Source organism: Pseudoalteromonas sp. SWYJ118 (genome assembly GCF_015864505.1).
Taxonomy (GTDB): Bacteria; Pseudomonadota; Gammaproteobacteria; order Enterobacterales; family Alteromonadaceae; genus Pseudoalteromonas; species Pseudoalteromonas arctica.
In genome coordinates, this window is sequence record NZ_JADYXC010000015.1 from 1 (window position 1) to 57,671 (window position 57,671).

53 protein-coding genes (1 of these 53 running past the window's edge) are annotated in these 57,671 nt (G+C 38.7%); 20 read left to right on the forward strand and 33 right to left on the reverse strand.

Translation table 11 applies throughout. The features are described 5' to 3' along the window. Window positions 1–404: 404 nt before the first annotated feature. From I6F48_RS13845 to I6F48_RS13880, 8 genes are all read right to left on the reverse strand, one after another. Complete coding sequence (locus I6F48_RS13845) at window positions 405–1,238, reverse strand: sulfurtransferase (protein ID WP_165740338.1); 834 nt, start codon at window positions 1,236–1,238, stop codon at window positions 405–407. A 3-nt stretch (window positions 1,239–1,241) separates the two neighbouring features. After that, a complete protein-coding gene (locus tag I6F48_RS13850) occupies window positions 1,242–1,667 on the reverse strand; it encodes an adenylyltransferase/cytidyltransferase family protein (RefSeq protein WP_004335499.1) in 426 nt (141 codons plus the stop codon). 76 nt (window positions 1,668–1,743) lie between these two features. After that, on the reverse strand, window positions 1,744–2,808 hold the full coding sequence (locus I6F48_RS13855) for a CDP-glycerol glycerophosphotransferase family protein (protein ID WP_165727179.1): 1,065 nt from the start codon (window positions 2,806–2,808) through the stop codon (window positions 1,744–1,746). A 64-nt stretch (window positions 2,809–2,872) separates the two neighbouring features. Further along, the gene (locus I6F48_RS13860; protein ID WP_197119666.1) at window positions 2,873–3,292 is read right to left on the reverse strand and encodes a group I truncated hemoglobin; all 420 of its coding nucleotides are present in this window, start codon (window positions 3,290–3,292) and stop codon (window positions 2,873–2,875) included. Next, window positions 3,292–4,125: a DUF3034 family protein gene (locus I6F48_RS13865; protein ID WP_165740335.1), complete on the reverse strand. Its 834-nt coding sequence runs from the start codon at window positions 4,123–4,125 to the stop codon at window positions 3,292–3,294. The genes I6F48_RS13860 and I6F48_RS13865 overlap by 1 nt, the downstream gene beginning before the upstream one ends. Further along, on the reverse strand, window positions 4,112–6,427 hold the full coding sequence (locus I6F48_RS13870; RefSeq protein ID WP_197119667.1) for a bifunctional diguanylate cyclase/phosphodiesterase: 2,316 nt from the start codon (window positions 6,425–6,427) through the stop codon (window positions 4,112–4,114). Before I6F48_RS13870 ends, I6F48_RS13865 begins: the two co-directional genes overlap by 14 nt. Continuing rightward, a complete protein-coding gene (locus I6F48_RS13875) occupies window positions 6,420–7,082 on the reverse strand; it encodes a methylamine utilization protein (RefSeq protein ID WP_007581955.1) in 663 nt (220 codons plus the stop codon). Before I6F48_RS13875 ends, I6F48_RS13870 begins: the two co-directional genes overlap by 8 nt. A gap of 122 nt (window positions 7,083–7,204) precedes the next feature. Continuing rightward, complete coding sequence (locus tag I6F48_RS13880) at window positions 7,205–8,308, reverse strand: phosphoribosylaminoimidazolesuccinocarboxamide synthase (RefSeq protein ID WP_197119668.1); 1,104 nt, start codon at window positions 8,306–8,308, stop codon at window positions 7,205–7,207. Between the two features lie 178 nt (window positions 8,309–8,486). Between I6F48_RS13880 and I6F48_RS13885 the strand changes: the two genes are divergently transcribed. The 4 genes from I6F48_RS13885 to I6F48_RS13900 are packed head-to-tail and all read left to right on the forward strand — an operon-like array spanning window position 8,487 to window position 12,093. Then, window positions 8,487–9,560, forward strand: a complete 1,074-nt coding sequence (locus I6F48_RS13885; protein ID WP_197119669.1) for a CDP-glycerol glycerophosphotransferase family protein — start codon at window positions 8,487–8,489, stop codon at window positions 9,558–9,560. 9 nt (window positions 9,561–9,569) lie between these two features. After that, window positions 9,570–10,268, forward strand: coding sequence for an ABC transporter ATP-binding protein (locus tag I6F48_RS13890; RefSeq protein ID WP_165727173.1), 699 nt, complete (start codon window positions 9,570–9,572; stop codon window positions 10,266–10,268). Further along, entirely contained in the window at window positions 10,265–11,578 is a 1,314-nt protein-coding gene (locus I6F48_RS13895) for an ABC transporter permease (RefSeq protein WP_197119670.1), read from the forward strand. The genes I6F48_RS13890 and I6F48_RS13895 overlap by 4 nt, the downstream gene beginning before the upstream one ends. 14 nt (window positions 11,579–11,592) lie before the next feature. Continuing rightward, a complete protein-coding gene (locus I6F48_RS13900) occupies window positions 11,593–12,093 on the forward strand; it encodes a DUF3299 domain-containing protein (RefSeq protein ID WP_165727171.1) in 501 nt (166 codons plus the stop codon). A 359-nt stretch (window positions 12,094–12,452) separates the two neighbouring features. On the opposite strand, the gene mutM is transcribed toward I6F48_RS13900, so the two are convergent. Together mutM and I6F48_RS13910 are read right to left on the reverse strand one after the other, a co-directional pair. Beyond that, window positions 12,453–13,262, reverse strand: a complete 810-nt coding sequence (mutM, locus tag I6F48_RS13905) for a bifunctional DNA-formamidopyrimidine glycosylase/DNA-(apurinic or apyrimidinic site) lyase (protein ID WP_007581941.1) — start codon at window positions 13,260–13,262, stop codon at window positions 12,453–12,455. Further along, the gene (locus I6F48_RS13910; RefSeq protein WP_197119671.1) at window positions 13,262–13,777 is read right to left on the reverse strand and encodes a hypothetical protein; all 516 of its coding nucleotides are present in this window, start codon (window positions 13,775–13,777) and stop codon (window positions 13,262–13,264) included. The genes mutM and I6F48_RS13910 overlap by 1 nt, the downstream gene beginning before the upstream one ends. Before the next feature lie 118 nt (window positions 13,778–13,895). Between I6F48_RS13910 and I6F48_RS13915 the strand changes: the two genes are divergently transcribed. Beyond that, window positions 13,896–14,822: a manganese-dependent inorganic pyrophosphatase gene (locus I6F48_RS13915; protein WP_101216007.1), complete on the forward strand. Its 927-nt coding sequence runs from the start codon at window positions 13,896–13,898 to the stop codon at window positions 14,820–14,822. A 199-nt stretch (window positions 14,823–15,021) separates the two neighbouring features. On the opposite strand, the gene rpmG is transcribed toward I6F48_RS13915, so the two are convergent. From rpmG to radC, 3 genes are all read right to left on the reverse strand, one after another. Continuing rightward, window positions 15,022–15,177, reverse strand: coding sequence for a 50S ribosomal protein L33 (gene rpmG / locus I6F48_RS13920; protein ID WP_004335545.1), 156 nt, complete (start codon window positions 15,175–15,177; stop codon window positions 15,022–15,024). A gap of 11 nt (window positions 15,178–15,188) precedes the next feature. Beyond that, window positions 15,189–15,425, reverse strand: coding sequence for a 50S ribosomal protein L28 (gene rpmB / locus I6F48_RS13925; RefSeq protein ID WP_004335549.1), 237 nt, complete (start codon window positions 15,423–15,425; stop codon window positions 15,189–15,191). Window positions 15,426–15,699: 274 nt separating this feature from the next. Next, window positions 15,700–16,374, reverse strand: a complete 675-nt coding sequence (radC, locus tag I6F48_RS13930; protein ID WP_024598926.1) for a RadC family protein — start codon at window positions 16,372–16,374, stop codon at window positions 15,700–15,702. A 143-nt stretch (window positions 16,375–16,517) separates the two neighbouring features. Here radC and coaBC point away from each other — a divergent pair, with 143 nt between their 5' ends. The 4 genes from coaBC (at window position 16,518) to I6F48_RS13950 (ending at window position 22,617) form a co-directional block, all read left to right on the forward strand. Beyond that, the gene (gene coaBC / locus I6F48_RS13935; protein ID WP_197119672.1) at window positions 16,518–17,711 is read left to right on the forward strand and encodes a bifunctional phosphopantothenoylcysteine decarboxylase/phosphopantothenate--cysteine ligase CoaBC; all 1,194 of its coding nucleotides are present in this window, start codon (window positions 16,518–16,520) and stop codon (window positions 17,709–17,711) included. A 111-nt stretch (window positions 17,712–17,822) separates the two neighbouring features. Then, window positions 17,823–18,410 carry a nucleoid occlusion factor SlmA gene (gene slmA / locus I6F48_RS13940; RefSeq protein WP_007581932.1) on the forward strand — a complete coding sequence of 196 codons (588 nt, stop codon included), beginning with the start codon at window positions 17,823–17,825 and terminating at the stop codon, window positions 18,408–18,410. 140 nt (window positions 18,411–18,550) lie between these two features. Beyond that, window positions 18,551–21,346, forward strand: a complete 2,796-nt coding sequence (locus tag I6F48_RS13945; RefSeq protein WP_197119673.1) for a S9 family peptidase — start codon at window positions 18,551–18,553, stop codon at window positions 21,344–21,346. A 167-nt stretch (window positions 21,347–21,513) separates the two neighbouring features. Continuing rightward, window positions 21,514–22,617: a GGDEF domain-containing protein gene (locus I6F48_RS13950; RefSeq protein WP_165740667.1), complete on the forward strand. Its 1,104-nt coding sequence runs from the start codon at window positions 21,514–21,516 to the stop codon at window positions 22,615–22,617. Between the two features lie 2 nt (window positions 22,618–22,619). Here I6F48_RS13950 and I6F48_RS13955 read toward each other — a convergent pair whose 3' ends face one another. Next, complete coding sequence (locus tag I6F48_RS13955; RefSeq protein WP_197119674.1) at window positions 22,620–23,804, reverse strand: NAD(P)/FAD-dependent oxidoreductase; 1,185 nt, start codon at window positions 23,802–23,804, stop codon at window positions 22,620–22,622. Between the two features lie 328 nt (window positions 23,805–24,132). On the opposite strand from I6F48_RS13955, the gene I6F48_RS13960 reads away from it, so the two are divergent. Then, a complete protein-coding gene (locus tag I6F48_RS13960; protein ID WP_165727155.1) occupies window positions 24,133–26,259 on the forward strand; it encodes a S8 family peptidase in 2,127 nt (708 codons plus the stop codon). 104 nt (window positions 26,260–26,363) lie between these two features. On the opposite strand, the gene I6F48_RS13965 is transcribed toward I6F48_RS13960, so the two are convergent. The 7 genes from I6F48_RS13965 to rplU form a co-directional block, all read right to left on the reverse strand. Next, complete coding sequence (locus I6F48_RS13965; protein WP_007586078.1) at window positions 26,364–26,837, reverse strand: peroxiredoxin; 474 nt, start codon at window positions 26,835–26,837, stop codon at window positions 26,364–26,366. A gap of 188 nt (window positions 26,838–27,025) precedes the next feature. Next, window positions 27,026–27,910, reverse strand: a complete 885-nt coding sequence (gene galU, locus I6F48_RS13970) for a UTP--glucose-1-phosphate uridylyltransferase GalU (protein ID WP_007586080.1) — start codon at window positions 27,908–27,910, stop codon at window positions 27,026–27,028. A 294-nt stretch (window positions 27,911–28,204) separates the two neighbouring features. Then, window positions 28,205–28,582 (reverse strand): DUF3718 domain-containing protein, encoded by a 378-nt coding sequence (locus tag I6F48_RS13975; RefSeq protein ID WP_007586082.1) that lies wholly within the window; start codon window positions 28,580–28,582, stop codon window positions 28,205–28,207. A 78-nt stretch (window positions 28,583–28,660) separates the two neighbouring features. Then, a complete protein-coding gene (folA, locus tag I6F48_RS13980; RefSeq protein ID WP_197119675.1) occupies window positions 28,661–29,152 on the reverse strand; it encodes a type 3 dihydrofolate reductase in 492 nt (163 codons plus the stop codon). A gap of 73 nt (window positions 29,153–29,225) precedes the next feature. Continuing rightward, complete coding sequence (gene cgtA, locus I6F48_RS13985; protein WP_007586086.1) at window positions 29,226–30,383, reverse strand: Obg family GTPase CgtA; 1,158 nt, start codon at window positions 30,381–30,383, stop codon at window positions 29,226–29,228. A 140-nt stretch (window positions 30,384–30,523) separates the two neighbouring features. Next, a complete protein-coding gene (gene rpmA, locus I6F48_RS13990; RefSeq protein WP_002957747.1) occupies window positions 30,524–30,781 on the reverse strand; it encodes a 50S ribosomal protein L27 in 258 nt (85 codons plus the stop codon). Between the two features lie 16 nt (window positions 30,782–30,797). After that, the gene (gene rplU / locus I6F48_RS13995) at window positions 30,798–31,109 is read right to left on the reverse strand and encodes a 50S ribosomal protein L21 (RefSeq protein WP_002957748.1); all 312 of its coding nucleotides are present in this window, start codon (window positions 31,107–31,109) and stop codon (window positions 30,798–30,800) included. Window positions 31,110–31,531: 422 nt separating this feature from the next. On the opposite strand from rplU, the gene ispB reads away from it, so the two are divergent. Further along, complete coding sequence (gene ispB, locus I6F48_RS14000) at window positions 31,532–32,503, forward strand: octaprenyl diphosphate synthase (RefSeq protein WP_007586099.1); 972 nt, start codon at window positions 31,532–31,534, stop codon at window positions 32,501–32,503. Between the two features lie 86 nt (window positions 32,504–32,589). Here the strand turns inward: ispB and mdh are convergent, their stop codons facing one another. After that, complete coding sequence (gene mdh / locus I6F48_RS14005) at window positions 32,590–33,522, reverse strand: malate dehydrogenase (protein ID WP_007586102.1); 933 nt, start codon at window positions 33,520–33,522, stop codon at window positions 32,590–32,592. Between the two features lie 225 nt (window positions 33,523–33,747). Here mdh and argR point away from each other — a divergent pair, with 225 nt between their 5' ends. Continuing rightward, window positions 33,748–34,215: a transcriptional regulator ArgR gene (gene argR / locus I6F48_RS14010; protein ID WP_002957753.1), complete on the forward strand. Its 468-nt coding sequence runs from the start codon at window positions 33,748–33,750 to the stop codon at window positions 34,213–34,215. Window positions 34,216–34,222: 7 nt separating this feature from the next. Here argR and I6F48_RS14015 read toward each other — a convergent pair whose 3' ends face one another. From I6F48_RS14015 to I6F48_RS14030, 4 genes are read right to left on the reverse strand one after another with little or no spacing between them, the layout of a single operon-like run. Further along, window positions 34,223–35,122, reverse strand: a complete 900-nt coding sequence (locus tag I6F48_RS14015; RefSeq protein ID WP_197119676.1) for a Dyp-type peroxidase — start codon at window positions 35,120–35,122, stop codon at window positions 34,223–34,225. Between the two features lie 48 nt (window positions 35,123–35,170). Then, complete coding sequence (locus tag I6F48_RS14020; protein WP_165741246.1) at window positions 35,171–36,220, reverse strand: ABC transporter ATP-binding protein; 1,050 nt, start codon at window positions 36,218–36,220, stop codon at window positions 35,171–35,173. Next, window positions 36,221–37,852 carry an ABC transporter permease gene (locus I6F48_RS14025; RefSeq protein ID WP_197119677.1) on the reverse strand — a complete coding sequence of 544 codons (1,632 nt, stop codon included), beginning with the start codon at window positions 37,850–37,852 and terminating at the stop codon, window positions 36,221–36,223. Beyond that, entirely contained in the window at window positions 37,852–38,856 is a 1,005-nt protein-coding gene (locus tag I6F48_RS14030) for a Fe(3+) ABC transporter substrate-binding protein (protein WP_197119678.1), read from the reverse strand. Before I6F48_RS14030 ends, I6F48_RS14025 begins: the two co-directional genes overlap by 1 nt. A 937-nt stretch (window positions 38,857–39,793) precedes the next feature. Between I6F48_RS14030 and I6F48_RS14035 the strand changes: the two genes are divergently transcribed. Then, window positions 39,794–40,309 (forward strand): hypothetical protein, encoded by a 516-nt coding sequence (locus tag I6F48_RS14035; RefSeq protein WP_165727149.1) that lies wholly within the window; start codon window positions 39,794–39,796, stop codon window positions 40,307–40,309. A gap of 12 nt (window positions 40,310–40,321) precedes the next feature. On the opposite strand, the gene I6F48_RS14040 is transcribed toward I6F48_RS14035, so the two are convergent. The 7 genes from I6F48_RS14040 to ampD form a co-directional block, all read right to left on the reverse strand. Next, complete coding sequence (locus tag I6F48_RS14040; protein WP_197119679.1) at window positions 40,322–41,002, reverse strand: tRNA-uridine aminocarboxypropyltransferase; 681 nt, start codon at window positions 41,000–41,002, stop codon at window positions 40,322–40,324. Window positions 41,003–41,325: 323 nt separating this feature from the next. Beyond that, the gene (gene lpdA / locus I6F48_RS14045) at window positions 41,326–42,750 is read right to left on the reverse strand and encodes a dihydrolipoyl dehydrogenase (protein WP_007586124.1); all 1,425 of its coding nucleotides are present in this window, start codon (window positions 42,748–42,750) and stop codon (window positions 41,326–41,328) included. Between the two features lie 175 nt (window positions 42,751–42,925). Beyond that, window positions 42,926–44,845, reverse strand: coding sequence for a pyruvate dehydrogenase complex dihydrolipoyllysine-residue acetyltransferase (gene aceF / locus I6F48_RS14050; RefSeq protein WP_197119680.1), 1,920 nt, complete (start codon window positions 44,843–44,845; stop codon window positions 42,926–42,928). A gap of 10 nt (window positions 44,846–44,855) precedes the next feature. Further along, window positions 44,856–47,522 carry a pyruvate dehydrogenase (acetyl-transferring), homodimeric type gene (gene aceE, locus I6F48_RS14055; RefSeq protein ID WP_197119681.1) on the reverse strand — a complete coding sequence of 889 codons (2,667 nt, stop codon included), beginning with the start codon at window positions 47,520–47,522 and terminating at the stop codon, window positions 44,856–44,858. Window positions 47,523–47,612: 90 nt separating this feature from the next. Next, complete coding sequence (gene pdhR / locus I6F48_RS14060; RefSeq protein WP_007586129.1) at window positions 47,613–48,362, reverse strand: pyruvate dehydrogenase complex transcriptional repressor PdhR; 750 nt, start codon at window positions 48,360–48,362, stop codon at window positions 47,613–47,615. A gap of 352 nt (window positions 48,363–48,714) precedes the next feature. Then, the gene (ampE, locus tag I6F48_RS14065; protein ID WP_197119682.1) at window positions 48,715–49,566 is read right to left on the reverse strand and encodes a beta-lactamase regulator AmpE; all 852 of its coding nucleotides are present in this window, start codon (window positions 49,564–49,566) and stop codon (window positions 48,715–48,717) included. A 13-nt stretch (window positions 49,567–49,579) separates the two neighbouring features. Next, on the reverse strand, window positions 49,580–50,134 hold the full coding sequence (ampD, locus tag I6F48_RS14070) for a 1,6-anhydro-N-acetylmuramyl-L-alanine amidase AmpD (protein ID WP_007586132.1): 555 nt from the start codon (window positions 50,132–50,134) through the stop codon (window positions 49,580–49,582). 421 nt (window positions 50,135–50,555) lie between these two features. Here ampD and nadC point away from each other — a divergent pair, with 421 nt between their 5' ends. The 7 genes from nadC to pilB form a co-directional block, all read left to right on the forward strand. Next, window positions 50,556–51,407 carry a carboxylating nicotinate-nucleotide diphosphorylase gene (gene nadC, locus I6F48_RS14075; protein ID WP_197119683.1) on the forward strand — a complete coding sequence of 284 codons (852 nt, stop codon included), beginning with the start codon at window positions 50,556–50,558 and terminating at the stop codon, window positions 51,405–51,407. Between the two features lie 484 nt (window positions 51,408–51,891). Next, window positions 51,892–52,326 carry a pilin gene (locus I6F48_RS14080; RefSeq protein ID WP_197119684.1) on the forward strand — a complete coding sequence of 145 codons (435 nt, stop codon included), beginning with the start codon at window positions 51,892–51,894 and terminating at the stop codon, window positions 52,324–52,326. Window positions 52,327–52,389: 63 nt separating this feature from the next. After that, window positions 52,390–53,733, forward strand: a complete 1,344-nt coding sequence (locus I6F48_RS14085) for an O-antigen ligase family protein (RefSeq protein ID WP_197119685.1) — start codon at window positions 52,390–52,392, stop codon at window positions 53,731–53,733. Between the two features lie 87 nt (window positions 53,734–53,820). Next, on the forward strand, window positions 53,821–55,050 hold the full coding sequence (locus I6F48_RS14090) for a type II secretion system F family protein (RefSeq protein ID WP_197119686.1): 1,230 nt from the start codon (window positions 53,821–53,823) through the stop codon (window positions 55,048–55,050). Between the two features lie 163 nt (window positions 55,051–55,213). Then, window positions 55,214–56,107, forward strand: coding sequence for a prepilin peptidase (locus I6F48_RS14095; protein ID WP_197119687.1), 894 nt, complete (start codon window positions 55,214–55,216; stop codon window positions 56,105–56,107). Window position 56,108: 1 nt separating this feature from the next. Next, window positions 56,109–56,750, forward strand: a complete 642-nt coding sequence (coaE, locus tag I6F48_RS14100; protein WP_197119688.1) for a dephospho-CoA kinase — start codon at window positions 56,109–56,111, stop codon at window positions 56,748–56,750. A 126-nt stretch (window positions 56,751–56,876) separates the two neighbouring features. Then, window positions 56,877–57,671 carry the start of a type IV-A pilus assembly ATPase PilB gene (pilB, locus tag I6F48_RS14105; RefSeq protein ID WP_197119689.1) on the forward strand. It continues 882 nt past the right edge of the window, so only the first 795 of its 1,677 coding nucleotides appear in the window; it begins with the start codon at window positions 56,877–56,879; its stop codon lies off the right edge, out of view.

Sequence of the window (57,671 nt, forward strand, 5' to 3'; positions counted from 1 at the left end):
TCAGGAAAGTCTCGAGATTGGACGATGATCAATGAAGTAAATTTAAATCCAGAGAAAAAAGAAGCAATGCGGGCGGCATAAAATTTAATTTGATGCGACAACTAACTTGAAAAACTCCGGTTATTCACAAAGAGGTTTAGAGGCGCTGCGTTTTTAGAGTAAGCATTAGTTTTACCTCCTCATTTTCTTCTCTTTCACTTCTCCTTGTGAGTAATATTTTTAAATACTGTTATTCACAAAGAGGTTTAGAGGCGCTGCGCTTTTAGAGTAAGCATTAGTTTTACCTTCTCATTTTCTTCTCTTTCACTTCTCCTTGTGAGTAATATTTTTAAATACTGTTATTCACAAAGAGGTTTAGAGACGCTGCGCTTTTAACGTGAGCAAGCTTTACATATCCAACACGTCTACTTTTCTCCCGTGGCGATGGGCAATGAATCACTTGCGCCCCACTCACTCCACGAACCATCATAAACGCTTAAATTACTGTAACCACACTCGGTAGCAAATAACGCTAAAACACAGGCTGTAATACCTGAGCCACAGCTAAATTGTAGCTGCTGCGCATCATCAACCACGTCATTAAATATCGCTTTAATTTCAGTAAGTGGTTTTGCTTCACCTTTATTGAGTAAATTCATAAAAGGTAACGAGCGACTATTTGGGATATGCCCGCTACGCATACCTTTTCGGGGTTCACTTTCTTCGCCTGTAAAACGCTTATAAGCACGTGCATCTAGCAATGCAGTGCTGGGCTCATCGATTACGTCAACCACTTGTTGGCTATTAATAAAATACGCAGAGTTATAGTTTGCCGTAAAATCACCTTTACCTGACGCTTTGCTATAACCTTGTTGTGTGGCGTAATCGCTCTCTAACCACTTTTTAAGGCCACCACTGAGTACTTTAACATTGTGATGCCCCATAGCTTTAAACATCCACCACGCTCTTGCTGCGCTAAATAAACCGCCATCTTCGTATACAACTATAAACGAGTCGTTATTTACACCTGCATTTTGCATCATGTGGGTAAACTGCTGCTCGCTGCATACCATACTTGGTAAGGGATTTGATCTATCGGCCAATTCGTTTTTTATGTCAAAACGTTTAGCGTTAGGCAGCATTGCTTGCGGCGAATAAGTACCCAAAACACCTGGGCGCAGCATACCTGCATCAAATATCACTAATGCAGGATTATTAAGTTGCTCGTGTAATTGCTGACAGCTAATTAGGTTTTTCATTAATTATTTAGCACTACATATTTTGTCTAATACGTTTCTTAATTTCGTACTAGATGTATGAGAGGTATAAGAGAAATAACATATTTCAACATTAAACTTTTTAAAGTCAGCTTCTATTTGGTTCCACTTATCGGTGCCCTTCCAATCATCACCCACGAACATTTTATCAAATTTTAAGTTGTTCCAGGCTTCTTCTTTGTCATAGTTAACCTGGGGAACAACTTCATCAACAAATTTTATTGCTTCAACTATTTCCATACGCTCCTGAAAAGGAATCACTGGCTCTTTATTTTTAGCTGACTTGCTTAACTCATCGGTAGTAATACCCACAATTAAGTAATCACACTCTAATTTGGCTCTTTTCAGAATATTTAAATGACCTATGTGGAATAAGTCAAAAACACCCGTTGTATATCCAATTTTTTTCATTTCTAAAGCCCAATTATAATTTAGAGTTTATAAATCCTTTTAGTAGTTCGATTACATCCAAATACTTTTGTAATAGTTATTTATTTTTTATTAAATATTGAACAATTCTGTTACTTGCTTTACCGTCCATTTTACCCGCTAACTTTTCTGATAAAGACAATCTAATATTAGCTAAGCTTTCTGGTTCAGCCAGTTGTTGTTCAACTAACTTTTTAAGGTTTTTATATTTTTTGGCGTGTATAGCAACATTCGCATACTCACCATAATCTTGATCCATTCGCTTTTTAAAACGATATGAAAATATTCCTTTGTATCCCCAACGCAACTTCAAAAAATCGCACCAAATGACCGGCTTGTTTAACAGAGCAAATTCAAATAAAGCTGATGATGCATCACTAATCAATAAATCTGCTTTATCTAAAAAAGGCACTAACGAATAATCTTCTACTTTTGCTAAATATACATTGGGATACGTTGACCAATGATCTAGCAATTTCACGTGTTTTTTATAACGCTCTTTACTAATAGAAAAGTAATGAGGTTTTATTAAGATGTTGTAATCGCCAAAATGTTCCGGCCAATTTTCAGGAAATAACTCTAAGCTGCTTGGATAAAATGTAGGAGCGTATAAAATAGTTTGTTTTTTATTATCAAAGTTAGTTAATTCTAACGTGCCATCAATTTTTTCCTTATTGAAAATAGGGTCTAATTTGCAAAAGCCTACATCAACAAATTCATCATTTGGATACATTGATTTTAAACGGTTTAGTCTGTACTGACCTTCAACAAACCTAACTGTCATTGCTTGACTAGACTTAGTATAGTAACTTGATTTAGGGCCTATTCCATGTCCGAGCTGAGCGCTTTTAGATACTTTATGTAAGCGGTCTAGGTAACAAAAAGAGTTAGCAAAAAAAACCCAATCAGCTTTTTCATTTTCGTAATAAGCAATTGATTGTTGTTGTTCGTTAACCCAGATGTGCTCTAAGTCATAGTCATCTATAACACGCTGAATTAAATGTTCATGGCTATTTTTATAAAATACAAATTTACTTTTGATGCCATTTCTACATAATTCTTTATATACAGGGATATACTGAGGGAGATAGTAAAGGCTTTGTGTATCAAAAATTATATTCATATAGGATCACTATTATTTTTTCTTTATATTCTACCTTGAAAGGAGCATAACAAAAACAAAGTGATTATATTTTTATAATTTCACTACGAAGTGGCGCCATTCTAGAAAGAATATCGTTTTGTAAGCTATGGCTAATATTTTGCTCATTCATTGCATTTATAAGCAAATCAACAACATGATTAAAATCTTTCTCTGTAATATGCATACCAGTATGAATAGCCACCATAGAGTCGCCATCGTATGTACATGGGCCTTCTACTAACATGCACATATGAGTAATAAACCCTTGGCGAAAGTACGCTATATTACTGTGTTCAAAGTAATGAATTATCTGCTCGTCATTACCTATTTGATAGATAAAGCTATCAACAATTCTGCCTATCCCCGCTTTACCATCGAGCTTTTGATAAAGCGATAATTGTGTTGAGCTAGCACAACTACAAAGCAATCCTACGCATACTATAAAAATACCAACGCTTTTCATTACCAATACCCTGTTACCGATAAATACCAACCTGTTTGATCGTCAGCCCCTGCAATGCTTCCTAAATCAAGGTAAGCCGCTGTCACACTTACGTGCTTATTAGGCATCCATGCTACAAATAAGTCTTTCCAATCTTGTTCGCCTAAGTTTAAGTTATTTGATTTTTGACGATACTCAACACCTACGGCTACTTCACGACTAAAAAATATAGCTGTGCTGCCTTCAAATAGCACTTTACCACTACCATTTTCTCCACCGTAGCCAAGCAAACCAAGTTGATTAGCTTCGCTGTATCGTGTAGTTACGTTCCAAAACCAGTTATAACCAGCAATGGCCCCTAAATGTAATTTACTAGCAGCGAGGTAATAGTCAGTGCCGCTAGTATCTTCTGCGCCTACAAGTGCTGCAATACTGCCATCATCCAGTGATTTATGCTGAATACCTAAGCTAAGTTGTGGCCAATCACTGTAAACAATATCACCGTATAAACGTATTTTAGCACCTGTAATTGATTGCTCTATTTCAGCATCAAGTGCTGGTACATCAAAGCGCTGTTGGGCATAACTGAGCTCAACACGATTAAATAAATTAAGTTGTGCACCACATACGTCAAGTGTGTAGTCGGTTACATCTGCGCGGCTACAAAAGCCATTTACCGAAAATTCGTCATCACTTGCGTACCCAGCAAGTTGTGCCCACGGTACAATACCACCGCCGCCACTGCCTTCAATTTGAGAAACGCCCGGCGTAGCTAGCAGTTTTCCATTGCTTGCAATGCTCGGTACACTAATTATTAAAAACAAACTTGCTAATAAGTATTTAATTTTTTTCATAGTATTCCTCCAGCCATTCTTCTAATAGTTCTGCTTTTAAAGGCCTACTTAAGTAATAGCCTTGTGCATGGTCACACTGCATACCTCTAAGTAAATTTAATGAGCCAAGTGTTTCAACCCCCTCAGCTACAACCGAGAAACCTAGCTGATGCCCCAACGTAATTGATGATTGCACTATAAATTGATCTTTTTGCGATTCATCAAGTTTTAGGATAAAGCACTTATCTAGCTTAAGCTCATCAATCGGTAACATTTTTAATCGACCAAGTGATGTTTGCCCTACACCATAATCATCTAATGATATTTTAACGCCAATTGCCTTTAGGTTTTCGAGCGCTTTAATACCTTTTTCTTCGTTTTCGATCATATCGCGCTCAGTAAGCTCAATAGTAATCAGCTTAGGATCTACTTTGTACTTTTTAAGCGTACGAACTAATGCAGCATGAAAGCCCGGAAATGCTATATCTTGCGCAGATACATTTATTGCAGCCTGTAAGTTTATATTTTTAGACTGCCAATCCGCTACTTGTGCTACAACCGTATTAACAACCCACCCTGTAAGCTCAACAATAAGGCCCGACTGCTCAGCTAAGTCAATAAACAGTTCAGGATTAACCCAACTACCATCTTTTCGCTGCCAGCGAATAAGCGACTCAACTTTATCTATTTTTTGCGTTTTCATGTGTAATTTTGGCTGATAGGTCATAAATAGCTGACCATCATCATCACTAATTGCCTGCTTTAATTCATCAAGCATTATTAAGCGCTCTAAGTGCGCCTCGTCTTCACCATTTTGATAATAATGTATGCTCTCTTGTGTGTTTGCAGCACTTTCAACAGCAATTAGCACGCGGCGCATTAAGTCATCACTTGCAATTCCTTGCGTAGGATACTGCACAATGCCCGCACTAAAGCGTAAGTTAATTTTTAGTTTTTGAATGGTGTAGCACGCTTGTAATTGTGCCATTAAGCCAACAATACCGCTTTTGTGTTCGCGCGCTGCCGCAGTCGGAAACACAGTTAAAAACTCATCGCCGCCAATACGAGCATGAAAGCCCCCTAACTCATCCGAAAACTCACTTATCCTGCAAGCAACCGCCTTTAGGCAGTCATCACCAATGCGCGGACCGAGCTTATCGTTTATATGGCGAAGACCTTTGATGTCTATTGCAACGAGCGTGTACTCGGCTGATGAATCTAACTCTTCATCAAGCACCTCAAGCATGGCTGAGCGGTTATAAAAGCCTGTTAGGGAGTCGTGTCTGGCTTGAAAGCTAATTTGTTGCTCGCGCTGATTAATATCATTACCCATGCTATCAAACGCTGCGACTAGCGTGTCTATTTCGGTACTTTGCCTTCGCCCTTTAAATTCAAAAGCATAATTACCTTGTGCAAATTGCCTTGCTATTACAGCTAGTTGAGTAAGTGGCGTAGTTAAGTTATTTGCAAATATGCTGCTCGTAATAACACCTACAAACATAGTTAAAATAGCTAAAATAATAAGTGTAAAAAGAAGTTTTTCGAAGTCACTATAACTTTGTGTTAAGTCGGCGCTCAGTAAAATAATTATAGGATGGGTCAACAACGATGGTAAATCTATATCTCGGTTACGATACACCAAATACTCACCAAAAAAACGCGATGTGGTTACGGTACTAAAATAGCTAACAGGTTCAAATTGCTCAGGGCGATTAGCTAATGAACTAATAACAATATCGTCAGCGCTACCTATAAAGCTCACATCCATGCCTGTTAAGCTTTTTAGTTCATGGGCTACATTGTCATCAATTTTAAAACCCACCAAACTATAGGCCACTGTACGTGGCGCTCTTACGGGTAATAAAATAATTTGGTAAAGCTCGTTATTTAGCACCACAAAACTAGACTCTTCTGGCGCACTTAAAAGCTCTTCCATTAACGGCTTTAAGTTATGTGCAAAAGCGTCTTCGTCAGTATTGGCGGAAATTAGCCTACCCGATAAATCAAGTAGCAGCATTAATTCGGCATCAATACGTTGGCTATGATTAAACAACACACTGCTTATTGTCCCGGCATCCCGCGTTGCTACAGCTTGCTTAAAACCAAAGTCGGAGGTGAGTACTTTTGCTGCGGTTAGTAGTAGGCTTTCTTTTGATTTTAAATATTGCTTATAAACATTTTGCGCTACGGTAATGTCTTGATTTACTTTTTCTTCTTGAAACTTACTCGTAGACCACCAAAAACTAAACAAGCTGACCATAGTGGTTAATAACACTAAGCCAACACATAAAATGGTTATGCGATTTCGTAAACTATTAGTCATTACCAGCCTTAAACTTACTACCAAAGGTATTTCTAGGTGCTGGGGTCGATGTGTTTACTGTTATCTGTAACTGTTTTTGAGAATTAATTGTTATCATTTTTTTATTCTCCAATGGCGCTGTTTGTAAAGGGTGCCACACACTCACTTGTGCAGGCAGCGTATTAATAGGCAAACTAACATAGCCTTTTTTATCTGTTTTATATACGGATTCACTACTCGCTACATAGATATAGCCAACCATAGAGTCATGAATATTACACCCTAAAACAACAACCCCTTGTTGCTCAAACGTAATGGGCTCTTTTGGTTGCCCTGAATATAATCTTAGTTGAAAAGGCTTAGCTTGTGAAAAAGAATAAACATGATGGCGAATATTATCGCTGTTAGGAAAGTTAACTTTTTGACCCTGTTGTACAACTAATAATTCGGGTAAAAACTGCTTATGGACTTGATCCATTATAGCAATGGGCAAATTTGATGGTGTGGCTTGTTTGTCAGCAATATTAAGCTCAACCACTGCACCTGATAACTTTTGGCCGTGTTGATCTTCTATTACTAATTCAATATTCGCACTTAAAGCAAACTGACTAAAAAACAAACCTATAGCTAAAAAGTAATGACTTTTAGCAAACTTTTGCAATGCCCGCTCAAACATAACAACACCTAAATATTAATGTTAGGTTAAGTTAATTAGAGACGAGCACTAATTGCAAGAATTATAGCCCAGTAACTAAAAATAAAGACTTAGTTACTGGCTTTGTTAGCACTTAAGTGCTGCTATTTAACAATTAATCCGTAATCGTTATCTAAAATAGTAATGACTTCTTGACGAGGATTCTCTGGGATCACAATATCTTTACCTACAATTTTGCTCGCTATGCCAACATAGGTATTTGACACTTCAAGCATTACTGATTCTGGTAAAATATAATCTTTTGCTAATTGCTCACGCTCTCTCATGCGATCTTTATTTAATAATACGTCGCTCTCTGGCACATTATTAATAAGTAATTGGCGAAAACCTTCTTTAGAATTTTCAACAATTTTACCATTTTTGTATGCTGCTTCATCCCAAATACGTGACGAATCAGGCGTGCCTACTTCATCAATATATATAAGCTGTTGCGCGCCATTTAAATCCTCTACATAACCAAACTCAAATTTTGTATCTACAAAAATTTGGTTAAGCTTCGCTAGCTCATCACTAATTAATTTAAAACCTTCAACTAACAGTTTTTCGTATTTGGTTACGTCATCTGCCGATTTAAAGTTAAATACATCTAAGTTATTAGTAATGTTAGCGCGAGTTATATTTACATCATCAACTGGCGGAATATCAGCAACGCCTTCAATAATACCTTTTGTTGATGGCGTAATTAAAACGTTATCAAGCTTTTGGTTCGCTTTTAAATCCTCTGGCAAGTCAATACCACAAAAGTTACGTATGCCTTTAGCGTAGTCACGCCACATGCTACCCGTAATATATTGGCGAGCAATTGCCTCTACTTTTACTGTACTGGCTTTGCGTACAATCCACACATACGGATGCGGAATATCAACAATATGATTACCCGCAAGACCCGCTTTATCAAATAACTTAAACCAATGGGCTGCCACTGAGTTTAACGCTATACCTTTACCTGGTACGCCATTTAAGCCATTTTCACCTTGCCAAATGCAATCAAATGCAGAAATTCGGTCTGAAATAACCATAATCGCAAGCTCAGTACCTGTCGGTACTTGGTAGCCTTTGTCTTTAATTAATCGTGCGCTGTCTTCATCAGTTAACCAATAAACCGAACGAACTTTACCGCTGTGTACTTCACCTTTGGTACGAATGGGTAAATCATCGTTTACGTCTAAAACTTTATAGCTAGTCATGCTATCTCCGGGGTTAGGGATGCTCTTTGAGCAAAGTATGGTATGGGGTTATATGGGCTGTATAATAATCTAGCCAACCTCAAAGCTCAATCGGATGCTTAAAACAAATAAAGGCATATATTTATAAGCGAGTCGCAATGGGGTAAACTTAATGTGCCAACCAGCCTGAGGAGATAGCTTGAACTACTTAACTGCCACTAAAAATAAAAAATACTTGATGTATATTTCTCAAAATTATTCATATGCTATTTTGAGGCCTATTCAGGCTGCAATATTAGCTCATGGTGGTGAAGTGCGCTGGTTTTTACAAGGTTTGGCAGTCAATCCTAATTTTTTAAAAAAAGAAGAAAAACGGCTTAATACAATAGAAGATATTCACGAATGGAAACCCGATGCAACGTTTGCACCGGCTAATTTAATACCCACTTTTTTCCCTGGTATCAAAGTAGGTGTGTTTCATGGCTTTGATGCAGGTAAGCTAGATAAAAAAGGGAATAACGATCATCTTAAAGCTAGAGGTTGTTTCGATCTGTATTGTACACAAGGCCCAAATACAACAATCCCATTTAAAGCCTTACAAAGAAAACTAGGCTATTTCAAGGTAACAGAAACTGGCTGGCCTCCTCTTGACCGATTATTTGATGGCATCACCGAAACGCCTTATACAAATAAATCAGACACCCGACTAACCTTATTAATCTGCTCTACATTTTCAAAGCGACTATCGCTTGCACCAAAGCTATATGAGCAAATAAAACATTTTAGTGAAACCGGAAAATGGCGAATTTTAATGCAATTTCATCCAAAAATGCCAACTGAATTGGTGAGCAAATATAAGGCATTAAGCAATCAAAATTTAACGTTTATTGAGACCGACGACGTAGTCCCTTTATTAAAATCAGCCGATGTTATGTTATGCGATACATCATCAGTACTTTTAATGTTTTTAGTCCAACGAAAACCTGTGGTCACCTTTTGTAATAATGCTCCTGAGGAACACCTACTTAATGTAACAGACCCTAATAAAGTTGAAGAAGCCTTAGAGCAGGCTTTCACGTACCCTAAAACACTTATGAAAAACATTGAAAACTATTGCCAAGAGCTTCATCCATATACTGATGGGCAGTCGAGTGAACGCGTAGTTGCTGCAACAAATGAGTTTTTATTAAGTGAAGATAAACTAAAACCTAAGCCATTTAATATTATTAGGCAATTTAAAACGCGCAGAAACCTCAATTATTGGAAATGGTAAAATAAAGTAATGATCAACCTAAAAAACGTAACTTTTAAGTGGCATAAAAGCGATAGCTCACCCACGCTCAACATAAAAGAGTTAGTTATAGAAAAAGGTGAGCATATTTTTTTACACGGTCCTAGTGGCTCAGGTAAATCGACATTGTTAGCGATTCTTGCTGGTATTAATACAGCCACCAGCGGTGAGGTATCAATTTTAGACCAAAACCTAACTACATTAAGCAATACTACCCGTGATGTTTTTAGAGCGGATCACATTGGCTACATTTTTCAAAACTTTAACCTGCTTCCTTATTTAACTCCTATTGAAAATATAACGCTTGGGTGTGAGTTTTCAAAAAGCCGAAAACAAAAAATATTAAAGCAATCATCAAATAAAAACTCTGCCTTACAAAAAGAAGCGATGCGGTTATTAAATGCTTTAGGTCTTACTGCGCAGTATCACCATAAAGATGTAGCGACATTGAGTATTGGACAGCAACAGCGCGTTGCTGCCGCTCGCGCATTTATAGGCAGCCCTGAATTAATAATTGCTGATGAGCCCACATCTGCACTCGATACAAATAACCGTGAAAGCTTTATAAACCTACTGTTTGAGCAGGCAACGTTATCTAATAGTACGCTGGTATTTGTGAGCCACGATGAAACACTAAAGCCTTTATTTGACCGCTCCATTGACCTTATAAGCTTGCAGGAACAAGTATGATTCTCGCTAAACTTGCTTACAAAAGCTTATTAAACCGCCGCGCAAGTGTACTGCTTACATTATTTACTATCGCAATTAGTGTAATGCTACTTTTAAGTATTGAACGTGTACGAATTGATGCTAAAAGTAGTTTTAGTAATACTATTTCGGGCACTGATTTAATTGTTGGTGCACGTACCGGCGACATACAGTTGCTGCTTTCGTCAGTATTTAGAATCGGCCATACTAATAACGGCGTAAGCTGGAAAAGTTATGAATACATAACCAGTCAGCGAGGCGTAAAATGGAGCATACCTATAAGCCTAGGCGACAGCCATAAAGGCCAAGCGGTACTAGGCACAACACTTGATTATTTTAGCCATTATCGCTTTGCAAAAAAACAAAATTTAACCTTTAATAAAGGCCACCCTTTTGCTGCAATTAACGAAGTGGTGCTAGGTAGTGAAGTCGCTAATAAATTAGGTTATAAACTTAACGACTCTATTGTTATATCGCACGGTATGGGGAACACCAGCTTTCATCATCATGACGACAACCCATTTAAAATCGTCGGTATTTTAAATCCAACAGGCACGCCTGTTGATAAAACATTACATATACCTTTAGCTGCAATAGATTTAATTCACGGCGGATCAAGTCCAGTTCACGCTGAACACGCTGAACACGCTGAACACGCTGAACACGCTGAACACGCTGAACACGCTGAACACGCTGAACACGCTGAACACGAAAAGCATAATGATTTAACAGGTCATCCTAAACAAATTACGGCATTTTTAATGGGGTTTAATTCGCCTTTATACACACTACAAATTAGGCGCAATATAAATCAATATAAGCAAGAAGCCCTGCTTGGCATTATGCCAACCGTAACACTTAAAGAGTTATGGGAAATGCTCGCCATAGTAGAAAAAATACTTTTGCTATTCTCAGCTGTTGTCGTGTTAATTAGCCTACTTGGCATGCTAACGACATTGCTCGCAAACCTGAGTCAGCGTCATCGCGAACTTGCTATATTACGTTCGGTAGGCGCTCGCCCTTGGCATTTATTTACACTTATAAGTATTGAGTCACTACTGACCACTTTACTTGGTTGCCTAGCAGGTAGTGTGCTTTACTATTTAGCTATTTTTTCAGCCGGCGGTTACTTACAAAGTCATGCCGGTATAAGCGTAAATATCACAATACTCTCTTACTATGAACTGGGCTTAATCGGCGTTATTATGGCAGCCGGTTTTATTATTGGCTTAATACCCGCTACTCGCGCTTATTTTTATTCACTCAGCGATGGTATGAGTATAAAAGCATAATTTTTAGGGATTTTATGACATTTTTTAAAACAGCTTTTCAGTACATTGCTGCTATTGGCTTATTATTTATAAGCGTAGCGAGTTATGCTAATCCACCAAAAGAAATTTTTTGGGAAGACTTAATCCCTAAAAACCACGTGCAAATAGACACTCAAGCACAAGCTAATCACCAAGGTAGTGATCAAAACTGGGTGCAACCCGATTTAGATGCTCCAGTGGTAAAGGCACTTGATGGCCAATCGGTGAGTTTGCCTGGTTTTGTTGTGCCACTTGAGGGCGATAGCGAAGTAATTACCGAGTTTTTACTCGTTCCTTATTTTGGCGCCTGTATACACGTACCACCACCACCGCCAAATCAAATAGTCCATGTAACAATTAAAGGTGGAGTACCAATAGATAGCCTATACGACGCAATTGTCGTGACCGGAATAATTAGTACAGAAACATGGTCGGGCGAAATAGCGCAGGTAGGATATAAAATGAAAGCGGTCGGTGTAGCACCGTTCGAGCTTTAAAATAAAGGGCCAGCTTTTAAAGCTGGCCCTTAAATATCATTAAATTTAGAATCGATAAAATTTAAATAACTGAATACTCAAATAACTAGGGCGTGTTGATCTTTGTGGATTGAAATTTGTTCAATCTAGGGGCGATTTAATCGCGGCGCGAGGTTTGTAACCTAGCGGGCTAAGTAAAAATCGAGCAACAAAGAGTTAATCGTCCCTAGAAAGAATCCAAAGGACAGCGCATGTTTGGCATTTATTCTGCGTTATCGCCAATTTATGGGGAATAACCACACTACATAGGCTCTACCTTGCCTAAATACCAAACAGTCTGCTGCAAAATTAATCACGAAAGGTCAACACGCCCTGGATAACTACTTTTGGCAATTTGAGCAAAAAATAGTACTGCGCTGCCCCAATCTAATTTCTTCCAATTCGTTTTCGCACGTCATACATGGCTTGCCTTTACGCCCATATACTAATAACTCTTGAGCAAAATACCCTGGCTTACCATCACTTTGTGCAAAGTCTTTAAGCGTTGTACCACCTTGCATAATAGCCGCAGCAAGCGTGTCTTTTATAATAGGGATAAGTGCTTGATAACGTTTGAGCGATACTTTTCCCGCTTCTCGCTTTGGATGTATACCCGCTTTAAATAACGATTCATTCGCGTAAATATTACCAACTCCAACCACCACTGCGTTATCCATAATAAACTGCTTTACGGGTACTTTTTTATTGCGCGATTGTTCGTACACGCGTTTAGCAAAAAAGTCATCGGTAAGCGGCTCAGGGCCAAGCTTAGAGAGTAGCTTATGCACTTCACCTGGCTCTTGCCATAAGCAACAACCAAAGCGACGAGGATCGTTTAAGCGCAGTGCTTTACCGTTGCCAAAAATAAACTCAACATGGTCATGTTTTTTAAGCGGCTCACTTTTATCTACAACACGTAAATTACCCGACATACCCAAGTGTAAAATAGTGCTGCCCAGTTCACAGTGTAAAAGTAAATATTTAGCTCGTCGTTCAATACTAGTAACAATTAGCCCTTCAAGCTGATACACGTCATCAGGCACTGGCCAGCGCATACTGGCATTATAAATATTTACCTTAGTAACTACTTGGTTTTGTACGTGGGGAGTGATGCCCATTCGGCTCACTTCTACCTCTGGTAATTCAGGCATTAATTAGACTCACTTTGTGAAAAATCAAAACTAGGAAATAACTGCTGTGCAGTTTTTAAATCGAGTGCGAGTATTCGTTGGCTACTCTTTTCGAGTAAGTAATATTGCCCATCGCCTTTATAAAGCAAATAAACCCAAGGTAAACTCTCGCCAGCCAACTCAAATGCAGCAACATATAAAGGTTCATTAGGATTAAAAACAACAGATTCGTTAACGCCCATTAACTGCGCGCTTTGCCACTGATTAATTAAATCACTAAGTTGCTGCTCAGATGCTTGCCACACAAGCGGTATGTCTTTTTGTAGTGGGGTTGTACGCCAGCTTGTTCCTATTCGCTCAATTTTTTGATCAACAAATTGCAGTGTCAGTACAAAACTTTGCTGGGGGAGTACGGCTTGTAATGTTGGTTTATCCTCCCCTCCCAAAAGTTGCTTATGCCAGCCATTTAAGAAGAAGATCATAATCAACATCGAAAATATTATAACGTTGTTCCAACCTTTACGGCCCAGTCGCATATTAATACACCTAGTAAATTCAAGATTTTAAAGTGTAACTAAAACTTAATTGCGCTGTCTATATGTTAAAGGCCGCAGACTTTGTTAGAATATCGGCAAATTTAAAGGAGTTCCGTCAATGTCTATGTATGTAGTGGGCCATAAAATCCCAGATTCAGATTCTATTTGTGGTGCAATTGCACTGGCTTATTTAAAAAACCAAATCGATGAGCCTGCAATTCCAACTCGTCTTGGTGAAATTTCACCTGAAACTCAATTTATCCTTGATAAATTTGGCTTCGAAGCACCAGAGCTTAAATTAAGCTACGCGGGTGAAGATGTGTATATTGTAGATCACACAGAAAAAACACAAGCACCCGATGATATCGACCAAGCTCGCGTTGTTGGCGTGGTAGATCACCACAAATTAGGTGACTTAACATCATCTACTCCGCTTGAATGCTGGATTCGTCCTGTTGGTTGTTCAAACACTATTATTAAAATGATGTACGACTTCTACAGCGTAGAAATCCCTAAAGACATCGCGGGTATTATGATGTGTGCAATTTTAAGCGACACCGTCATATTTAAATCACCAACATGTACCACTGCCGATATTAAATGTGTTGAAGCGCTTGCTGAAATTGCAGGTATCGAGGACTTTAAAGAACTTGGTATGGATATGTTCCGCGTTAAATCTGCGGTAGAAGACACACCAGCACGTGATTTAGTAATGCGTGACTTTAAAGACTTCAACATGAACGGTAACCTGGTAGGCATTGGCCAACTAGAAGTAATCGACCTTGCTGTTTTTGACGATATTAAAGCGGACCTTGCAGCCGATATTGCTAAGCTAAAAGTTGAGGGCAACCGCCACTCGGTATTTTTACTGCTTACCGATATAATGAAAGAAGGCTCAGAAATGCTAATTGTATCTGACGATGCAAACTTAGTTGAGCAGGCTTACGGTGTAAAACCAGAGAATGATAAAGTATGGTTAGATGGTGTACTGAGCCGTAAAAAGCAAGTAGTTCCACCACTACAAGATGCATTCACAAAAATCTAATGATACCAATTTTATTAAAAACATGATTATTTTATCGCATTAAATAGCTCACTAATTTAATGTTATTGGTATAACGTTTTTTGATTTAAAGCCTTGTTGGTTATGCCAACGAGGTTTTTTTATATCAATTCACTGATCATATTTTTAAAAACAAAAAACCCAGCCTAGGCTGGGTTTTTAAATTCTAAAAGAACTAAAATTACTTAATTTTAGCTTCTTTAAAAAGAACATGTTTACGAATCTTTGGATCAAACTTTTTGATTTCCATCTTCTCAGGCATGTTACGTTTGTTTTTGTCAGTAGTGTAGAAAAAACCAGTACCGGCAGTTGAAACTAAACGGATTTTATCGCGCATGATTCAGATCCTTAAACTTTAACGCCGCGAGCACGGATTTCTGTAAGAACCGTGTCGATGCCTTTTTTATCGATAATACGCATACCTTTAGTAGTAGTGCGTAATGTTACAAAACGTTTTTCACTTTCAACCCAAAAACGGTGTGTTTGTAGGTTAGGTAGGAAACGACGTCTAGTCGCGTTTCTCGCGTGTGAACGGTGATTACCAACCGCAGGACGCTTACCTGTAACTTGACATACTTTAGACATGTCTATATATCTCCAATAACTTCGCTCGAGCTTAATTTAATCTAAGGCCGTGTATTTCCGCCCTAGAGATAAATCGAAGGGCGCTCTTTATACAGCTTTTACAGGCAAAGATCAAACACTGATCTATCCAATCAGCTCATATATGTAAATTTGATAGCGGCTAATTATAAAGATCGAATGCCCTTAGGGAAAGTAAAAACTGCATTTAAATTAAACTAATTTGCCAAAACACGTTAAACAGCTCATTTTTAACACACTTCTGTATCTAACAAAGCTAAATCAGGCCTCGCTCGGCAAACGAAACACACGTTTCTCCGCCCACAATGATGTGATCGAGCACACTTATGTCGACCAATTGCAGTGCTTGCTGTAATTTATTAGTAATAAGTTTGTCTGCTTGGCTCGGTTCTGCAATACCACTTGGATGATTATGCGCAAAAATAACAGCGGCTGCATTATTTTTAAGGGCAGCCTTTACCACTTCACGCGGATAAACACTGGCAGAATTAATTGTGCCATAAAAAAGTATCTCGTCTTTTACTAATCTATTTTGGCTATCTAGGTATAACACCATAAATACTTCTTGCTGCAAGCCTCGCATTTGAATGGTCAGATAATCGTAAACTGAGTTTGGCGAATTAAACACGGCGTCTCGTTGGCAACGCTCCTGCATATAACGTTGGCTTAGCTCTAACACAGCTTGTAGCTGTACATATTTAGCAGTCCCTAACCCCTTTTGAGAGCAAAACTCTTCAATACTGGCATTAAACAAATTATGCAGTGTTTTATTCTCGTTTAATAAATGCTGAGCCAACTCAATAACATTCATTCCCGGTAACCCTGTTCGTAAAAATATGGCAAGAAGCTCTGCATCGCTGAGCGCCTTAGCCCCTTTCGCGATCAATTTTTCACGAGGTCGCAGTGAGTTTGGTAGTGAAGTAAGTTGCATTATTCATCCTTGAGAGGCGAAAGTGTCTTATAAATGTAATGCAAATTTGAAATTTAGCCTGTTATTTCGAATTAAAAAACTTCGCTGTACGGGTAAAGATTTGTTATTTTAAGCGCAATATTTAATAAGACTGATGAACAACCATGACTAACTTAACAAACAAAAAAATTGTACTAGGCATTACCGGCGGCATTGCAGCTTATAAATGTGCAGAGCTCGTTAGGCGATTAAAAGACTCTGGTTGTGAAGTAAAAGTGGTTATGACTGAATCAGCTAAGCACTTTATTACCCCTTTAACTATGCAAGCCGTTAGTGGCGAAACAGTATCTGACTCGTTACTTGACCCCTCTGCTGAAGCTTCAATGGGGCATATTGAATTTGCAAAATGGGCTGACTTAATTTTAGTCGCCCCAGCGACGTGTAATATTATTGCTAAAATGGCAGCCGGCATTGCTGACGACCTACTAACAACGCTACTGCTAGCAACGCCTGCAAAAGTCGCAGTTGCACCAGCGATGAACCAACAAATGTATGCACATGCAGCTACACAAGCTAATTTGGCCACATTAAAAGCACGCAACGTACTTATTTGGGGCCCAGGGAAAGGTGAGCAAGCGTGTGGCGATGTAGGCGCTGGACGCATGTTAGAGCCACATGAGCTAGTTGCGCTATGTATAGCAAAAGAGCAACCGCAATTACTTGCAGGAAAAACAATTACAATAACAGCAGGCCCAACGCGAGAGCCTCTCGACCCGGTACGTTTTATATCAAATCACAGCTCTGGAAAAATGGGTTATGCACTGGCAGAGGCCGCTTTGCAACTCGGTGCAGAGGTTAACTTAATTTCAGGCCCTGTAAACATTAAAGCCCCTACTGGCGTGAATTTAATAAATATTGAAAGCGCTGAGCAGTTATTAACTGAGTCACTTACCTATGCGCCACAATCAGATGCTTTTATAGGCTGCGCCGCTGTTGCAGATTATCGAGCAGCAGAAATTGCGACTCAAAAAATGAAAAAACAAGGCGACGAACTGACCCTTACTTTAACTAAAAACCCTGACGTAATTGCAGCTATTGCCAACCTTAAACAAAACCGCCCTTATACTGTTGGATTTGCCGCCGAAACTCAAAATGTAGAAAGCTACGCTAAAGGTAAACTAAAAAATAAAAATCTAGATATGATTTGCGCTAATGACGTATCAAAAAGTGGCTTAGGGTTTAATTCCGATCATAATGCTTTAACACTGTACTGGCATAATGAACAACTAGAATTACCAACAACAAGTAAAACAGAAATAGCTCGCAAGGTGATCGAACAGCTGGCTAAACATCTATAAAAAGTCTGGAAACAAACTGAATAAAACATTAACATACGCCATTCATTTGAACAAAAAATGACTAGGGTTCTTAACTGCGCCACTAAGAATAACTAATAAAAAGGAATGTTCATGCCTGCGACAAAAAGAAGTAATCGCAAAGAGCAAATACTGCAAGCACTCGCACAAATGTTAGAAACTAATTTAGGTCAACGCATCACTACAGCAAAACTAGCTGCTGAAGTAGGCGTATCTGAAGCCGCGCTGTACCGTCATTTTCCGAGCAAAGCGCGTATGTTTGAGGGCTTAATTGAGTTTATTGAAGATACCCTTTTATCTCGTATAAATATTATTATTGAAAACGAAAAAGAAAGCCAAACGCGCATTTACAACATTTTATTATTACTTCTAACCTTTGCTGAAAAAAACCCAGGCATTACCCGTATTTTAACGGGCGATGCTCTGCAAGGTGAGCAGGAACGTTTACGCGAGCGTGTACAAAGTCTGTTTGAAAAACTAGAAACTCAGTTTAAACAAGTACTTCGTGAGCGTAAATTACGTGAAGGTAAAAACTTCCAAAGTGATGAGCTTACTCTTGCAAACTTTTTACTAGCCTACGTTGAAGGAAAAATGAATCAGTTTGTACGCAGCGACTTTAAAGCAAAACCCAGTGTTCAATTTGAAAAACAATGGCTTGAGCTACAAAAAATTTGGCTGTAATTATTGCTAAATTAATAAATTAAATACTAAAAAACGACCTACGGGTCGTTTTGTCGTATGTAACTGCCATTTATCTGATCCGCTCGAATTGTGAGCCAAACTCGTTACAATGAAACCATGTCATAATACGAGAATCAATAATGAAAACAAAACTCACCCTATTAAGCACAGCACTCATTGCTAGCTTAACTAGCGCCGCCATACACGCTAAAGAATCGCTACAATTTAAAGATGTATTTGGTTTTAAATCAGCTAAAAGCACGCAACTGTCTGACAATGGTCAAGTACTCACTTTTAGTGCAACGCCGTATCGTGGTAATGCAACAGGCCAAGTTTACTCACTACAAAGCAATACACTCATTGCAGAAGTAGAGCGCGGCACTAAGCCTCATATTAATAAAGCAGCAAACTGGGTCGCTTTTACGCAAGTACCTACCTTACTTGAAAAAGAAACAACCAAAAAAAAAGACACCCTTAAAAATAACTTGGTACTCGTAAACACACAATCAGGTACCCAACAAAGCTTTGCTGATGTAAAAGATTACACATTATCAGATGACGGAATGTGGCTTGCTTATCGTTTAAATAAAAAAGACGATGACAAAAAAGCAGAAGATAAAACCGAAGGTACTAAAAACGATAATACTAAAAGTGATAGTACTAAAAACGAAGAAGATAACGCTATCACGCCCGATAAAAAAGATAAGAGCTATGCGCTTGTTATTGTAAATTTATCTGATAAACGTAGCCATACAATCGAAAACGTATTTAGCTACGCTATTAACTCAGCTAACAGCCAACTATTAGTGAGCCAAAGTTACAGCGACGGTAATAACAACCAAATAGCGTTAATTGAGCTAGGTGAATTTAATAGCAGCGTATTAATTGATGAACCAGGCGTAATCGCAAATAAAATAGCGTGGCACCCAACTGACAATATTGCAGTGTTTACATTAGGTAACTATGTAAATGATGATACGCGTCGCCGTAGCTACAGTTTACAGCTATATAAAAACGATAAACTTTCAACAATAACTTCACCTGATAAAACATGGACTCTAGGTAAAACAGCTTCCCTTAAATGGTCAGAAAATGGCGAGCGCTTATATTTTGAAAACCATCCAAAATTAGCAGCTAAAGTAAAAGCCAAAGAATATACCGACGAGGCCTCATTGTACGACTTTGATACCATACGTGAACATAAAGGTTTAGATGTATGGCACAACAACGATGCGCAAATAAAACCGCGTGAAGAACAGCAATGGAACGAAGTTAATAAAAATCGCCATTACAGCGCGGTATATCACGTTAACTCGCAAAAAGTGGTGCAGCTAAGTACCACTAATATGCCTGAAGTTGCACTGAACCCTGAGCGAGATGCCTCTTTACTTGGCTCATCTAACATCCCCTATCTAGAAAAAATAATGTACGGCGGTTTTTTTACTGATTACTTTGCAGTAAATATAAATACAGGTAAGCAAACCCCCATTATTAGCAACTATCCATTTAGACCAAGCCTTGCACCAAATGGTGAATTTGCAGCTTATTTTAACGATAGCCAAATACAGCTAAAAGATTTAAAAAATAATAAAGTAACACCGCTTACAAAAGCTATTCAGGCAACCTTTGCTGATGACAAACACGACTACCCATCTACCCAACCTGGTTATGGTTTTGCTGGTTGGATGACCGATAGCAGCCAAGTGCTTGCTTATAGTAAATACGATATTTGGGCGTTTGACGTAAAAACGCAGCAAGCTAAACGCTTAACTAATGGTAAGCAAAGCAATACACAGTACCGTGTTATTAAGCTTGATAAAACCCAAGTGGGCTTTAAAAAAGGCGATACATTGCTTGTCTCTGCTATTAATTTACAAACTAAACAAAGCGAAGTGGCAAAGCTCGACTTAGCCACTAACACAATCACTAACGTGCTTAGCGGTAATAAACGCTTTGATGTAGTTAAAAAAGCAAAAACTGCTGATAAATACATATTTACCGAGCAAACTTATAGCCAATTTCCTGATTACTACCAAACTGATTTTAGCTTTAGCGTACCAAAACAAGTGACCACGCTAAACCCACAAATTAGTAATTTTGCGTGGGGCGAAAAACCAGAGCTAATAAGCTATAAAGGATTTGATGGCGAAGACCTACAAGGCGTATTAATAAAACCAGCGGGATATAAAAAAGGCGATAAAGTGCCTGTGGTTGTATATTTTTACCGTTACATGAGTCAGCGCATGTTTGATTTTCCTAAAATGGAATTAAACCATCGCCCTAACTTCCCTATGTTTACCTCAAACGGTTATGCGGTATTTTTACCTGATATTCGTTTTGAAATAGGTCACCCGGGTAAATCGTCAACGCAAACCATGATAAACGCCACCCAAAAATTAATAGATTTAGGCATAGCTGATAAAAATAAAATTGGTTTGCAGGGTCACTCTTGGGCAGGTTATCAAAGTGCGTTTATGATCACCCAAACAGATATGTTTAAAGCGGTTGTATCAGGTGCGCCAGTATCAAACATGACCAGCGCATATAGTGGCATACGTTTAAAGTCAGGTCTTGCACGTCAATTTCAATACGAAACAGGGCAAAGCCGTATAGGTAAAAACTTATTTGAAGCACCAGAGCTTTATATAGAAAACTCACCGGTATTTTTTGCAGACAAAGTTAATACGCCTATTTTAATCATGTCTGGCGACAAAGATGATGCAGTGCCTTGGCATGAAAGCGTGCAGTATTACCTAGCGCTACGCCGTGCAGGAAAAGATGCTACATTTTTACAATACGAGGGTGAACCACACCACTTGAAAAAATTTCCTAATCAGGTCGATTTTTCAGTACGTATGATGCAGTACTTTGATCATTACTTAAAAGGCAAACCAGCTGCAAAGTGGATGACACAAGGCGAGGCATATTACATTTAAGTAATCAGTCACTACCTAGTCCTTCATACCTTTGAAAAATGCTGTAATGATCTTTAAACTTTTATAAACACCACCGTATATAAGCGTTTTAATCAAAGTAAAAAACTATAACAAAAGCCTAATATAAGTAATAATCACTAAATTCAGAGGTTAAAGAGTCGTTCATTATGCTAGGTTTTTGGTACAAAGAGTTTCCACAATACCCAAAAGACCATAAGGATTTTTGGCGTACTCGCTTAATAGCTCACTCTTTACTAATAACTACATGTTACTTTTTAGTTTTAACACTCCTCAATCTTTTTTATTTTAAAAGCTATGACATTGCTTTAATTGATGCCTTAGGACTTACTATATCGTTAGGTATTTATACTTGGTTTAATAAAACAGCCAACGTAAATGCAGCAGCGTGGGCTGTTACCCTTATGGTCGTTAGCTTAATTATGATGTTTGTGGTTTCTGTAGGTGGGCATGCGCATTCTTTATTTTGGGCGACGTTAATCCCGCCTTTTAGCTTTTTTTTAGTTGGAAGAAACTGGGGAAGTCTATTTAGTGCAGTCGCCTTTACTATTTGTGCGTATCTTGTGTATTTACAACAACAGCAAACCGTAACAATTGGCTTAGGCTCTTTATTTAATCTTATAGAGGTAAGTCTTGCTCATATTTTAATTTTTAGATTTTACGAAAAAACACGGTTTTCGGCATACACTCGATTATCTATCCGTAACTTAGAAATTCAACACTTAGCAGAAACCGATAAGTTAACGGGGCTTTATAACAGGCAAAAATTTGATTTTGAATTATCACAGTTAATTGCTAAAAATGACGTTTTTAAAACCCCGCATTGCTTACTTATTTGCGATATAGACCACTTCAAAAATATAAACGATACCTACGGGCATTTAGTTGGCGATAACGTACTCACTGAATTTTCTAAAATATTAAAAATGCGTATGGGAAATGATGCACTTATTGCGCGATGGGGCGGAGAAGAATTCACGATTATTTTATCGAACACCTCTTTAAATGATAGCGCTAAAAAAGCTGATGACCTGAGAAAATATATTGCCGAAAACAGCATTACAAATATAGCATTTACTATAAGTATTGGGTTAGCAACGATACAAAAAGACGATACAGTGCTAAAACTATTGGAGAGGGCTGATACTGCGCTATATAAGGCTAAAAATAATGGACGCAATAAAGTATGTGTTAGCGATAACGATTCAACCGTTATCGCTCAATCAACTTACTTAAATGGGTCTATAGCCTAAACTTAAGCATACTGCCCACAAGCAAATCCGCAGCTCCAGGCGTACTGAAAATTGTAGCCCCCTAACCAACCTGTTACGTCGGTTACTTCGCCGATAAAGTATAGGCCTTTGGCTTTTTTGGCTTCAAAGGTTTTTGAGCTCAACTCGTCGGTATCTACACCGCCCAATGTTACCTCAGCTGTTCTATAGCCCTCTGTGCCATTGGGTTTAATTTGCCAAGCGTGAATGTAATTTACCAGCTCATCTATTTGAGCATGGGTAAGCTGATTAATATTACAATCTGGAATCGCTTTGCTTTCGTGCAGTACTTCTATAAAGCGTTTAGGTAAAATAGTCGCAAGGCTATTTTTTAACGACTTTTGAGCTTGTGTTTCACGCCAATCAGCAAGTTGTTGCCTTAAATCTATTTCAGGTAATAGGTTTATAGTAACAGCCTGCCCTGCTCGCCAAAATGAGCTTATTTGTAATATTGCAGGGCCCGATAACCCTCGGTGAGTAAAGAGGATATTTTCTTTAAATACGGAGCCATCTTCGCTTGAAACTTCACATGGGATACTAATTCCCGAAAGTCCTTCAAAACGGTCTTTATCGTGCTGGTGCAAAGTAAATGGTACAAGTGCTGCCATGGTTGGTAATACATTTAACCCAAACTGCTCTGCAATTTTATAACCTATTGGTGTAGCCCCTAGTTTTGGCATGGTTAAGCCACCTGATGCTATAACTAACGACTCACAGCTTAAGGTTTCTTGCTCTGTGGTAACGCTATAGCCGGTTTCGGTTTTTGATACGCTGATCACTTCACTGCGTAGCTTTATATTTACTCCGGCCCACTCACATTCGGTTAGTAAAATATCAACAATGTCTTGTGCATTGTTATCGCAAAAAAGCTGGCCTAGTGTTTTATGGTGATACGCCAAGCCATGTCTGTCCACCAGCTCAATAAAGTCATGCTGTGTATAACGACTTAAGCATGATTTAACAAAATGAGAGTTTGTGCATAGGTAGTTATCCGGGGTTGCATTTTCATTTGTAAAATTGCAACGCCCACCACCACTTATTAAAATTTTACGACCTGGTTTTTTCCCCATATCAAGTACTGTAACGCTTCGGCCACGGTATCCAGCTTGCGCTGCACACATTAATCCTGCTGCTCCCGCACCTATTACAATTACATCTACTTGGGTCATTTATTTATCTCATTAAAAAATTTGCTCGATTATAGCAAAGTTTAATAGCTAACAACGCAGCATTTGAATTATTAGTAATAACACAACAAAAACACATCAGTAATAAGTGGGGAATAATTACCCTCACAATAAAACAATCCTTTATACTTATTTTTAATTTATATGACAAATACTAAACAACGAGTAAACCGCTAAAAACCTGGGTTATAACTAAATGAAAGAGGTACATAATAAATTGATATTTTAACCTGGTTAACAGATCGTTTACTTTTATTCCCGCATCGTGATCTTATATCACGAAATAATAAATAAAAATCTAGGGATAATTATGACAACTAGTAAAACTTTTAAAAGATGCGCAATTGCAATTACAGTTAGTACGCTTTTTGCAGCAACATCTGGCATGGCTCAATCAGTTTCAAGTTCAATGGCTGAAACATCGGCTAAACTACAAAGCCAAGGCAGTTTCGAAACTCAGTTCATTATTAAATATAAAAATAATAACGAAATGGCGAGCTTTTCAACTGCTGACGCAAACCCGTCTAGCATGAAAAAGCGCGCACAGAGCTTTGTTAAAAACTTCGCTTCTAAAAAAGGCAAAGTAAAAGCAAAATATATTCGTGCAATGGCACTTAATAACCACCACGTAATGCGTGCTGATAAAAAATTAAGTGCGGCAGAGGCCCAAGAGTTTATGCAAGAAATGGTTGATTCAGGCAATGTTGAATACATTGAAGTGGATCAAATGTTAAAGCCGTTTTCAACTCCTAACGATCCACGCTTTGATGACCAATGGCACTACTACGAGCAAGCCGGTGGTTTAAACTTACCTACTGCATGGGATACCGCAACGGGTAGCGGTGTAGTTGTAGCTGTACTAGATACGGGTTACCGCCCACATGCCGATTTAAATGCTAACATTTTACCGGGTTACGATATGATCTCTAACCTATCGGTAGCTAACGATGGCGGTGGTCGCGATAGCGATGCACGTGATCCTGGTGATGCAGTTGCTGCGAATGAATGTGGCACTAACGGTGCACAAAACTCTAGCTGGCACGGCACGCACGTAGCCGGCACAGTTGCTGCGGTAACCAATAACGGTGAAGGTGTTGCAGGCGTAGCTTATAACGCAAAAGTAGTGCCTGTTCGTGTACTTGGTAAGTGTGGTGGTTTAACCTCTGATATTGCAGATGGTATTATTTGGGCATCTGGCGGAAGTGTTTCAGGCATTCCTGCTAACTCAAACCCTGCAGATGTAATAAATATGAGTTTAGGTGGCAGCGGTTCATGTAGCTCTACAACTCAAAATGCAATTAACACCGCGCGTAGTAACGGCACTGTGGTAGTTATTGCTGCAGGTAACGATAACGATAACTCCGCAAACTACAACCCAGGTAACTGTAATGGTGTAGTAAACGTAGCATCAGTAGGTCGTAATGGCGGTCGAGCTTATTACTCAAACTACGGTAGCAATATTGATGTTGCAGCACCGGGTGGCGCGCAAAGTTTTGCAAACGACTCCGAGGGTGTTCTATCAACTTATAACTCAGGTTCGTCTACACCTTCAAGCGACAGCTACGGTTATTCGCAAGGTACATCAATGGCTGCGCCTCACGTAGCAGGTGTTGCGGCACTTATTAAGCAAGCAAAACCAGATGCAACGCCTGACGAAATAGAAAGTATTTTAAAATCAACAACCCGTTCGTTCCCTGCTACATGTACTAGCTGTGGTACGGGTATTGTTGATGCAGCCGCAGCTGTTGCAGCTGCAAGTGGCGGCACTACTCCACCTACAGGCGGTGATAGCGAGCTTATTAATGGTGAAGCTAAAACAGGTTTAAGTGGGGCTGCAAATGCACAAGCGTTTTACACTATGACCGTACCAAGCGGTGCAACTAACGTAACATTCACTATGAGTGGTGGTACTGGTGATGCTGATTTATACGTACGTGCGGGCAGTAAACCTACAACTACTACCTATGACTGTCGCCCTTATAAAGGCGGTAATAGCGAAGAGTGTTCTATTGATAACCCTACTGCGGGAACTTACCACGTAATGCTTAACGGCTACTCTGCGTATTCAGCTGTGAGCTTGGTAGGTAATATTACTGGTGGTTCATCGTCTGGTGGCGGTACAGGCACTCCACAAGCAGGCGGCGGCACTATAAGCGATGTGACAGCCAATACTGGTCAGTGGAAACATTACACGTTAGATGTACCTGCAGGAATGAGTACCTTTACAGTAACAACGTCGGGTGGAAGTGGCGATGCAGACTTATTTGTAAAATATGGCAGCCAACCAACAACCACTACGTACGATTGTCGCCCTTATAAAAATGGCAACGCAGAAACATGTACATTTACCAATCCACAAGCAGGTACTTGGCACTTAAGCGTTAACGCCTATAGCACTTTCTCTGGTTTAACACTTAGCGGACAATACCAACCGTAATTTAAAATTTGAGCCGTAAATAAAAAACCGATGTTGTTTCCAACATCGGTTTTTAAATAGTAAGTAGCTGATTAATTAAAGCTAAAACCTACATTTTATTACTGTTATAGCTTCTCTAGTACTGATTCTGCACGGCTTACAACAAACTCTTTGTCTTGCTCTACAAATAAACCAGTTACTACTGCATTTTCAACAATCATAGCGTAACGCGTTGAACGTAAACCACCAAAACTAGCGGTATCTTTATCAAGCCCTAACGATTTAGTGAAACTTCCATCGCCATCAGCAAGCATTGTAATTTCTTGCGCGTTTTGCGAGTCGCCCCATGCTTTCATAACAAATGCGTCATTAACAGATACACAGTAAATAGCATCAACACCTTTTGCTTTAATTTTATCAGCAAGAGTAATAAATTCAGGTAGATGTGCATTTGAACACGTTGGTGTAAATGCACCTGGCACTGCAAATAACACGACTTTTTTACCTTCAAACAACTCTTTGTTTGTAAGAGATTGCATACCGTCGTCAGTTAATTGCGTTAACGTAACCGATGGTAATTCTTGGCCTTGCTCAATCATGGTGGTTCCTTTAAAAGATCAATACAGAATAAGTAACAATCATACTACGTAACCTATTACAGTGTAGGTAAAGTGTAACTAACTTAGTAACCCAGAGTAGTCTAGCAAAGGTTTATAGACCGCGTTCACTACATTTTATGAAAACTATTTTAGCTTCTATAGTTTTCATAAAATTTATTGCTCTGTAGTTAAGGTAAATTCAAATCGTTTATAAAGCGAGAAAAGTCATTACCTAACTTTTTATCCCGCATGCTGTACTCGACAATTGCTTTTAAATAGCCTAACTTATCTCCGCAATCGTGAGAGCGACCACTCATATGGAATGCTTCAACAGTTTCTTGTGCCATTAATGCGTCAATAGAATCTGTAAGTTGTATTTCACCGCCAGCACCTACAGACGTTTTTGCAAGTAGAGGCCAAATATTCTTACTCAGTACATATCGCCCTACAACAGCAAGATTTGAAGGTGCTAAATCTGCATCAGGTTTTTCAACCATTGCTTTAATTGCAGCACTTTTACCTGGCATTAACTCAACACCGTTTATATCAGCAATACCATATTTACTAACGTCTTCTTTAGCTACTGGCTCAAGCATTATTTGACTTGCTTGAGTTTCTTTAAAGCGTTTAATCATGGCCGCTAAGTTTTCAGTTTTTTGGTCCGCTGTATAAGCATCAAGTATCACATCTGGCAGGAGCACTACAAAGTTATCGTCACCAACTATTGGCTTAGCACACAAAATAGCATGCCCTAGCCCTTTAGCTTCACCTTGGCGTACACTCATAATGGTGACATCAGGCGGACAAATAGAGCGAATCTCATCTAATAAAGCACGTTTAACACGTTTTTCAAGAGTAGCTTCTAGCTCGTAACTTGTATCAAAATGGTTTTCGATTGCATTTTTAGAGCTGTGTGTAACTAATACAATATCTTTAATACCGGCAGATACACATTCGCTGACAATATATTGAATTAGAGGTTTATCAACTATAGGGAGCATTTCTTTTGGAATAGCTTTTGTCATAGGGAGCATTCTCGTCCCTAAGCCTGCTACTGGAATTACAGCTTTCATATCTATCCTTAGTGATTAAGTTTGTAAATAAACTAGCAGATACAAAATAGATACCAGCTGAATAAAGTTACCTCTTTTGAAGGAGTAAATTTGAAGCTGCTTTTAAAGTGAAGACTCTACACTTTGGGAATATAAAATAGATAGGTAAATAGTGAACTTATTAATGATTTTGTTGGGGGGGTGAGATTACATTAGCTAAATAAAAAAGCCTGAGATTGTTATTAATAACAACTTCAGACTAATCAATATTTAACAATACCTTACTGAAGGTAGAGTTATAAAACCTTTTTATAATTAAAGACCAGCGCGATCTTTAATCACTGCAATAAGTGGTGAGCTAGCAAAGTTGCCTTCAGCCCAAGCAATATCAGCACCATCTGTTAACGCACTTTTTGATAAGTTTTTAACTATATACTCACCAGTATCCACTGCATTACTAGCAACAGCATGGCGTAATAAGTTATTACCATTGCATTGTACTGCATCATAAATATTACGAATTTTTACACGAGAGCTTTTAAGCTTGCTGCGTAATCGGTTTTTATCGTCTGCCGCAATATATTCACAAATAGATACTGCTAATTGATCTTCAGCATTTGCAGGTGCTGTATACGAAAAAGAACTTACAGCGACAACAGCAGTAAGTGCAACTAGCTTTGGTAATTTAAACATGACAAACCCTTTATAATACTTTGTTCTTATATAGACTATCAAATATTATATCAATCTATCAAAAATTACGCAATAATGTTAATGTTCTTTATACAAAGTTACGAATTTATAACTAGATTTGTTTTTTTCATCAGGGAGGTTTTCTTGCTCTTCTTTCACGCCCCAATTAGCAACTTTATTGTAATCAGGAAACTGTGTATCGCCTTTAATATCTAAATCAATAAAGGTTAAATACAAGCGTTCTGCTTTTGGTAAAAATTGCTCATAAATATTACCGCCACCAATAATCATTACTTCTTCAACAGCACAAACCAGTTCTAGTGCGGCCTCTGGTGTGGTTACCACTTCAATACCCTGTGCAGTATATTCGCTGTTTCGAGTAATAATAATATTACGACGCCCAGGTAAAGGACGGCCTATTGACTCAAAAGTTTTACGACCCATGATCACAGGTTTACCCGTAGTTATTTTTTTAAAATGCTGAAGATCCGCAGGTAAATGCCATGGCATTTTATTATCTAGGCCAATTACACGGTTATTTGCCATTGCTGCAATCATTGAAATTATCATAATAAACACCTAGTACTTTATTCTTAAACAAAGAAAAAGGAGCATAAGCTCCTTTTTAATAAATTCTATTTAATTAACGCTCGTAGACAACTTCTACGTCGTAATCATCTTCATCCCAGTCGTCCCAATCATCATCATTGCCTTTACCTTTAGTGGCTTTTTCATGATAGGTATCCCACTTGAATTCAACTTCTTCATCTTCAACTTGTACAAACTTCTCTTTAGGCATGCTATCAAGTAGTGTCATTATGTTGTGGATTAAAGGTTGAGTATTAAGTTTATTAATTGCTGAAATGTGATAAATATTTTCAGTTTCGCCCAGCTCTTCTGCAATCGCTTCGCATAGCGCTTTTGCTTCATCTTCTGGTAATAAATCTATTTTATTAAACACTAACCAGCGTGGTTTTTCAGCTAATTTAGGACTGTATTGGTGTAGCTCGTTAATAATCGAGAATGCATTATCAACAGGGTTTGAACCATCTACCGGCATTACATCAATAATGTGCAATAACACACGACAACGCTCTAAATGCTTCAAGAAGCGAATACCTAGGCCTGCACCATCAGATGCACCTTCAATTAGACCCGGAATATCGGCTATAACAAATGATTTATTTGCTTCAGGACGTACCACACCTAAATTAGGAATAAGCGTCGTGAATGGGTAATCAGCTACTTTTGGTCTTGCTGCAGATACACTGCGGATAAACGTAGATTTACCTGCATTTGGTAATCCTAGCAAGCCCACATCAGCTAATAATAGTAACTCTAACTTTAAGTTACGTACTTCACCGGGTGTGCCCAATGTTTTTTGACGAGGTGCTCGGTTAGTACTTGATTTAAAACGTGCATTCCCCAAGCCGTGGAAACCACCTTTTGCAACCAAAATTCGTTGACCATCTTGAGTTAAGTCGCCAAGTCCCTCTTGGGTATCAACATCCATGATGCGCGTGCCTACAGGCACCATAACAAATAAGTCATCGGCTTTTCGGCCTGTACAGTTACGGCTACGACCGTTAGTACCACGTTCAGCTCTATGAAAGCGCTCAAACTGATAATCAATTAGGGTATTTAAGTTTTCATCAGCTTGTAGATAAACACTACCACCGTCTCCACCGTCACCGCCGTCTGGTCCACCATCTGGAACATATTTTTCACGACGGAAAGACACGATGCCGCTGCCACCGTCTCCAGCTTCTGCGCGAATTTCTACTTCATCTACAAACTTCATGATTACTCACTTTAGGGATTGGCTTGTTTAATAACTCTATTATATACCCAAGCCAACACAAATGCAGGCTTGGGTATATATTTTGACTGACTACAAAACAAAAAACCCCGCAAAGGCGGGGTTTTTAACTACCTTACTGATTACTCAGTTACGATAGTTACGTATTTACGGTTTAAAGGACCTTTTTGTTCAAACTGAACTTTACCATCTGCTTTTGCGAAGATAGTGTGGTCTTTACCGATACCTACGTTAGTACCAGGGTGGAAACGAGTTCCACGCTGACGAACAATGATGCTACCCGCTAGAACTGATTCGCCACCAAAACGCTTAACACCTAGGCGTTTGCTTTCTGAATCGCGACCGTTACGAGTACTACCAGCTGCTTTTTTATGTGCCATTTCTAAGTACCTCTAATTAAGCGCTAATGCTAGTGATTTTAACTTCAGTGAACCATTGACGATGGCCCATTTGCTTACGAGAATGCTTACGGCGTCTAAATTTAACAACCTTAATCTTCTCACCGCGACCATGTGAAACAACCTCAGCTGTTATCTTGCCACCGTTTACGAACGGTACACCGATCTCGATTTTCTCACCATCAGCAACTAAAAGTACTGAATCAAATTCTACTGCCGCACCAGTTTCAACGTCTAATTTTTCAAGACGAATCGTTTGACCTTCAGTCACACGATGCTGTTTACCACCACTTTGGAAAACCGCGTACATAATTAACTCCGTCTGTGCACCCTCAAATCGGCGCAACTAAAATATTCTTCGATAGGGCGCGAAGTTTACGCTAACGCGAAATAACTAGCAAGCCTATTTTGTAATTAAAATGAATAAAAAGTAGCTGCTTTGAGAGCAATTCAATATTTACCCCATTTTATATTAATTAGCCCTTTTGCCAAGCGCTTTTTAACTCTTAGTCGAAATAAATTAATGTACTCAAATATGACCCTCACAGCTTAATATCTAAGCACACCATAAACTGTATATTGATTATCAATTAATCAGTTATCTTGGCTAATTCAGTCTAAATTAAGTACTTTAATAGTGTTTTTTCAATCAATCGTCACAAAATATCGAGCTAGTGCATTTTTTGTTGTACAATCTGCGCCGTTCACACATAAAAATTGGCTCGGAGATCAATGGATATAAAAGCTATCCAGGCGTTAATCGAAAGCGATATGAATGACGTCAATCAACTTATACATGCGCAAATGCGCTCAGATGTGGCGTTAGTTAATCAGCTTGGTTTATATATAGTTAGCAGTGGCGGCAAACGCGTTCGTCCAATGCTGGCGATTTTAGCAGCCAAAGCGCTCGGTTATCAGGGTAAAGATCACATAACACTTGCAACAATTGTTGAGTTTATTCATACAGCAACGCTATTGCATGACGATGTTGTAGATGAATCAAACTTACGACGTGGCACACCTACAGCAAATGCTGAATTTGGTAATGCTGCTAGCGTATTGGTTGGTGACTTTATTTACACTCGTTCATTTCAGCTTATGGTTGGCCTTGGAAAAATGCAGGTTATGCAAGTACTTGCCGATGCAACAAACATTATTGCTGAAGGTGAAGTATTGCAGTTAATGAACTGCAACGACCCAGATACAACCGAAGCCAGTTATATGCAGGTTATTTACTCTAAAACAGCTAAGTTGTTTGAAGCAGCGACAGGCCTTGCTGCCATTATTACTGAGCAAGACCAAACTACTCTCGATGCACTAAACCTATATGGTATGCATTTAGGTACTGCGTTTCAGCTAGTAGACGATGTACTCGATTACAATGCAGATGCTGAGCAGTTGGGTAAAAACATTGGTGATGATTTAGCTGAAGGCAAACCAACGCTTCCACTTATTTATGCTATGCAACATGGTAGCGAGCAGCAAACGCAGCTTATTCGTGATGCAATAGAGCACAGTAATGGTATGGAGCATTTAGAAGACATTCTATCGGCACTAAAGCAAACTAATGCGCTTGAATTTACAATGCAAAAAGCAGAGCTTGAAGCTGACAAAGCTATTGCGTGTTTAGACTTTTTAGCTGAGTCTGACTATAAGCAAGCACTCATAAGCCTTGCTCGTATTGCGGTTGACCGCGACCACTAGTTTTAACTAGTTACACAGTGTGAAATTAATTCTGAGCAATAAAAAAGCCTGCAAATGCAGGCTTTTTTGTTATTCTACTTTGGCTATTACGCCATGAAATCAACACCTTCTTTGATGTCTTTTTTCAGTGTTTCAAGCATGTCATTTTTTGCTTTTGTTTCAAATGCGCTTAGTTCGCCGTAAGAAAGAATTTCTTCTACGCCGTTTTTACCTAAACGTACTGGATGTGCAAAGTACTCTGCATCGCCATTTTCAACAGCAACGTAAGCGTAATCTACAACTTCTTCACCCTGTAGGCCTTTAACTAAAGACATACAAAAACGAGCTGCAGCAGCCCCCATAGATAGCGTAGCTGAACCACCGCCTGCTTTAGCATTTACAACTTCAGTACCCGCATTTTGGATACGTGGAGTAAGTGCAGCAACTTCTTCATCAGTGAAAGAAACACCTTCAACTTGAGAAAGTAGAGGAAGAATAGTTGTGCCTGAGTGACCACCAATTACTGGTACTTTCACAGTTGCTACGTCTACGCCTTTAAGTTCAGCAACAAATGCTTCTGAACGAATAACGTCAAGCGTAGTAATACCGAATACGCGTTTAGCGTCGTAAGTACCTGCTTTTTTGAATACTTCAGCAACGATTGGAACTGTGCCATTTACTGGGTTAGTAATAATACCTACTAACGCTTTAGGACAGCTAGCAACAATGCCTTCTGCTAAAGTTTTGATGATACCAGCATTTACATTAAATAAATCAGCACGATCCATACCTGGTTTACGTGGCATACCCGCTGGGATAAGAACGATGTCAGAGCCTTCAAGCGCTTTGTTTAATTCGTCTGCGCCAAAGCCTGCTACTTTAACATCTGTTGGGATGTGAGAAAGGTCAACCGCAACACCTGGTACTACTGGTGCAACATCATAAAGTGATAATTCAGAGCCAGCTGGTAAGCCTGTTTTTAATAATAAAGACAACGCTTGGCCGATACCGCCTGCAGCACCTAATACAGCAACTTTCATTGGAATTCTCCGTAATTTGAGGTAGGAAACATTTGTGGCTCTTAAGATAATGAAATTAGCGACTAAAAACAAATTTATCCTGTCTATTTCAAGTATATTTTCGACCATAGTCGTAAACTTTTGTGATTTAACGCATCAAACTGGCAAGTTAACTAAACAACTGCTGCATAATTATTCATTTTTGTGTAGAATTTGCGGCATAAATAACAAAAACGAATAAAGACTATGCAACCACAAGATAAACAAGAAGCACTGGTAAAAGCATTTAAATCACTATTAAAAGAAGAAAATTTTGGCTCTCAAGGCGAAATAGTTGATGCATTAAAAGATCAAGGCTTTGACAATATAAGCCAAAGTAAAGTATCGCGCATGCTAAGTAAATTTGGTGCTGTACGCACACGTAACGCCAAACAAGAAATGGTTTACTGCTTACCAGCTGAAATGGGTGTACCTACGGCTAAAAGCCCATTACGCCAATTAGTAATCGACATTATGCACAACGAAATGATGATCATTATTCGTACCAGTCCAGGTGCTGCTCAGCTTATTGCGCGTTTATTAGATTCATTAGGTAAAGCAGATGGCGTACTAGGAACAATTGCAGGCGACGATACTATTTTTATCGCTCCTGCTAAAATATCTGAAATAGATGTAACACTTGAACGTGTTCGCATTTTATTTGATACGGTTTAATAGCAAACTAAATTTGTTTTAAAAACCCGACTGAAGGCGCAAAGAAAGCAGAACCCATATCGGCTTGAGTAAAATCAAGCCAGTGGTCGTAACAATCCCCTTCCCCTAAACGACTATTAAGTACTTTTTCAAATGCGGTGCCCGTACAAGCGCATGAAATTGATAACATTCCCTGCTCATACACATCGCCATAAGGCATGCTCTGATTTAATAATAGCGGTTGTCCGTCTTCGTCTTTTAGCTCACTACGTGAAGCATGGCTGGTTTCAATCGCAGGGGTAATTAGCGTGTTATCAAGGCGCGTACGCCCCATTATTTGTTCTTGCTCACTCAATGATAAGTGCTGCCACATAGTTAAGTCATGCTTATAACGCTGTACATGAATATAACTCCCCTGATCTTCAAAATTGCCAGGGTTACTAATTAAAGCCGTAGCGCGCTTTTTTCTTCCATGTGCGGTGTCGCCACCATAAATAAAACCATTAAAATCACGACCATCTAAAAAGCGAAAATTACGAATTTGCTCCACCAGCTCAACATCGGGGGCAAATAGTTTTAAAATTTGCAGCGCAAATAAATGGTTAACGTCTTCACGGTCAGAGCGAATTTGCACAAATAAATCGCACGGTTGTACGCTCATTTGATGATCGCTATGGTTTATATTAGGAAAGCTCTGTAATTCGCTTGGGATGTATTCAGGGAGGATATGCGGCCAATATTGCGCACCAATAGCAACCATGCAAGAGAGCATTGATTCTGAAAATTGATCGCTAAATTCTTCTTCAATAGCGCTTACTTGTTTTAACTTTGCGCGAAGTGATTCATCTTGACCATCAAACACATTAAAAAATAAGTGCAAACCGTGTAAGTTTGCTTCAGCACAAATCCCTGATTGCGCTTGCGCCATTGTTATTCCTTAGTTTTACAGATAAAAACACAGCGAATAACAAATTAATTACGATTCGAAAAAATTCACCGTGTGAGGTTTTATTTTTATTATAACCTGTTCATTATTTTCAAATGACTGGCCATATTGTGCAGCAACTTCAATTTCTTGTTTATCAATAACAAGTGAATAAACATACGCCGAACCAATAAAGCGACGACTTATGATTGTAGCTCGCTTGCTGAATTTGTCACTTTGGTTATCTGCCACTAATTCTATTTGATGGGGACGTACATATATAAGCCCTACGCTTACGTCATGCTTACTCTCAACATAAGATTCGACTAAACCAAATGGTGTTTTGTATTCAGTTGCTGTTAATACTTCTGCGCTCAAGTATATGCCTTGACCCAGAAACTCTGCAACCTCCTTTGAACATGGATCTGCAAAAAGCTGCTCAGGCGTGCCTTGTTGCTCAATTTTACCGCGATGCATAATGGCAAGTGTATCTGAAAAGGCAAACGCCTCTTCTTTTGAGTGTGTAACAAACACAGCAGATACTTGAGTTGCTTTAATAATTCGACGTATATCGGCAATTAATTCAAAGCGTACTTGTGTATCAATATTTGAAAAAGGTTCATCTAGTAGCAATAGACTAGGCTTATAAGCTAATGCGCGAGCAATAGCTACACGTTGTTGTTGACCACCCGATAACTGATGCGGAAACCTGTCGGCACAGCCAATTAAATGCACAAGCTTGAGCATTTCATCAACGCGTTGTTGCTTTTGAGCTTTACTCATTTTACTAAGCCCAAATGCAATATTATTTGCCACCGTTAAATGCGGAAACAACGCATAATCTTGAAACATCATGCCGATGTTGCGATGCTCAGGTGAGACAAACGATTGCTCATCACTCACTAATTTACCGTCTATAAAAATAGACCCTTGCTTGGCTTCAATTAAACCTGCAATCGCTTTTAACGTGGTCGTTTTGCCGCACCCACTCGCTCCGAGTAGACAAACAATTTCATCTTTACCCACTGTTAAATCTAAATCGTGAATAACCTTTGTACCGTTATAGTGATAGCTCACGCCTTGTAAAATTAAACTACTCATTTAACTACGCTGCTCCATAGAACGATTAATAAAATACAAAGGAATAAACCCAACAATAACAATAAATAATGCCGATATAGAAGCAAGCTCTAACTGCTCGTCACTCACATACTGAAATACATGAGTAGCTAAGCTTTCAAAATTAAACGGTCTGAGCAATAGCGCAGCTGGCAGTTCTTTCATACACTCAATAAATACCAATAAAGCAGCAGTAAGTAATCCTCTTCGCAGTAAAGGTAGGTGCACTAAACGCAGCGTTTGCCCTTGGCTTTTACCCATTGATTGGCTTGCCATATCAAGTGATGGGCTAATACGTAAAAAACTCGACTCAATTGCTCCGTGTGCAATGGCGTAAAACCTAACAATATAAGCAATAATAATAGTAAGAATACTACCTGTAAGCAGCAAGCCAATATCTAAATTATACGGCTCGAGCGCTGTGTTGATGGTGTTCTCTAATAACGTAAGCGGTAATAAAACCGCAATAGCGAGTACTGTGCCAGGCAGCGCATAGCCTGTGCTTGCTAAACGCCCAGGAATAAGCGGATACGTTTGCTTTGCCACACGCTGATAAAAAACCACAAAAACACTCAACGTAATCGTTATTAGGCTCACAACTCCTGCCACTTTTAAACTTTGCCAAGCGTAACTAAAAAACTCTACATCCCATGCTTTATCAAAGTAGGTAATGGCGTAATTTATAAGTACTGCAATAGGGATCACAAACGCGATAAGTAAAATAAAGCTGCAAAATGCCGTTGCGAGCCAAGCTGACTTTCCTTTTAATACATAGAGAGATTCACTATTTACACTTGATTGGCGCTCAAATACCGCTTGGTTACGACGACTAAAGCGCTCCGCCATTAATGCTAAAAATAACAGCAATAACATCACACCCGATATTTTAGCTGCCGCTGTAAGTGAGTAATAACCAAACCACGTATCGTATACGGCAGTCGTTAATGTACTTACGGCAAAATAACTCACTGTTGCAAAGTCAGCCATGGTTTCCATACTTATAAGCGCAAGAGCCGCCACAATAGCCCCACGAGAGAGTACTAAGCTTACTTTAAAAAAGCTTTGCCAAGGAGATAATCCCATTAACTGGCTAGCTTGTACTAATTTGAATGACTGCTCGCGAAGAGCCGTTTTAAAAATCAAAAATAAATACGGATAAAGCACCAAGGCAATCATAACTATGGCGCCGGGTAATGTACGTATATCAAAAAACCAATAGTCATTAGGCGATTGCCAGCCAAACCATTCTCTCAGCGCTACTTGCACCGGGCCCGCATAATCTAATAAATCAGTGTATACATAGGCAATAATATAGGTAGGCATAGCAAGGGGCAGCATAAGTGCCCATTCAAACTGTTTTTTACCCGGGAAACTACAGTAAGCCGTTAGCCATCCAAGTGGCAAAGCTATGGCGCAGCTAAGGACGCAAACACCTAAAACAAGCAATACGGTATTGGTTATGTAATCCCAAAGCACGGTATCCCACAGGTGAGAAAACACCTCAGAGCTACCTTGTAGAGATTCAAAAAGAAGAAAAAACAACGGGGCCGATAGAATTAAGCCAGTCGACCACGCAAAGAGCTGCCATTTAGACAGCTTAAATTTATTAGTCATTAAAGATCGAACTTCACCTCATCAATTAGCTTAAGCGCTAACGGACGATATTTACTAATCTCATCAAGTGGCAAGCTGTCTTCTTTAAAACTCCCCCAAGAGGCAACCAAACTTGATAGTTCAACACCCGACTTAACTGGATACTCCATATTTAATGAGGCATACATGTTTTGTGCTTTGCTGTCGGTCATATATTCTATGAGCTTTAATGCATTTTCAGGGTTTTTAGCGTATTTGGTAATAACCGCACCCGAAACATTTATGTGTGAGCCACGATTAATTTGGTTCGGAAAGTTAATATTTACGGCCTCTGCCCAACCTTTTTGCTCTTTATCTTCTAGCATTTTACCAAGGTAGTAACTATTACCTAATGCCAAGTTACATAAACCTTCTTTAACGGCTTTAACTTGAGCACGATCGTTACCTTGAGGTTTACGTGCTAAATTAGCCTTAACACCTTCAAGCCACTCTTTGGTTTGCGCTTCACCATGGTGTGCAATCATAGAAGCCACTAAACCTAAGTTATATGGATGCTTGCCTGATCGCGTACAAATTTGTCCTTTGTATTTAGGATCTGCTAAATCTTCATAAGTGAGTTCAGGTAACTCACCAATTCGCTCTTTTGATGAATACACATTACGCACTCGCTTAGTGAGCGCGACCCATTGGCCATCACCGTCACGAAAAGCTGCAGGCACGTTATTATTTACACTGTCACTTTTTATAGTTTGTGTTAATTTTAAATCTTCTAATTGAATAAGCGCACTAAAATTAGAGGTTAATACTAAATCGGCTTTACTATGTTTACCTTCACGTTTAACACGCTCAATTAACCCTTTTTTAGCAAAAACAACATTGGTTTTTATTCCCGTTTGTTTTGTAAAATCTTCTAAAATTGGCTGAATCAAAAACGGCTGACGAAAAGAATAGATATTAACAACGTCACTTGCAAAGGCTGGTGCCGATGCTGCTAATCCTAAAACAAGTGTAAATACTGTCTTCATTATTTCACCTAAATAATTGTTATTATCATTGAATTCTACCGCGCTCATTCAAAAAGTGCACACTTTAAATAAATGTAAATATGTAAATAACGCCCAAAAAGGAAATGCAGTGTAAGAGATGTCTCACGGATGTGACAGCTAATGAGTAAAAATCAAGATAAAAAACACACAAAAACAACCTAACAACCTGTATTAATTGAACTTTTACATTATTACTATTGCATAAATACTAATTGAATGTAGTTTTATCCCTATTTTAGTTGCTCTATTGCACTATAATTTACGCATCAACCAAGCAATGACGCTTATTGAGTAAAAGGAAATGGACTGCTTACTCAACCAACCAATGATTAGGTTACCAGGACAACACGGATTTTAGGACAGGCTCAGGATGAGTATCACAACGCGATGTTGTAAAAAGGACAGCGTCAGGAAGATGCGAAAAGGATAACAACACGGCTAAGTTGTTTAACAGGATGTTTAAGGAATAAATGGACAGGCCTTTAAGGCAACACAATGGATTGGTTAAAATAGGGATACACTAGGAAGTGTAATTAAGGATTTGGTAATAGTATTTACCCTACAGGATATTTAGGAATTTAAGGATACAGGCCCGGATGGTCTACATTACATAGAACTAAAAAGTAATATAGTAATAAACATGGATTAGTAAAAATTGGAGTTGATTAAGTTCAATTGCAGGATGCAGAAAATTAGAAGATTCCGCAAGCGCGCCTAGAGATAGAGCGCGCTTTTCTTTGCCTAAAATTTGGGTTTAGTAAAGCTCTAAGCAACTACCACTAACTTTTGCAGGGTAATACTGCATCCTAGCTAATCAATATTAATACCTTCAAATACTTTATTAATATTTTAAATTTCGCTAAGTTTTTCATTAATTGCGCCGATAACTAAGTAACGCAAGGATCATAAATACTCAATGGATATGAATTTTAAAACGCCGCAAAGCAATACCTTTTTATGTAAAGTATCAGACGCAAGTACAGCAAAACCAATTGGCGTTTTTAGTGCCCAAACTCCCAACGAAAATCCGTATAAAGCTTTATTTAGCCCCAAAGGTTATAACTTTTTAAATATGCCAATGAGTGAGTTTAAAAACATACTTAACGTAATTATCCAGTTAGAAAGCGATATTTCTATTAGTAAATGGGGTGAGGGTTCTCGACCTGATGAATTTAGTTATCAGCTTAATAGAATATCTAACGCTATTGCGACTACTCACTTTAAAGGAAAAACCGATATTAGCTGTTACTTTTTAAAGCGAGTCGAAGAGGCTAAGGATATGATTGGTGAGGACTGCACCTCGTTTATTCAGGCTCACAATAGCGTAAGCCAATTATATAATACGGTTTTACAATTAACATCTGAAGAAGGCTTCAGAGCAATTCAAAATAAAGCACTTGCTCACTTAAAAGAGCAGCAAGCTTTCGCTTAACTGCGTAAAAAATTAGTCTTCTAATGGCCTGCCTTTATTGCGCTTACCAAGCAAATACGCATCACGAAACTTAATAAAATGCTGTTCTAATTTAGAAGATGCATCCATTTCTCCCGCAAGCGCTAGCACCATAATAGCCACTTCAGCAGTGCCTAGTTGATGCGCATGAGGGGCAACACGTAATCGGTAATCAGATAGTTTATCAGCAGTAACAGAAAGTACAGGCAAGTTATCTAAGTATGGGCTTTTGCGAATCATTTTTTTAGCTTCACGCCAGGTACCATCTAAAAATATAAATAGCGGTTTTTTACCCTCTTCAATACTTATTTCGGTAATGGCCCTGCCCTCTTCTACATCTTCAGCAGGGAATACTACCATTGGCTGATATTGTGAATCGCTTATCAAAGCTAAAAGAGCGGGGTTAGGGTCTGTTCTATCCCATCTAAATGCGTGGTTATCTGGCACTATTTCAGCAATTAAGCGCCCAGTATTAGAAGGTTTAAAACTTTCATTGTGATACATTAATAAGCACACAGCTGCTTTACAATCTGCATGCTCAACACCTTTACAAATACAGTAGTGCTTAGCTATTAAGCATTGCTCACAGCGATCTAATTTACCGCCTCGAGCATTAAACTCTCGACGGGATTCACTTATTTGTTGAGCGCGTAATGCTAAAACTGAGTTTTTCACTGTATTTACCTTCAATTAATTAAGCGCGCATTGTAACGACTTATCGCTATTTAATCTTATATTTATAGTCATACCAACCTGCATAAATCTTTGATCAATTTAACGAATTAAATTGCACTATAACGTCGTTAAAAATTTTTTATTTAGAACAACTAGATACAAAAACTTTTGCCTAGTTCTAGCGTAATTTTCTTAACGTTAAATAGACCCCATATATAAGCAGATTGGTATCATTGAATTAATTCAACATCTCTTAAATTAAAAACCAGACATAAAAAACCCAACCGAAGTTGGGTTTTTCAAACAAATGCCAAAAAGTTAAATTACTTCTTTTTAACTGCTTTTTTGTTTGGTAAGTCAGTGATCGAACCTTCAAAAATTTCAGCTGCAAGGCCGATTGATTCATTCAATGTAGGGTGAGCATGAATAGTAAGCGCTAAGTCTTCACCATCAGCACCCATTTCAATACCTAAACCGATTTCGCCAAGCATTTCGCCCGCGTTAATACCGATCATAGCACCACCGATTATACGGCCACTTTCTTTATCAAAGATAAGTTTAGTAGAACCTTCAGTACGAGATGATGCAATAGCACGACCAGAAGCTGCCCACGGGAATACCGCAGTTTCAATTTTTAGGCCTTGCTCTTTTGCTTCTTTCTCAGTAACACCTACCCAAGCGATTTCTGGGTCAGTATACGCAATCGAAGGAATACATTTAGGGTCGAAGAAATGCTTCTGACCAGAAATAACTTCTGCAGCAACATGACCTTCATGAACCGCTTTATGCGCAAGCATAGGCTGGCCAACTAAGTCACCAATTGCAAAAATATGGCTTACGTTAGTACGTAATTGCTTATCAACATTAATAAAGCCACGCTCATCAACGTTTACGCCCGCTTTTTCAGCATCAAGTAAGTTACCGTTTGGAGTACGGCCAACTGCAACAAGCACTTTGTCGTAACGTACAGGTTCTGCTGGTGCGTTTTTACCTTCAAACGTTACGTATAAGCCATCTTTTTTAGCTTCAACACCAACAACTTTAGTTGAAAGCATTACGTTGAATTTTTTGCTTACGTATTTTTGGTAAATTTTGATAATGTCTTTATCAGCTGCTGGAACTAATTGGTCAGCAAATTCTACAACATCAATTGCAGAACCTAGTGCACGGTAAACCGTACCCATTTCAAGACCGATAATACCACCACCAAGTACAAGTAGTTTTTCTGGTACATCTTTAAGCTCTAGCGCGCCAGTTGAATCAATTACACGGTCATCTTGTGGGATGAAAGGTAAGTTAACTGGTTTAGAACCTGCTGCAATAATCGCGTTATCAAACGTGATAGTTGTAGAGTCTTTCTCGCCTTCAACTACTAAAGTATTGCTGCCAGTGAATTTGCCGTAACCAGATACAACTTTCACTTTACGCATTTTAGCCATGCCCTCTAGTCCACCAGTTAACTGGCCAACTACAGAATCTTTCCAAGTACGAACTTGGTCAAGATCGATCTTTGGTGCGCCAAAAGTAACACCATGAGATGACATTTCAGCTGCATCATCAATCACTTTAGCTACGTGTAAAAGTGCTTTTGAAGGAATACAACCAACATTAAGACATACGCCGCCTAATGTTTCACGAGATTCTACCAATGTAACTTCTAAGCCCAAGTCAGCAGCGCGGAATGCCGCAGAGTAACCACCAGGACCACCGCCTAGTACAACAACTTGAGTTTTTAATTCGTTGCTCATGCTATTACCTTAATTGTTTGAACGGGACACTGCCCTAAAGTTTAACTGCCATGTTTCTGCAAGGCAGAAAGTGAGAGCAGATCACAAATTTGTGCAAAGATTGTATCATTGCAAATGGTAAAAATCCCAGCTAAAAACAACTGGCTGGGATTTGATTCTATTCATTGTCCAGCGATTACATCACCAATTGGCGAATATCGCTCATGTAACTTGCAAGAGTCACAGTAAAGCGTGCAGCTAAGGCTCCGTCAATAACCCTATGGTCGTATGACATAGACAGCGGAACCATTAGTTTTGGTTCAAACTCTTTGCCATTCCATTTAGGTTTCATTTCAGATTTAGACACACCTAAAATAGCCACTTCTGGTGCATTAACAATCGGCGTAAATGCCGTACCGCCAATACCGCCAAGGCTAGAAATAGTAAAACAACCACCTTGCATATCAGACGATGTAAGCTTCCCGTCACGTGCTTTAACAGATACTTCCATTAATTCGCGTGATAGTTCAATAATGCCTTTTTTATCAACATCTTTAAACACTGGTACAACTAAACCGTTTGGCGTATCAACTGCAACACCAATGTTAATGTACTTTTTAAGGATTAAGCTTTCGCCGTCTTCAGAAAGCGATGAGTTGAATTTTGGAAATTCAGCAAGCGCTTTTGCAGCTGCTTTCATTACAAACACAAGTGGTGTAATTTTAACACCCAGCTTTTTCTTCTCGCTAAGCACATTTTGCTCTTTACGGAATACTTCAAGGCTTGTGATATCAGCTTCGTCAAACTGTGTAACATGTGGGATTTGCACCCAGTTACGGTGTAAGTTTTTGCCAGATAGCTTTTGAATACGAGACAGCTTTTGCTCTTCAATTTCGCCAAACTTAGCAAAATCAACTTTAGGCCATGGAATAAGACCAAGCTCGCTACCACCCGCGATACTACCTGCTGATAATTGACCAGACTCAACTTGCTTAACTAAGTTTTTAACATAGTTTTGCACGTCTTCTTTAACTATACGGGCTTTGCGACCAGTGCCTTTTACGTTAGCTAGGTTAATACCAAACTCACGCGCTAAACGGCGAACAACAGGTGATGCATGAGCATACGCGCTGTTTTCTGTGAAGCTTTCATTACTTGCTTTTGCTGGTACCGCTTGAGCCGGTGCCGACTCAGTTTTAGCCGCAGCTGCAGGTGCTGATTTTTCAGCTGGTGCAGATGCTGCTACTGGCGCGCTGCCTGCAACTTCAAATACAAAAATTAATGAACCAGTCGATACTTTATCGCCAGCGGCTACTTTAATTTCTTTAACTGTACCTGCAAATGGAGCTGGTACTTCCATTGCAGCTTTGTCGCCTTCAACGTTTAAGATTGATTGATCTTCTTCAACCATATCGCCAACTGCAACCATAATTTCAGTTACTTCAACTTCATCGCCACCAATATCAGGTACATTAACTTCTTTAGTACTTGGTGCTGCGTTTGCTGTTGAGCTAGCTGCTGGCGCTTCTACAGGAGCCGACTCTTTAGCCGGTGCTGCAGATTCACTTCCTGCTACTTCAAAAACAAATACTAATGAGCCTGTTTTAACTGTATCGCCAGCGGCGACTTTAATTTCTTTAACTATACCGGCAAATGGAGCAGGTACTTCCATTGCTGCCTTGTCGCCTTCAACGTTTAAGATAGATTGCTCTTCTGAAACGGTGTCGCCAACAGCAACCATGATTTCAGTTACTTCAACTTCATCATCGCCAATATCTGGTACGGTTACGTCTTTAGTTGAAGAACCTGTAGAAGCAGCAGGTGCTGCCTCTTCAGATTTAGCTGGAGCAGCGGCTGATGCTTTTTCTTCACCAGTGCTTTCACTCTCGCCTTCAAACAAAAATACTAAAGAGCCAGTTGTAACGGTGTCGCCAACGTTTACTTTAATCTCTTTCACTGTACCCGCTTGCGAAGCAGGTATTTCCATTGATGCTTTGTCGCCTTCAACATTTAATAATGATTGGTCCACATCTACTTTGTCGCCAACGCTTACTAATATTTCGGTTACTTCTACTTCGTCGTCACCAATATCTGGTACTTTAATTTCAATACTCATTGCAAACCTCTTATGCGTACAGTGGGTTAAGTTTGTTAGTGTCGATGTTGAACTTTTTAAGTGCTTCAACAACTACTGACTTCTCAACTTCACCGCGTTTAGCAAGTTCAGATAACGTAGCAACAACAACGTAGCCCGCGTTAACCTCAAAGTGACGACGTAGGTTTTCACGGCTATCAGAACGACCGTAACCATCTGTACCTAACACTTTGTAGTTGCTGCTTGGAATAAATGAACGCGCTTGTTCTGCGTAGTTTTTCATGTAATCCGTTGCTGCAACAGTCACAGAGTCGTTTAATACGCTTGTGATGAATGCTGTTTTTTGCTCGCCTTCAGGGTTAAGCATATTGAAACGTTCAACATCTTGACCTTCACGCGTTAATTCGTTGAAAGACGTTACAGAGAACACGTCAGACGCAATGCCATACTCTTCGCTTAGAATCGTAGCGGCTTTACGTACTTCAGTCATAATAGTACCTGAGCTTAATAGCTGTACCTTGGCTTTTTTACCTTCGTAACTTTCAAGCTTGTAAATACCTTTACGGATACCTTCTTCAGCGCCTTCTGGCATAGCTGGCTGATGGTAGTTTTCGTTCATAAGCGTTAGGTAGTAGTAAATATTTTCTTGGTCATCACCGTACATACGACGAATACCGTCTTGTACAATAACAGCAACTTCAAACGCGTAAGTTGGGTCATATGAAATACAGTTAGGAACCGTATTAGCAAGAATATGACTGTGACCATCTTCGTGTTGCAAGCCTTCACCATTTAACGTTGTACGACCCGCAGTAGCACCTAATAAGAAACCACGTGCTTGTTGATCGCCCGCCATCCATGCCATGTCGCCAACGCGTTGGAAACCAAACATAGAGTAGTAAATGTAGAATGGGATCATTGGTAAATCGTTAGTGCTGTATGAAGTTGCAGCAGCAACCCATGACGACATTGCACCTAACTCATTAATACCTTCTTGAAGCACTTGCCCTGATACAGTTTCTTTGTAGTAAGAAACAATATCACGATCCTGTGGCGTATAGTTTTGGCCATGCGGATTGTAAATACCGATTTGACGGAATAAACCTTCCATACCAAATGTACGCGCTTCATCGGCAATAATTGGTACGATGTTTTTACCAATGCCTTTATCTTTTAATAAGATATTAAGTGCACGAACAAAACCCATAGTCGTAGAAATATCACGTTTTTGTTCTTCAAGTAGCGGCTTAAATGCGTCTACTTCTGGCAACGTAAGTTTTTCACTAAAACGTGGAATACGCTTAGGTGTATAACCTTTAAGTTCATCACGACGAGCATGTAGGTATTTATACTCAGGTGAACCTTCTTCAAGCTCTAAATAAGGTAGTTCTGCAAGTTGATCTTCAGATACTAAATCATCAAGACCAAGGCGTGAACGTAAATGCGCAACATGCGACATGTCCATTTTTTTCACTTGGTGCGCAATGTTTTTACCTTCAGCTGCTTCACCCATGCCGTAACCTTTTACAGTTTTAGCAAGAATTACAGTTGGACGGCCTTTAGTGTCTTCTGCTTTTTTAAATGCAGCAAATAATTTTGATGACTCATGACCACCACGCTTAAGCGCGAAAATTTCGTCATCTGTCATGTCAGCAACAAGTGCTGCTGTTTCTGGGTAACGACCAAAGAAGTTTTCACGTACGTACGCACCATCTTTAGCTTTATACGTTTGGTAATCGCCATCAACAGTTTCGTTCATTAACTGTAGTAATTTACCCGTTGTGTCTTTAGCTAGAAGAATATCCCAACCGCTGCCCCACACTAGTTTAATTACGTTCCAGCCAGCGCCTTTAAACAAGCCTTCTAGCTCTTGAATAATTTTACCGTTACCCATAACTGGGCCGTCTAAACGCTGTAAGTTACAGTTAACTAAGTAACAAAGATTATCTAGTTTTTCACGTGCAGCAAAAGAAATGGCACCGCGTGATTCTGGCTCATCCATTTCACCGTCACCTAAAAACGCGTATACACGTTGGTTTTTAGTATCTTTTAAGCCACGACCATCTAAGTATTTTAAGAAGCGTGCTTGGTAAATAGACGAAATAGGACCTAAGCCCATTGATACCGTAGGGAACTGCCAAAATTCAGGCATTAACTTAGGGTGTGGGTACGATGGTAAGCCTTCGCCATCAACTTCTTGGCGGAAGTTATCTAGTTGTGCAGCCGATAAACGACCTTCAACAAATGCACGTGCATAAATACCAGGAGAAATATGACCTTGGTAATAAACTAAGTCACCACCGTCTACATCATTTGGTGCTTTAAAAAAGTGGTTAAAACACACTTCATAAAATGCAGCAGATGATTGGTAAGACGCCATATGGCCGCCTAAGTCGAGATCTTTTTTAGATGCACGTAGAACGATCATAATCGCGTTCCAACGTATAATTGAACGAATACGACGCTCAAGATTTACATCACCCGGGTAAGCAGGTTCTTGATCTACAGGAATAGTATTAACGTAGTTCGTGGTAATACCCGTTGGCATATCAACGCCGTCTAAACGGGCTTGCTCTAATACTTGCTCAAGTAAAAACTGAGCTCGTTCAACACCTTCTTCGCGCACAACTGATTCAAGAGCTTGTAACCACTCTTGTGTTTCTAGCGCGTCTACGTCAATTTTATTGACTTCAGACATATGGAGGTTTCCTTATGTTTAAAATACGAATATTGTTAATTTAATATCACAGCTACTGAATTTGTGTGTTCAAAGTAGTTATGTACTAACTTAATTTTGTTTAGTGCGTCTTAAACTACGTTCAATTCGCGAATGTTCTTTGCCTGCTTCAAGTAGTGCTTCTTCTATAAATGCTAAGTGCGCATTACTTGCTAAACGGGCTTGTTCTGGATTACCGTCAATAACGGCATCCATTAATAAACGCCTGTGTTGGGCTAATTGACTGCTAATATCTGACTTTTTTAATAAAACAGTTAAATTTTGCAATACATTTTGCTCAAGCAGCGCTTTCATGCCTCTTACTAAATGCAGTAACACCACATTATGCGAAGCTTCTGCCACGCTAAAGTGAAATGCATTAATTGCTTTTGCTTTTTGCTGTAAATCATCATTAACTAGGGCAATTTTATCAAAGCTTTCTTTCACTTTGCTAAAATCGTTGCTGGTCCCGCGCAGTGCCGCGTAGTAAGCAGCAATCCCTTCTAATGCATGACGAAATTCAAGTAAATCAAACTGCGACTCAGGGTGTTTACTAATCAAATCAAAAAGTGGATCAGTAAGCCCTTCTTCGAGCTGATTTTTTACAAACGTGCCGCCACCCTGGCGACGCGTAACTAAACCTTTCGCTTCTAATTTTTGAATTGCCTCACGCAGTGACGGGCGAGACACTTCAAATTGCTTTGCTAGTTCACGCTCTGGTGGCAACTTTTCACCTGGTGCTAACGAGCCTTCAAGAATCATGTTCTCGAGTTGCTGTAAAATAACATCAGATAACTTTGCTGCTTTGATCTTTAAAGACATGAATCAACGTCCGCGTTGTATAAATACCAAGAGCCCATAAAGCGGGGCTTTGAGTAGTATGATTTACCCAAAAGGTAAATTGGTCATACCAAAAATTTTCAATACGGTATCAAAAACCTTATTAGCTGTCAATTTACAGGTAACTTGAGCAATTAAAGTAGCGTAACGCATTTTGAACGAAGATTAAACAATGCGCAATTTACAAAAATTGTTATAACGTTAATAGGATGAAAACAATTGGTCTGACCAGAAGGAATTAGAATATTAGCTCTATTTTATTGTGTTTAAAAATTGCAGGAAGAGATTAAAGCACCTTACATTGCATAAGGTACTTTATTAAAAAGGTATTAACTTAAGACAGTCCACCAAATAATGTAAGTAGTGCTATAAGTACTAAGTAAAATAATACATTGCGCTTAACAAGCTTAATCATACAAGTGGCTTCGTAGGTACAGCCATAATAACGCTTTTCAACTTGCTCTGCAGCCAGCGCAGTACATGTTACTACTTCTCGGTTTGGAGATTTAAAGTTAAGTACGTAACGTAGCCAACAGCTTGTGCCTTTATTAAAGTTACCTATTACTAAATAACCAAAGCTGGTAATACGTGCAGGTAACCAGTCGAGCCAAAACAATAATTTATGTATAAGTTTAAAACGCTTAGCAAATATTACTTTATGATCTTCTCGTACTAAATCAGCTAAAGTACGTACCAGTGCATATAAAACCGCACCTGGCGCGCCTAAAACAACGAACCAAAAAATAACCGCACAGTAAAATCTAAAGTTTACCCACGCCAATGTTTGCCCAAAGGTTTCGCCACCATTTTGATCATCAGTACGCTTTTGACCTATTTGCAACGCATATAAAGATGCAGCAGTACCGTCATCTCGCGTTAACGCATTTAAATACGACTTATATAAAGCACGCTGCTTAGCACAACCAAAGCAAACCAAAAGCACCGCGATATTAATGCCCAACTGCCACAAAACAAAATCAGATAAACAATAAATTAGTGCCATCGCAATCACTGGAAGTAAAAGCCAAATTAAAAAGCCCGGTGCTGAGCTAAATAAGCCCTTATCACCAAGTAATTTATTAGAGCGATTTAAATAACCATTAGCGTAATAACTTATCTGCCAGTAATTAGAACGAGCGCCTAAGCGCTCTAGTATTAATGCAATTATTATAGAAACTAAAATCATGGGAATAACTCTCTTAACTTAGTTGTTCAAGCATATTAAAAAACAATGGCCAATTAAAGCTACTGCCAGGATCTGTTTTACGCCCAGGGGCAATATCGCAATGCCCAACAATACGCGAAGGGGTAATTTTTGGATAGCGTTGCATTATAGATTTACTAATAATAGTTAATGTTTTGTACTGTGCTAAAGAATATGGAGCGGTGTCGGTACCTTCAAGCTCAATGCCAATGCTAAAGTTATTACAAGCAGGTACCCCCTCAAACTCGGATTGCCCTGCATGCCAAGCGCGCTTTTCAAAAGGCACATATTGTATAACCTCACCGGTGCGCTTTATAAAGCAATGGGCCGATACACGTAAATTCTTTAAGTCACTAAAACTCGGATGAGCATTGCAATCAATGCACCCCATAAATAACTCATCAACGAAAGGTGTACCAAACTGCCCTGCTGGCAATGATATATTGTGAATCACCAATAAAGAAATATCAGCCTCATCAGGGCGCTCATCAAAATGCGAACAAGGCCGCTGCGCTACCGTACTTAAAACACCGTCTAAATCTATTTTCATGATACGTTTATTATATAAATATCAAGATATACATAGCACTGATGCTAATGGATTTATTAAAAAAATGATAGTAACAAGCGAGGTATAAAACCTCACCTACAAATAATTCAAACCCATACGTAGGTGCTAATTTACATCCGCTCATGTAACATAACTTTTGAAATTAAAAGCGAGATATAAAACCTCACCTACAGATAATTCAAACCCATACCTAGGTGCGAATTTACATCCGCTCATGTAACGTAACTGTTGAAATTAAAAGCGAGGTATAAAACCTCACCTACAGATAATTCAAACCCGCACGTAGGTACGAATTTACTTCAAGCGCTTATCTTTATATTGATGAAAAGGCAATCGCTTCTCTTTCTTTTATAAACATAGTAAAATTTGCTTAATTTATTAACGCTTATGAGCTTTTATTATGTCTATCCCGCACTCTTTAGTTAGCCAACTTGTCACTCTTGCACTCGACGAAGATTTAAATTATCAAACAGCTCAAGACGGAGATATTACCGCGCAGCTTATCCCTCAGAGCGAGCAAGCCAACGCCAAAGTAATCACTCGCGAAGATTGCATTTTTTGCGGAAAAGACATCATCCTTGAAGTATTCAAACAAGTAGACCCAAGCGTTAAGGTTAATGTACTTATAAATGATGGCGACGCAGTTAAAGCAAACAGTACATTATTTACCGCTATTGGCTCGGCTCGTTCAATATTAACCGCCGAACGTACTGCACTTAACTTTGTACAAACTTTATCAGGCACTGCAACTACTACAGCACATTATGTAAAAGAGCTAAGTGGTACAAATACACAGCTACTTGACACACGCAAAACCATACCAGGGCTTCGCGCATTACAAAAATACGCAGTAAAATGTGGCGGCGGTGTAAACCATCGCATTGGGTTATTTGACGCTTTTTTAATTAAAGAAAATCATATAGCGGCTTGCGGCACAATAAACAAAGCCGTAACTCAAGCTAAACAAAACCATCCAAATAAACCTGTTGAAGTGGAAGTAGAATCACTCCCAGAGCTTAAGCAAGCTATTGATGCTGGCGCCGACATAATTATGCTCGACAACTTTAACGTAGAGCAAATTAAGCAAGCTGTAATTTTAACCAACAAACGCGCCAAACTAGAGGTTTCAGGCAATATGACCCTAGAAACGCTCAAAACTTATTCACAAGCAGGTGTCGATTTTATATCAAGCGGAGCATTAACAAAAAACTTACAATCAATCGATTTATCGATGCGTTTTGAACAACTTTAGAGCTATTTCAGGTAATTAATACCGCTAATCAATTGACAAGTTAAGTAAAAAAGCATTAAATAACCCAAAAGGCTTACTTTGTAACAAATTGTTAAATAAAATCGCTTTTTTATAAGAAGATACGTGCTAAATACTAAAATAAAATGGTAGACTAATTCTGTTGTACTATTTTATTTTAAAAGGTAGTCATAAATAACTAGTACCTTTAATTTTTAAAGACATAATTAAAAACTAAAGCAACTAAACTACTTACTTTATGCCTATACTATTTGTTGCTACAACATGTAGTGCTCTTAGTAAACTTTTATAGTTAGTACTAAACATAATGAATTCACATTCGGCTTTTGTGTTTCATACTCTAAAGCTAAAGTGTAATAAAATTAATTTTAAGTAAAACTGTAAAGTAAATCAGTTAAATTAAGCTAGGCACTTCTGCCGCTTAAGTGATTTAAGTTACAAAAATCTATCCTTTAGGAGAGGAAACATGAAAACAATGACTCAAAAACAACAGGGTTTCACCCTAATTGAATTAATGATTGTAGTAGCAATCATAGGTATTCTTGCTGCAATTGCATTGCCTGCTTACTCAAACTATCAAGCATCATCTAAGCTAACAGCTGGATTAGGTGAAATCAGTGGCGCTAAAACAGAAATGGAAATTCAAGCAAACAGTGGAGATGTTATTGGATCAATAACAGACCTTTCAGCAATAAAAAATGCAACTACTCAAAACTGTAAGATCACAGCAAGCCTTGATAATACAGGCGTGGGTACAATAGCTTGTGCGATACAAAATGCGCCATCTCAAGTAAATAAAGCAGTAGTAACATGGTCACGAGCTGCTAATGGTGTTTGGACTTGTGCAACTACTTTAGCTGGTGATAAAACTTTAGCTCCGAAAAGCTGTCCACAATCTTAATCATTTATTGATTACTAAAAGCGCCTAATTTGGCGCTTTTTTAATGCGTAAGAATCAGCATTCATGAATATAACAAATATAATAAAACCATCGCTTATCAGCTTGTTTTTTCTGTGTACGCTAATACCTTTAATACCCATAATTTCATACGACTACCATAACCACCAACGTATCATCCAAATAGCTTTTTTACTTTTCACAAGTATTCTAGTGCTTACAGCTTTTTTAAGTAATAAAGAGCCTACTTTTAAGCTGGCACTAAACAAAAAAAATGGAATGTTATTTTCGGTTTTTATCTTTTGTGGTTATTTATCTGCATTAATGAGTGCGGAGCAAAGTTTTAGCTTACTTTACACATTTCATATAAGCTTACTTATTTTAACTATGTGTTATGTAGGTACTATAAATAATAAAAAACCTATTTTATTTATTATTTATGCATTACTGATAACCCATACAAGCCTCATTTTAATATGTCTACTTAATATAATTTTTACGCTATCTGAACAACAACCCTTAAACCCCTACATAATCTACTCAGGTTTTATTAACATTCGCTTTTTTAACCAAGTACAAGTGTTTATTCTTCCCTTTTTGGTGCTACTCCTAAAGCTTAAAAGCATTCAGCGCATTGTATTTATTATTTTGTTTTTAAACCTATTATTAATATTTATTGGCCAAGCTCGTGGGGCCTTACTCTCATTTTTAGCTTTCTCTATTTTTGCTCTTGCTTTAAAAACTACATTAAAAAAACAAGTACTTATCGGATTAGCCTGCTTTGTTTTAAGTTGTATTACTTTTTATGTTTTGGATTCATTAAATAGAGGAGGTGCTGAAATACTACGCACATCCTCCTCAGGCCGTATCGACCTGTGGTTTAATACTCTTTCTAACCTATCTTTAAAGCATTTATTTATCGGCAACGGTCCTGGAGTATTTGAAATGTCACTTGGAAGTTCAGCTCCTTACAGTCACCCTCATAATTCATTAATTGAAATTTTAAATGAGTGGGGCCTTATAGCTCTTATATGTATTTTAACTGCTGTTTGTACAACCTTTAAAAAAGCCATAACACATTTGAAATGTCATAAAAAAGATATCATTACTGAAAGCCTCTTTTACTCTTTTGCTATAGGTATTACATACTCACTATTTTCTGGCGTGCATGTAATGCCAGTATCGCAAACACTCTTATTTATAATGTGGGGGTTGCTACTTGGTAGAATCAATAAAAAAAGTATCCAAAGCATTTCCATAAATAAATACTTAAAAGCTTTAGTAACCATTTTATTTGTTTTTGCATGGTACCTTTACTTACAAAAAGCGATAAGTATTTATAATAATATTGACCCTGATAAGGGCTACATTTACGGACCTAGATTTTGGTCCGTTGGGCAACGATTTTAAAGCGCTCAACTTTTCTACCAAGAATCATTAGTTTAAGTTATGCTTATAATAATGAAGTTTTAAACCAAATTCAGCTGGGTACTCTTAATGGCAAAAAAACAACAAGATAAAGGCCTCGATACCTTTCAGTGGGTCGGTGTAAGTGCACGAGGGAAGAAACTTGAAGGTGAGCTTACAGGTAATAGTATTGCATTAGTAAAGGCTCAGCTTCGCAAGCAAGGTATCACTCCCTCAAAAGTGAAGCGTAAAGCAAAACCGTTGTTCGGTATTCAAAGTGTTCAAAAAATAACGCCAAAGGATATCGCACTAGTTACTCGCCAAATTGCAACAATGTTATTAGCCGGCGTACCATTAATACAATCTATAGAAATGATTGGCACTGGTTCGACTAATAAAAGCATCAGGAAACTAATGGAGACTATTGCCGATGAAGTAAAAGCGGGCCAGCCATTATCTACAGCGCTTAGAAAACACCCTCGCTATTTTGATGATTTATATTGTGATTTAGTCGCATCAGGTGAGCAGTCAGGTGCGCTTGATAGAATATTTGATCGTGTTGCTATTTATAAAGAAAAGTCTGAAGCATTAAAGTCAAAAATTAAAAAGGCGATGTTTTACCCTATTTCGGTATTGGTGATTGCAGGTATTGTTACCTCAATATTATTAATATTTGTAGTACCGCAGTTTCAAGAAATTTTTGCTGGTTTTGGAGCTGAACTCCCTGCATTCACATTATTTGTAATTGGTATATCAGAATTTATGCAAGCATATTGGTGGATGATTCTTATTGGAATGTTTGCTTTTGGATACGCATTTAAAGAAGCAAAACTCAGAAGCCTAAAACTAAGAGATGCAACCGACAGAGCAATACTAAAACTGCCTGTTATTGGCATGATTTTAAATAAAGCGGCTGTTGCTCGCTATGCAAGGACTCTTTCAACTACGTTTGCTGCCGGTGTGCCGCTGGTTGATGCACTTGACTCTGCCGCTGGGGCTTCCGGCAATGCAGTATATCGTTACGCTATTTTAGATATAAAAGTTGAGGTAAGCTCTGGTAATCAGATGAACTGGGCAATGCGTAACTCAAAAATATTCCCTGATATGGTAATACAAATGGTTGCGATTGGTGAGGAGTCTGGCTCGCTAGACGGCATGCTTGCTAAAGTAGCGACTATTTACGAGCAAGAAGTTGATGATGCTGTAGATGGCCTTTCTAGCCTGCTTGAGCCACTTATTATGGCTGTACTCGGTGTACTTGTTGGTGGCTTGATTGTTGCTATGTACTTACCTATTTTCCAACTTGGCTCTGTTATTTAATTACCAAAAATAACAATTCACAGGAAATAAAAGAGAAGGCTTACTTTTTGATAAGGTATAGCTATTAATGTCCTCTCATTTACTCTCTTATACTTCTCTTTGTGATAAATACTTCACTTAATTTTTAAACGCTTAATTTTTAAAATAATTTTCAGGTAATATGATGCAAAGTATTATAGAAGTAATGCAAAGCCAGTTGTGGTTTTACTTAACCACCGTTGGCTTAATTAGTTTATGTATTGGTAGTTTTTTAAATGTGGTTATTTATCGCTTACCGCTAATGATGCAACGTGAGTGGCAAAGCGAATGCAGACTACTGTTAGAAGATGAACTTACAGGGAATAAACCTAAACAAGCCAATATCAGCGAGCCTTTTAACTTAGTAAAACCCAACTCTACCTGCCCTAAATGTAAAACTGCCATTAAACCTTGGCAGAATATTCCTATTATTAGTTGGTTAGCACTTAAAGGTAAATGCGCAAGCTGCAGTAATCCTATTTCGGCCCGATACCCTGCTGTAGAGCTAATTACTGCCATATTAAGTTTAGTTGTTGCTTATAGCTTTGGTGCGACCGAGCAAGCCCTTTTATATATTTTTGTAACGTGGATTTTAGTAGCACTAACCTTTATTGATATTGACCACATGTTACTGCCAGACCAGCTTACATTACCGCTTGTATGGCTTGCACTTATTGCCTCGGTATTGGGTTACACAATTACACCAACCGATGCCATTATTGGCGCGGCTTGTGGTTATTTAAGCTTATGGAGCGTGTTTTGGTTATTTAAGTTATTAACCGGTAAAGAAGGCATGGGCTATGGCGACTTTAAACTGCTTGCTGTATTTGGTGCTTTGCTTGGCTGGCAGTCATTACTCACTATTATTCTGCTTTCGAGCGTAGTAGGTGCAATTATAGGTATTGCACTATTAAGCATACAAGGTAAAGACAAAGCGACCCCTATCCCTTTTGGGCCTTATTTAGCCATAGCTGGCTGGATTGCAATGCTTTGGGGTAACCAAATTCAAGGCGCTTATTTTAATTTAATTGGTTATTAAAATGAGTGAGCAAATTACTAAAGTAAACAGCTGGGTATTAGGTTTAACGGGCGGTATTGGCTGTGGAAAAACAGCCGTTAGTAATATGTTTGAAGAGCTTGGTATTACAATAGTTGATGCCGATATAATTGCGCGTGAAGTAGTACTCCCAAATAGCAAAGGGCTAAAAGCGATTACAGCTCACTTTGGTGAACATATTTTATTGCCTGATGGCACATTAAATAGAGCAGAATTGCGCGAAAAAATATTTACTAACAACAATGACAAAGAATGGCTTAATGCGTTATTGCACCCTCTTATACGGATAAAAATACTAACCGATTTAAACAATGCAACCAGCCCTTATGTTGTTTTAGTCGCGCCTTTATTGTTTGAAAACAACCTTGATAAGTATTGCGACCATACCTTACTTATTGACGTGCCAACCTCTGTTCAAATAGCGCGTACAGTAAAACGTGACAACACAAGTATTGAGCAAGTTAAAAGTATTATTGCCTCACAAATGTCACGAGCCAATAAACAGCAAAAAGCGGATGATATTTTAAATAATGACCGAAGTTTAAACCTAGTGCATATAGAACTTGTTGATCTTCATAAAAAGTATCTACAATATGCATTACACAACAAAACAAACTCACATTAACACTGTCCTAACTCACACAAACTCGTATTTTAGTTAGTAAAATCACAACAAAGAATGAAAGGTGATGTAATCCCCTTCTTTTTTCTGATAAATTGCTTACTATTGAAGGAATAAAACAGGTGCGCAATGAATATTAACTCACCGTTATTGAGAAAATTTATAACCCTTGGCCGCATTGATGCCGACACGGTTAAAAACAAACAAAATGAATTTGCCTCAACAGCTGAGCTTATTTCTAAATGTGGAAAAATCGATAGTAATGATTTAGCTGAACAATGTATCGATTTGTTTCGCGTACCCTATTTTGATTTAAAAGATTTTGATCCTACAAAAATCCCGGCCGATCTTGTAAAAGAAAAACTTATTCGCAAGCATCACATTTTGCCGCTTGTTCAAAAAGATCGAAAAGTTTACATAGCAGCATCCGATCCTACAGATTACGGCGCATTCGAAAACTTTGAGTTTAGTACCGGTCTTTCATGCGAAATTGTTGTTGTTGATTATATTCAACTCGATGCCAAAATCGAGCAATTACTAGATGCCACTGGCAGCTTAAATCTAACTGATGACGAGTTTCAAGAATTTGCTGACTTAGATTCAGAAAGCCAAAGAGATACAGCACCACAAGATGACGACAAAGATGATGCGCCTATCATCGTATACATCAACAAAATTTTAATGGATGCCATTAAAAAAGGCGCCTCTGATTTACATTTTGAACCGTATGAGCACAAGTACCGTATTCGCTTTCGTATTGATGGCATTTTGCATGAAGTTGCAAGCCCACCTAATACATTAGCAACCAAGCTTTCTGCGCGTATTAAAGTAATGTCGCGACTCGATATTGCCGAAAAACGCAAACCACAAGATGGTCGTATAAAACTAAAAATCACTGAACGTAAAAGTATCGACTTTCGTGTA

Bases quoted from the DNA above. Each gene is read 5' to 3' on its own strand.
- lpdA (WP_007586124.1), bottom strand. From the start codon at position 42,750: ATGAGCAACGAATTAAAAACTCAAGTTGTTGTACTAGGCGGTGGTCCT.
- pdhR (WP_007586129.1), bottom strand. From the start codon at position 48,362: ATGTCTTTAAAGATCAAAGCAGCAAAGTTATCTGATGTTATTTTACAG.
- I6F48_RS13915 (WP_101216007.1), top strand. From the start codon at position 13,896: ATGTCTATGTATGTAGTGGGCCATAAAATCCCAGATTCAGATTCTATT.
- folA (WP_197119675.1), bottom strand. From the start codon at position 29,152: ATGATAATTTCAATGATTGCAGCAATGGCAAATAACCGTGTAATTGGC.
- ampD (WP_007586132.1), bottom strand. From the start codon at position 50,134: ATGAAAATAGATTTAGACGGTGTTTTAAGTACGGTAGCGCAGCGGCCT.
- mdh (WP_007586102.1), bottom strand. From the start codon at position 33,522: ATGAAAGTTGCTGTATTAGGTGCTGCAGGCGGTATCGGCCAAGCGTTG.
- ampE (WP_197119682.1), bottom strand. From the start codon at position 49,566: ATGATTTTAGTTTCTATAATAATTGCATTAATACTAGAGCGCTTAGGC.
- nadC (WP_197119683.1), top strand. From the start codon at position 50,556: ATGTCTATCCCGCACTCTTTAGTTAGCCAACTTGTCACTCTTGCACTC.
- I6F48_RS13845 (WP_165740338.1), bottom strand. From the start codon at position 1,238: ATGAAAAACCTAATTAGCTGTCAGCAATTACACGAGCAACTTAATAAT.
- rpmA (WP_002957747.1), bottom strand. From the start codon at position 30,781: ATGGCACATAAAAAAGCAGCTGGTAGTACTCGTAACGGTCGCGATTCA.
- cgtA (WP_007586086.1), bottom strand. From the start codon at position 30,383: ATGAAGTTTGTAGATGAAGTAGAAATTCGCGCAGAAGCTGGAGACGGT.
- argR (WP_002957753.1), top strand. From the start codon at position 33,748: ATGCAACCACAAGATAAACAAGAAGCACTGGTAAAAGCATTTAAATCA.
- I6F48_RS13910 (WP_197119671.1), bottom strand. From the start codon at position 13,777: ATGCGACTGGGCCGTAAAGGTTGGAACAACGTTATAATATTTTCGATG.
- I6F48_RS14025 (WP_197119677.1), bottom strand. From the start codon at position 37,852: ATGACTAATAAATTTAAGCTGTCTAAATGGCAGCTCTTTGCGTGGTCG.
- I6F48_RS13855 (WP_165727179.1), bottom strand. From the start codon at position 2,808: ATGAATATAATTTTTGATACACAAAGCCTTTACTATCTCCCTCAGTAT.
- I6F48_RS13875 (WP_007581955.1), bottom strand. From the start codon at position 7,082: ATGTTTGAGCGGGCATTGCAAAAGTTTGCTAAAAGTCATTACTTTTTA.
- I6F48_RS13880 (WP_197119668.1), bottom strand. From the start codon at position 8,308: ATGACTAGCTATAAAGTTTTAGACGTAAACGATGATTTACCCATTCGT.
- I6F48_RS13900 (WP_165727171.1), top strand. From the start codon at position 11,593: ATGACATTTTTTAAAACAGCTTTTCAGTACATTGCTGCTATTGGCTTA.
- aceE (WP_197119681.1), bottom strand. From the start codon at position 47,522: ATGTCTGAAGTCAATAAAATTGACGTAGACGCGCTAGAAACACAAGAG.
- I6F48_RS14035 (WP_165727149.1), top strand. From the start codon at position 39,794: ATGGATATGAATTTTAAAACGCCGCAAAGCAATACCTTTTTATGTAAA.
- radC (WP_024598926.1), bottom strand. From the start codon at position 16,374: ATGCAACTTACTTCACTACCAAACTCACTGCGACCTCGTGAAAAATTG.
- galU (WP_007586080.1), bottom strand. From the start codon at position 27,910: ATGAAAGCTGTAATTCCAGTAGCAGGCTTAGGGACGAGAATGCTCCCT.
- I6F48_RS13895 (WP_197119670.1), top strand. From the start codon at position 10,265: ATGATTCTCGCTAAACTTGCTTACAAAAGCTTATTAAACCGCCGCGCA.
- I6F48_RS13890 (WP_165727173.1), top strand. From the start codon at position 9,570: ATGATCAACCTAAAAAACGTAACTTTTAAGTGGCATAAAAGCGATAGC.
- coaBC (WP_197119672.1), top strand. From the start codon at position 16,518: ATGACTAACTTAACAAACAAAAAAATTGTACTAGGCATTACCGGCGGC.
- I6F48_RS13955 (WP_197119674.1), bottom strand. From the start codon at position 23,804: ATGACCCAAGTAGATGTAATTGTAATAGGTGCGGGAGCAGCAGGATTA.
- rplU (WP_002957748.1), bottom strand. From the start codon at position 31,109: ATGTACGCGGTTTTCCAAAGTGGTGGTAAACAGCATCGTGTGACTGAA.
- I6F48_RS13865 (WP_165740335.1), bottom strand. From the start codon at position 4,125: ATGAAAAAAATTAAATACTTATTAGCAAGTTTGTTTTTAATAATTAGT.
- I6F48_RS14095 (WP_197119687.1), top strand. From the start codon at position 55,214: ATGCAAAGTATTATAGAAGTAATGCAAAGCCAGTTGTGGTTTTACTTA.
- ispB (WP_007586099.1), top strand. From the start codon at position 31,532: ATGGATATAAAAGCTATCCAGGCGTTAATCGAAAGCGATATGAATGAC.
- I6F48_RS13975 (WP_007586082.1), bottom strand. From the start codon at position 28,582: ATGTTTAAATTACCAAAGCTAGTTGCACTTACTGCTGTTGTCGCTGTA.
- I6F48_RS14090 (WP_197119686.1), top strand. From the start codon at position 53,821: ATGGCAAAAAAACAACAAGATAAAGGCCTCGATACCTTTCAGTGGGTC.
- mutM (WP_007581941.1), bottom strand. From the start codon at position 13,262: ATGCCTGAATTACCAGAGGTAGAAGTGAGCCGAATGGGCATCACTCCC.
- rpmB (WP_004335549.1), bottom strand. From the start codon at position 15,425: ATGTCTAAAGTATGTCAAGTTACAGGTAAGCGTCCTGCGGTTGGTAAT.
- I6F48_RS14030 (WP_197119678.1), bottom strand. From the start codon at position 38,856: ATGAAGACAGTATTTACACTTGTTTTAGGATTAGCAGCATCGGCACCA.
- aceF (WP_197119680.1), bottom strand. From the start codon at position 44,845: ATGAGTATTGAAATTAAAGTACCAGATATTGGTGACGACGAAGTAGAA.
- I6F48_RS13960 (WP_165727155.1), top strand. From the start codon at position 24,133: ATGACAACTAGTAAAACTTTTAAAAGATGCGCAATTGCAATTACAGTT.
- rpmG (WP_004335545.1), bottom strand. From the start codon at position 15,177: ATGCGCGATAAAATCCGTTTAGTTTCAACTGCCGGTACTGGTTTTTTC.
- I6F48_RS13860 (WP_197119666.1), bottom strand. From the start codon at position 3,292: ATGAAAAGCGTTGGTATTTTTATAGTATGCGTAGGATTGCTTTGTAGT.
- I6F48_RS13965 (WP_007586078.1), bottom strand. From the start codon at position 26,837: ATGATTGAGCAAGGCCAAGAATTACCATCGGTTACGTTAACGCAATTA.
- coaE (WP_197119688.1), top strand. From the start codon at position 56,109: ATGAGTGAGCAAATTACTAAAGTAAACAGCTGGGTATTAGGTTTAACG.
- I6F48_RS13870 (WP_197119667.1), bottom strand. From the start codon at position 6,427: ATGACTAATAGTTTACGAAATCGCATAACCATTTTATGTGTTGGCTTA.
- I6F48_RS13950 (WP_165740667.1), top strand. From the start codon at position 21,514: ATGCTAGGTTTTTGGTACAAAGAGTTTCCACAATACCCAAAAGACCAT.
- I6F48_RS14080 (WP_197119684.1), top strand. From the start codon at position 51,892: ATGAAAACAATGACTCAAAAACAACAGGGTTTCACCCTAATTGAATTA.
- I6F48_RS14015 (WP_197119676.1), bottom strand. From the start codon at position 35,122: ATGGCGCAAGCGCAATCAGGGATTTGTGCTGAAGCAAACTTACACGGT.
- I6F48_RS13850 (WP_004335499.1), bottom strand. From the start codon at position 1,667: ATGAAAAAAATTGGATATACAACGGGTGTTTTTGACTTATTCCACATA.
- I6F48_RS14085 (WP_197119685.1), top strand. From the start codon at position 52,390: ATGAATATAACAAATATAATAAAACCATCGCTTATCAGCTTGTTTTTT.
- I6F48_RS14020 (WP_165741246.1), bottom strand. From the start codon at position 36,220: ATGAGTAGTTTAATTTTACAAGGCGTGAGCTATCACTATAACGGTACA.
- I6F48_RS13945 (WP_197119673.1), top strand. From the start codon at position 18,551: ATGAAAACAAAACTCACCCTATTAAGCACAGCACTCATTGCTAGCTTA.
- slmA (WP_007581932.1), top strand. From the start codon at position 17,823: ATGCCTGCGACAAAAAGAAGTAATCGCAAAGAGCAAATACTGCAAGCA.